Here is a 55,245-nt window from a genome sequence, read left to right as displayed (position 1 = left end):
GCCCAGCTCACGTCCGGCCCGAGGTCCAGGATCACCCCGTGGTCGGTCCAGTTGACGAGGTCCTTCGACGACCACGCCTTGAACTGGGTGCCCGACCAGCCGGCGAACCCGTCGGTGGTCGCGTGGATCCAGAACGTGTCGCCGAACACCGAGATGTTCGGGTCGGCGTTCAGTCCCGGGAGGATCGGCGACTTCATGACCAGCGCCTGGACGGTCCACTGCCGGGACGCCCCGCCGGGCGCCGTCACCGTGTAGGTCACCGGCTTCGTGAAGTCCTGAGGCGTGGCCGGGGTGATGGTGCTTCCCCGCGCCAGGGTGAAGGACGGCGCCAGCGACGTGACATCGGTTCCGGGTCTGACCGGCAACTTCACCGTCGACGTGGCGTCGTCGATCAGCGCCTCGGCCTTCAGCTCGGGAAGGGAAACCCCTCCGATCGATGTCGTACGCCCGGCGAGCTCCAGAATCTCCGCGGCGGACAGCGCCGTGTCGTAGATCCGGAAGTCGTCGACCTCACCGGCGTAGTACGGATCCGCGGCGTACAGCGAACGACCGACGTAGCCGCTGTAGTTCTTCGACGCGTCGTACAGGTCGGACGGTTTGACGGTCACCCCGGTCGCACCCGCGACCTTGGTGCCGTTGAGATACATGGCCGCGTTCGAACCGTCGATCGTGACGGCGAGATGCTGCCAGCTGCCGGCGGGCAGGGCGGCGCTGTGCGACAGTTGCGACTCCGCCTGCCACGACCCGGTCGTGATCGCCGAGAAGAGCACGTTGCTGCCGTTGCGCGGACCGGTGAACAGGTACTTGTTGCTGTCCGGGCCGAGACCGTAGATCCACTGGTTGACCGTCGAGGCGGTCCACTTGGCCCAGACCGAGACCGTCACCGCGCTCGCGCCCTTGAGCACGCCGTTCGGAATGGTGACATACGGCGAGCTCGTCCCGCCGGACATCTTGAACGAGCCGTCCTGGACGCCGGTGCCCCACGCCGGGGTGCGGACGTAGGTGCCGTTGAAGTCGTTGCCCGAGGTGTCCCGGGCGACCGTGCCGCTGGTCTCGTCGAACTGGTAGCGCAGCCGCAACCCGATCGACGGCGTGGGGGGCTCCTCGTACTTCGCGGAGATCCGGTCGTACTCGGCCTTGGTGACCGGCAGGATCGTGCCGTGGCGCGGGCGCGACGGCATCGTGTACGTCGGCTCGGGCGTCCACTTGCCCGAGTTCAGATCGGTCGTCGAGAACGGGACGTACCCGCGGCCGCCGTACTCGTCGATGTACAGATACCACTTGTCGTTGCCCTGTGAATCGGGGGTGTTCGACTTGAACACCAGCGGGCCCTCGCCCTGACTGAGCGCACCCTGGCCGATGCACTCGCCCTCGAAGTCCCAGTCGGTGCTCAGCAGGTCGGCCGACTTCTCCTGGATCAGGAACTTGCTGCACGGCGAAGTCGACGAGTTGTTCCGCTCGTCCTTGGTGATCCGGTGGTAGACGCCGTCGTGCTCGATCACCGTGGAGTCGATCACCGAGTAGCCGGGGTCCTTCCACACCCTCGGCTCGCTGAACGTGTGGAAGTCGCGCGTGGTCGCGTACATCATCTTGTTGTAGGTGTTGCCGGTGTGGTCCGGATCGTTTGCGGCGTAGAGCTTCGAGGCCCAGAAGACCACGTAGGCGCCCAGCTCCCGGGAGTAGAAAGCCTCCGGTGCCCAGGTGTTGCCGGCCGTGCCGGGGGAGACCTTGACGAGGCGCTGGTCGGTCCAGTTGACCAGGTCGGTCGACTCCCACACCATGATCGACTTACTGCCGGTGCGCTGCGAGGCGTCCCAGTCGCCGTTGCCGTGGATCTTCAGGTCGGTCGCGATCTGGTAGAACTTGTCGCCCTCCGGCGAACGGATGATGAACGGGTCGCGCAGGCCCTCGGTGCCGAGCGTCGAGGTCAGCACCGGGTTGCCGTTGTTGATCTCACGCCAGCTCAGCGCGTTGTTGCCGTTGCTGAGCGCGTTGTAGACCTGTTCGCCGTCCGGGTAGCCCTCACCGGTGAAATAGCTGAACAGGTAGCCCTCGTAGGGCTCCGGCTTCGGCAGGGCGGGCACCGTCGCGGTGAACTCGCGGGTCGCGGTGGCGGTGCCGTAGGTGACGGTCGCGGTGAGCGTGACCGATTCCGACGGCTGCCCGTGGGCGGGACGGTGCACCTCACCGGTGGCCGAGATGGTTGCCGGGTCACTGGAGACCCACGTCGCCGTCGCGGGCAGGGTCAGGTTCCCCCGTACGTCGTCAAGGTTGTCGATCTTCAACGCCTTGGCCGCGGCCTCCGCGCCGGCCGGGTCGTCCAGGGCGGCCTTGACGGTGACCGGGAAGGTCTTGGTGTCCTGCGAGGCGCCGCGGCGCAGCGTCGCGGTGAGCGTGGCGTGCGCGTCCGGCTCACCGGCGGCCGGCCGGAGGATCCTCCCGGCGTCGGTGATCACGTCACCGTCGCTGCTGCTCCAGGTGACCTTGGAGCCGTACGCGGCGGTCGCCGGCAGATGCAGATCAGCGGTGAGACCGCTCGTGTCGCCCAGGTCGAGCGCCGCCGCGTCGGCGGCGACCGACTCGGCGTTCGCGGGGGCGGCCAGCGTCTCCACCTCGGCCGGGTTCAGCGCCCGGTCGTAGACGCGGACGTCCCGCAGCCGGCCCTTGAGCAGCCGGTCGCCGCTGTAGGCCGACTTGCCGAAGTAGTTCGCGGTCGTCGTGCCGCCGCCGATCGCGCTGGGCAGGACGCTGATCGAGGTGTTGGTGGCCACCGCGACGCCGTCCTCGTACAGCGTGCCGGTCGTCCCGGTCTGCGTGTAGGTGACCGTCTTCCAGGCACCGCGCGCCAGGTTGTGGCCGTCGGCGGGGCGGGTGCTCTGCTCGCCGGTCCAGTTCACCAGCGAGATCGCGTTCCGGTACGCGTTGCCGGTCGCGAACAGGTAGCCGTTGCCGTACCCGGTGGTGGTGTCGGTGTTGCCGAAGCCGTAGAGGAAGTACGGCGTGGCCTGCGCCGGGTCGATCTTCACGTCGAACGAGACGCTGATCGAGTCCAGTGTCCTGAGGAGATCGTCCGGCGCCTTGATGTACGTGTCGCTGCCGTTGAGTTCCAGGCCCTGCGTACCGGACCAGCCTGCGGTGCCGGCCACGACACCGTCCCGGCCGTGGCCCGACGAGTCGGTGGCGACCGAGCCGCCCACCTCGTCGAGTTTGTACCAGAGGACCAGCCCGCCGGCGGCGGCCGCCGTGGTCGGCGCCGCGAGCACGCCGGTCATCACGGCCAGTGTGGTGAGGGGCGCTAACACGAATCGGGAACGGCGCCCGAAGCGCCTGCTCATCTGCATGTGTCTCCCTGCTGAGGACAGCCGTGCCCGTCGTCTCCGGTTGTCGGGCGGGTAACGGGGGTGTTGCCAGAGTGTTAGCGCTCACAGGAAAGGCGTCAAGACCTTGTCCTCCACTGTGGCCCGGCTATGCGGCGATCCCCGCCCACCGTCGCCACTGCCGGATCATGGGGCGCAGCTCCCGCTCCCGGGTGTCGGCCATCATCCGTACCCACATGCTCTGGTAGGTCAGGTCCATCGCCGGTGCCACCAGGTCCACCTCGAAGAGCATCCGGGTGGCCGAGGTGGCGTGACCCGCCATGGCCATCTCGCGGGCGCCCCGGACCGCCCGCGGGTCGCCCGGCCCGTCGAAGGGGAACGTCACGATCAGTGCGATCAGCTCGTAGTAGTCGCCGAACGCCAGCATCCCGGTGGCGGTGGTCAGGTAGCGCACGTGAGTGGCCTCGGTGACCGACGGCGGCTCGGCGCAGAGCACCCCGATAGCCTGCCGGCGCATCCGGTCGGCGTGCCGCAGCTGGGTGTCCCGCAGCTGCCGGCCGGCCGCGGTCGTGGTGAGACGGGTGGCGTCCGGGCGGTCCACCGAGCGTACCTGCAGCAGGTGCGGCTCGGCGAGATCGTCGAGCAGCACGGTGGCGATCCGGGCGATCTCGGCGTCGGCCGGGGCGAGCGCCGGGTTCAGCCGGGCCTCCCGGCCGGCGATCGCGACCTTCAGCTCGGTCAGTGCCTCGGCCCGGCCGTCCGGCCCCGCGCCGGTCAGCAGGGCTCGCAGGCTCCGGGGGGACCACAGCACCATTTACCTACGCTACCGCCCGAAGCGTCCTTATTTGAATCTCATCTATGTATCGGTGCCGGCGGCCGTGCCGGGCGCGCCCGACCCTATTCTCGAAGATCGGGAAGGTGTCATCTGGGAGAAGGCGGCCGAATGACCACGCGCGGGCGGCGGCGCGACGCCGAGGAGAACCGGGACCGCATCCTCCGGGCGGCGCGGGCCCTGCTCGCCCGGCAACCCGCCGCCAGCATGGACGACCTGGCCCAGGCCGCCGGTGTGGTTCGGCGCACGGTCTACGCCCACTTCCCGAACCGGGACGAGCTGCTGGCCGGGCTGGCCGGCAAGTGCTCCGCGGATCTGCTGGAGGCGCTCAGCCGTACCGACCGGGACGCTCTCGAGCCGGAGGTCGCCCTCGCCGACTTCGTGCTCACCCTGTGGACGGCCGGCGAGGAGTACCGCCTGCTGATCTCCCTGGCCGAGAGCAACCTCGGCATGGCCGGAATCCGGGAGCTGCTGCTGCCCGTCGCGGCGCAGAGCTACGCGCTGCTGGAGCGGGCCCGCGCGGGCGGCCGGTTCGCCACCCATCTGCCGCTGCCGGTGCTCGGTTCGGCCCTGCAGGCGATGACGCTGGCCATGATGCGGGCGGTCAACGACGAGCTGTGGACCGATGACGGCAGCCGCGCCGCGGTCGCGGTGCTGGTCGCCGCCGGTCTGCCGGCCGCCGCCGCCGAGGAGACGGTCCGATTGCGCTCACCGCGAGTCCGGTCACACGATGTTGCACACGGGTGAGCACGAAAACTAGCCTGCGGGTGTGAACACCGTGCTGGCCGGCATCGTCATCGTCTTCTTCGGCGTCCAGGGCATCGCCCGCCTCACCGCCGCGCCGGAGGAGCAACACGCTGCGGCGTACCACTTCGGGGTCTCGCTGTCGGAATACCGCACCTGCTCCGCGCTGCTGATCCTGGGCGGCCTCGGGATCGCGGCCGGACTCGCCGTGCCTCCGCTCGGCATCGCCTCCGCGGTCGTACTCGTCATCCTCATGACGGTCGTCGCCGGCCTGCGCCTGCTCTCCCAGGACAGCGCGCCCCGGGTCGCGCTGCCGATCGTCGCCGCCGTCCTGACCGCCGGAACCCTGGTGTGGTGAGAATTCCCGGTGGCGGATCGGTGAACGCCATTGCGCCGGCCCCGCACGGACGGGTAGTCACTTCAGAAATGAAGCGTCTTCTCGTCACCGCACTGCTCGGCGCGGCTCTCGTCGCCGTTCCGGCGCCCGCCCTCGCGGGCTCCTCCGAGGTGCGGTTCGCGACATACAACCTGTCCCTGAACCGGCCGTCCGAAGGTCTGCTCCGCGAGCACCTGGCCAACCCCGGCGTCGACGACGTCTACCGCCGCCAGGCACGCAACGTGGCCGAGGTGATCCAGCGAGCCGCACCCGACGTCGTACTGATCAACGAGTTCGACTACGACCCCGAGGCCGCCCGGCTCTTCGCCGAGAACTTCCTCGCCGTCTCCCAGAACGGCGCGCCCGCCCAGCGATACCGATACCGCTACGTCGCCCCGTCCAACACCGGCATCGCCTCCGGCTTCGACCTCAACAACAACGGCGTCGCCGACACCACGCCCGGCGACGGCTCGTACGGTGACGACTCGTACGGCTTCGGGCTCTTCCCCGGCCAGTACGGCATGGTCGTCTACTCCAAGTACCCGATCGACCACCGGTCGATCCGGACCTTCCAGCACTTCAAATGGAAGGACATGCCCGGCAACCTGCTCCCCGCCGACTTCTACTCGGCCGAGGAGCAGGCCGTGCTGCGCCTGTCGTCGAAGAGCCACTGGGACGTACCGATCAGGATCGGCAAGCGGACCGTGCACTTCCTCACCTCGCACCCGACGCCGCCCACCTTCGACGGCCCCGAGGACCGCAACGGGCGCCGCAACCACGACGAGATCCGCTTCTGGGCCGACTACATCACCCCCGGCCGTACGTCGTCCTACATCTACGACGACCGTGGACGTCGTGGCGGCCTGCGCCCCGGCTCGGACTTCGTGATCGCCGGCGACCAGAACGCCGACCCCAACGACGGCGACTCCACCAGCGACGCCATCGAGCAGCTGCTCGGCCACCCGCTGATCAACACCCGGGTCACCCCGGCCAGCGCCGGCGCCGCCGAGGCGGCCACCCTGCAGGGCGGAGCGAACCTCACCCACACCGGGAACCCGGCCCACGACACGGCCGACTTCTCCGACACGGCGCCCGGCAACCTGCGGGCCGACTACGTGCTGCCCCGCAAGGGCCTGAAGGTCCGTGGGGCCGGCGTGTTCTGGCCGGTCAAGGCAGATCCACTGTCGCGGCTGAGCGGTGTCTACGGGCCCGAGTGGGCGCCGGTCAACGGCTTCCCGACCTCCGACCACCGGCTGGTCTGGCTCGACCTGAAGCTGCGCCACTAGCCTTACGCCGCCCGGCACGCCCGCCGACGCTTCCGGCTCGGCGGGCGTCAGCCGTACCCGGCACTGTCCGGTTATGGGCACTTCGCTCCGACGGGCGTCGATGAGGGGGAGCCTGGTTCGTCATGGACGTACTTGTGGTGGGCGGCGGCATCGCGGGCCTCGCACTGGCGCGGGCGCTGGGCCGCCGCGACATTCCGGCGACCGTGGCCGAACGCGGCATCGACGACGGCGGCGGTCTGGCGATCAACCTGCCGGGTAACGCGGTCGCCGCCTTCGCCGCACTCGGCCTCGCCGACGGTCTCGCGAAACTCGGCCGCCCGACCGGACGCCGCGAATACCGATCGAGCCGTGACCGGCTCCTCTTCTCCGTCGACGAGGACGCCTTCTGGGGGCCGGAGGCGCGGCCCCGATGCGTACGCCGGTCCGACCTGCTGGCACTCCTCGCCGATGGCCTCGACGCCACCGTCCGGCGGCCGCTGCCGGTCACCGCCGTCCGGCCGGTCACCGGTGGAGCCGAGGTCGAATTCGGCGACGACACCGGGCAGCGGTACGGCTTCGTCGCCGGTGCTGACGGTGTCCGCTCGGTGGTCCGGGCGACCGCCCTCGGTTCCGATATCGCGGATCGGCCCACCCGCGGCGACGGCTTCCCTTCCGCGGGCGGTGCCGCGCGCTTTCCTTCCGCGGGCGGTGCCGCGCGCTTTCCTTCCGCGGATCGTACCGCCCGCGGCGGCGCGGGGAATGGCACCCGATTGGCCCTGCTCAGCGCCGCCAGCTGGCGTTTCATGGCGCCGAACCCCGGCGTCGACTGCTGGACGCTCTGGACCGGCCCCGGCGGCGCGTTCCTGCTCATCCCGGTCGACGATCATCAGGTCTACGGGTACGCCTCGGCCACCACCGGTGGCCCGGTCAGCGCCGACGAGTCCTGGCTGCGAACGAACTTCCGCGACTATCCGGCCCCGGTCCGCGCGGTGCTGGACAGCATGACCGATCCCTATCACTCCCCGATCGAGGAGGTGCGCACCTCCACCTGGTCACACGGTCGCTGCGTGATCATCGGCGATGCCGCACACGCCACCGCGCCCGTATGGGCCCAGGGGGCGGCCCTCGCCGTCGAGGACGCGCTGGTCCTGGCGGAACTGCTGGCCACCACCGACTGGAACGATGCGGGCGCCCACTACGAACGCCTCCGCCGCGACCGGGTGGCCCACGTCCAGGCCGCCACCGACCGTTTCTCCCGTGCCGCGGCCCTGCCGTCCTGGCTGCGCCACCTGATCCTCCCGGCGATAGGCGCCCGTACCTACCGCGACACCTACGACCCGCTTCGCCATCCGTTCCCCACACCCTGAAACGGCCGCGTCCCTTATCTCACGCGTACTTCGGCGTAGTGTTTCCGTGCCTGCGACGGCTCACTACCGCCTACTCGGTGTAGCGGGCGGACCAGGTGGAAGCCTGCCGCCGTGGGTCGGGGAGGCCGAGCGCCTTCCGGTTCGCGGTGGCTCTCCGGGCCGCGGTGGCGAGCTCGCCGGACGTGATCGGGTCGGCCTCGTGAGTTGCCGGGCCGGCGTCGGTCTGGGCGGCGCCTTCCGCCGGGGAACGCACCCCGGGGCCGGCCGGCGGATCAGTTCGGGGTGAACAGGCCCTGGATGCCCACGATGATCGCGATGATGCCGAAGACGGCGACGAGCAGGGCCGGCCCCGCCAGATCGGCCGGCGCGGTGCGGGACGGCGCCGGGGCAGCACCGCTCAGGCCGGCATCGTGGCCCGATGTGCCGGGCGCCGTGGCGGCGGCCGCTGCCGGGACGACCGATCGGCGGCCGGTGAGTCGCTCCCAGGTGAGGATCACGCCTACGGCGATGCCGACGACCTCGAAGTGGAACAGGTGGGGCCCGGAGATCAGGTGGACGATGAGGAAGTAGCCGCCCGCCACGAGGGCGACGATCCCGATCAGCCAGCGCCAGTTCGCGATGCGGGCGGTGAGGCGGGCGATCACCGGGAAACGTCCGAGCAGGGGAATGGCGAGCAGGAGGCCACCGACGATGTTGGCGGCGTCGAGCAGAAGAGCCATCAGCATGGCGTTCATCCTTAGGTGAGGCGTCCCGCCGAGAGCTTAACTTGGAGCGCTTTCAAACGCAGGGCGCAGGTGTTCCACCAACGCCGGGCGCAGGTGTCCCACCAGTTCGGGACCGCCGGTCTCATCGGGGAGCGGTGTGTGGCCTGTTGATCAGCGGGCGCGTCCGCCAGGTGGCGAGAAGAGCGACGACGCACAGCACCGCGAGACTGAGGAAACCGGCCCGGAACGAACCGGTGGCGTCCTTGACGGCGCCCAGCGCGTACACGAAGGCGAAGCTCCCCAGGTTGGCGCAGAAGTTGCCGAATCCGCTGATCAGTCCGGCGTTGCGGTCGCCGAGGACCTGGAGCGGGAGGGCGAAGAGGGGCCCGAAGTAGACCTGGATCGCCACCGAGATCAGCGCGACGACCCCGAGTACGCCGAGCATGCCGGGAACCAGGGTGAGCAGGGTCATGCCGACCGTGAGCACGGCCAGGGATCCGCCGATGACCAGGAGTGGCCGGTTGATCCGGTCGGACAGATACCCGCCGAGGTAGTTGACCGGTGCGCTGATGGCCGAGGCGAGGGCGGCGACGAGCCCGGCCGTCGCCAGTGATTGACCCCGGTCGACGACCAGGTAGGTGGGCAGCCAGAAGGTGAAGCCCTGCGCCACGGCCAGCCGGGTGAACTGGATGACGCCGGTGAGCCGCACGATCCGCTGCCGGACGAGACCCGGCAGTTCGGCGAACCGGACCGGGCCGGTGCGTGGCCGCTGGGGTGCCGGCCCGGCGAGGAACCGGTAGAGCGCCAGTGCGACCAGGCCGGATACGGCGAACAGCAGGAACAGCAGCCGCCAGCCGAGCGGGCCGACCAGGAGCGGGCCGACCGCGCTGAGCAGGATGTTCGACGAGAACCCGCCGACCACGTAGAGGCCCATGGCGGTGGCTCGCCGGCCGGGCGGGAACAGCTCGGTCATCAGCAGCATGCCGGGCGTGAAGACGAGGGCCCGAAAGAATCCGGCCAGGGCCTGATCGATCAGGAGCAGCGCGTACGAGTCGAGCACGGCGAAGAGCGCGGCCAGCAGATTCATCCCGGCCAGCCCGATGACGAACAGCCGTCGCGGGGTGAACCGGTCGGCCAGGTAGCCGGACGGGACCTGCATCAGCGCGTACGTCAGATTGCTCGCCGCGGCGAGCGTGCCGGCCTCGGTGAAGGTGAGGCCGAGATCGGCACGGATCAGCGGCAGGAACAACCCGATCCCACCGAAGATCAGTCCGATGGTGCTCTGGCAGACGACCAGCAGGGTGATGACCGGCCGCCGGGCCCGGGTGCCGCTGATCGTCATCCGAGGATCGTAGGCACGTCCCCGGCGGGCCGGGATGTCGTACCCGGCCGTTAGCGTGTGCCCATGTCCGCGGAGATCGACGTCACCGGTTATCTGGCCCGCCTCGGCCTGCCCGAGCTGGCCGGCCACGAGCCGAGCGTCCCGGCTCTGTGTGCGCTGCACCGGACGCATGCCGAGCGGGTGCCCTACGAATGCTTGGAGATCCACCTCGACCGGCCGACGACGATCTGCCCGGCCGACTCGGTCCGGCGCATCGTGAGCGGCCGTGGTGGCTACTGCTATCACCTCAACGGCGCCTTCTCGGCACTGTTGCGTGCCCTGGGCTACCGGGTCACCCGTCACGTCGGCGGGGTTCAGGGGAATGACGCGCCGGCTCCCGAGATCACCGCCAACCACCTGGTCCTCACGGTCTCGGGTCTGCCGTCGGACGAGTCGCCGGACGGCGACTGGCTGGTGGACCTCGGTATGGGTGACGGCCTGCACGGCCCCCTTCCGCTGGTCGAGGGAGTCCACCAGAGCGGGCCCTTCCGGTACGGTCTTCGCGCGTCCGAGGTGGCGCCGGGCGGGTGGCGATTCGACCACGATCCGTCGGCTGGCTTCCGGGGGATGGATTTCCGGGCCGAGCCCGCCCGCATGTCGGAGTTCCAGGAGAGGCACGTCGAGCTCTCGACGTCACCGGATTCCGGCTTCGTCCAGGTGGCGATGGCCGCCCGCCGGGACGCGACCGGCGCCGACGTGCTGCGTGGCCTGACGCTGACCCGGATCGGCGCCGATCCCGCCCGTTCCGAACTGTCCGATCCGAAGGCCTATTTCGATGCGCTCGCCGACATTTTCGGCATCGTCCTCTCGCCGGAGGATCGGGCCGTTCTCTTTCCACGTGTCGCCGGAGCCCACGAGCGCTGGATGCGTGCGCAAGCCGGGGCCCGAGCGGAAACCGAGGCCGTCGGCCGGCCGGATTTGCCAATGCGAATGAACCTCTGATTAGGTAAGCCTTACCTTATCTAGTTAACGGAGGTTCAGGCGTGGGGGCACGCGTGATTCGAAATGTCTGAAACAATTAGTTCTGTCGTCCTTGCCGAGAAGGTCGACCTCGATGAACTGGCCAAGGTGTACCGCCAGGTGCACGCCACCGACCTGCACCTGACCGACCACAGCGAACCGTCGGTCGAGGACCGTCTGCGCTGGACCGCCGAGGCGCCCGGCTTCCAGGCCGCACTCGGCTACGTGGACGGTGAGCTCGTCGGCACGGTGATGGGCTGTCGCCTGCCGCCGGAGACCCTCTGGTGGCGCGACCTGACCGATGTGCACGATCCCGACCTGGCCGTGGAGTGGGAGGGCCGCACGTTCGCCATCTGTGAGGCGTTCGTCGACCCCGCACATCAACGGCACCGGCTGGGCGTACGCATGGTGGCCGATCTTCTGGGCCAGCGGAAGGAGGAGCGCGTCTCGCTCGCGGTGGCCGAGACCAACACCCGGGTGTGGCACGCGTTGCAGCGGCTCAAGTTCGAGCACGTCGGCGACCTCGTCCCGTTCCCGGGCTGGCGCTCGCACCGCATGCTGGTCCGCGGCCTGCCGCTGAGCGCGTCACGCTGACCGGCGATTACCCGGCGGCCGCGCGAAGGCCGGCGGGGAACCGATGACCGCATGGTGATCCCGGCGGGGCCGTGTCCGTGAAGGGTTCGCCGGGTGAGCTATCCGGCCGTCGCACGCAGGCGGCGGATCGTGCGGATCACCTCGTCGCGGTTCTTGGGCGCGTGAAGCCGCAGCGGGCGCTGGGGCGTCACGTGGTTATCCGCCGAGGGCGCGGGTGATCAGGAGCAGGTCGTCGGGCGGGAAGCCACCGCCCCGGCGCGGCGAGGTCTCGGCGTCGCAGATCAGCGCGCCGTCCTGACGGAACCAGCGCGCCGGACGGTCGAGCAGTTGGCGGGCCGTCTCCAGGGCGACGGCCGGGCTCGCGCCGGGCGCACAGACGGCGATCAGTGCGTCGGCGAGCAGGGCGGCGGCGGTCTCCGGCGCGCCGGCGTCGCCGATGGCCGGCTGCAGCAGGAGCAGCCGCTGCGCGGGGGTGCCCAGGGTGCCGAGGTCGACCAGCCGGAGCGCCTCGGGCCAGGAGAGGCCGGGTCCCCAGCCGTGGCCCTCGACCGAGGCGACACTGAGGCACCGGCCGGTGCCGTGCGGGAGGACCACGAAGTCGAGGCCGCCCTCGTGGTCGGGGCCGTGCCATTCGACGACGGCGAGATCGGAGTCACCGGCGCCGAGGCGCAGCACCGGCCAGCGGCCGGACGCGGCCACCTCGTCCCAGAGTCCCAGTGGCTCGGGGCAGCGGTCGAGCACGGCCTCGACCAGGTCGGTGTCGGCGGAGCCGTCGAGCAGCCCGGCCCAGAACTCGGGGCGGTCCAGCAGCCAGGACCCGTCACTGAGGACGCCCGGATCGACGCCGTCGTACCGGCTGACGTAGTCGGCGGCCTGCTCAGCGTTCAGCATCGGCCGAGCGTAGCCGGGCCCCGGGACCGGGACGGGGCTGGATCTCCCGCCTCTTCTCGACCAGGTGACCGCCGGCACAGGTCACGGCGAGGTGCAGTTCGGCGCCGCAGTCGCGATGGGCGTACTGGATGGGTGGGCCCTCCGGGTCGGCCAGGTAGCGGTTGCCCCACTCGGCCAGCGCGATCATGACCGGATAGAGGTCGAAGCCCTTCTCGGTGAGCCGGTACTCGTGGCGGACGCGTGAGCCGGGTTCCCGGTACGGCTCGCGGTGCAGCACCCCGTTCTCGACGAGCGTGCTCAGCCGATTGGTGAGGACCTGCCGGGGGATGCCGGTGCGGACCCGCATGTCGTCGAAGCGCCGGATGCCGGAGAACACCTCGCGCAGCACGACGAGGGCCCATTTCTCGCCGAGGATGCCCATCGCTCGTTCGACGGTGCAGTTGTCGACGGACCAGTTCAGGGCCGGGGGAGAAGACATGTGAGGAAGGCTAAGTCTCGTTGACAGATGCAGCAAGCCTCTGCAAGCCTGCATCCATGACGCAGACTCAGGATGCCGCCCGCACCCGTACGTTCGGCTGGAGCGACCCGGCCGAGCACGCGAGCCAGCTCGGCCGCCGCAGCGGGATGGAGATTCTGAACGCCATGTCCACCGGGGAGCTCCCGCCGCCGCCGATCATGCATCTGATCGGCGCGGCCGGCATTCACGCCGAGGAGGGCAGCGTCACCCTCGAGCTGGAGCCGCAGGAGTTCCACTACAACCCGCTCGGCTCGGTGCACGGCGGAGTCCTCTCCACCCTGCTCGACACCGCGGCCGCCTGCTCGGTGCACAGCACCCTGCCCGCCGGAGTGGGCTACACCAGCATGGACCTGAACGTGAAGTTCCTCCGCCCCGCCACCATCGCCTCCGGCCGGCTGCTCTGCACCGGCACCGTGCTGCAGCGCGGCCGGCGGACCGCGCTCGCCGAGGCCCGCATCACCGACTCGGCCGGCCGGCTGATCGCCCACGCCACCTCGAGCTGCATGATCTTCGAGATCCCCGGCGCCTGACCGGTCGATCAGTCCGGCAGATCCTCGCCGGTCAGACCGTCGATCGACTCACGGATCAGGTCGGCGTGGCCGGCGTACTCCTCGATCAAGCGTGATCATGCTGGCCGCGACGGTGACGGCCAGCCCGGCGGCGTCGAGCCCTCCGGTCTTCCAGGCGAAGATGCGCCGCTGCCGCTCCAGCGCACCGATCAGCGTCTCGGTCTCGGTGCCGGCGGCGGGTGGTCCCATCGGAATCATGACGGCACGCTAGCCTCGGTTCCGGACAATCCACTTCCGGATCCGGAACGCCTTGAAACCCGGAAAGACCTGGATCCGAGACAGGCAGAGTGCGGGAGGATCCGGTGGAGAGCCCGACAGCGCGGGCACTGCTGGCGTTCGAGGCCGTGCAGGGCAGTCCCGGCATCACCGCCGACCGGCTCGCCGAACGCCTCGGCGGCATCTCCGAACGCGCCGCCCGCCGCTACATCGCGATCCTGCGTGAGGCCGGCATCCCGATCGAGTCGGTGCGAGGGCCGTACGGCGGCTACCGCGTCGGCCGCGGGGCCCGCCCCGCTGATCTTCACCCAGGCGGAGGCGCTCGGCCTGGTCATGGCGGTCCTCGACGGCCACCACGCGGCCGGCGACACCACCGATCCGGTCGGCAGCGCGCTCGGCAAGATAGTCCGGGTGCTGCCGGAGAGCCTGGGCGCCCAGGTGGAAGCGGTCCGGCGTACCGCGGCGCCGGCGCCCGACCCGGCGGCTGCGCGGCCCGACCCCGAGATCACCTCGAGGCTGGTGCAGGCCTGTGCCCAGAATCTGGTCGTACGGGTGAGCTACCGCTCCGAGGCCGGCAACGAGTGGACGACCGGCGCCGACCCGTGGGCGATCGTGGTTCGCCACGGCCGGTGGTATCTGCTCTGCCACTCGCACAGTGCCGGGGCCCGTCGCGCCTACCGGATCGATCGGGTCACCGCGGTGGAGGTGCTGGCCGACCCGTTCCTGCCACCGTCCGAACTGGACCCGATAGCCGTCCTCGACGAGCATCTGGCCACCGGCTGGGAGTACCGGACGGAGATCCTCATCGAGGCCCCACCGGAACAGGCGGCGGCCATGGCCGGCCCGGCCCTCGGCACGCTGAGCCCCGGCCCCGAGCCCGGCACCACCCTGCTGACCGGCAGCACCAGCAGCCCGTACTGGTACGCCCGGCAGCTGCCGGCCATCTCCGTGCCGTACCGGATCCTCGGTGGCCCTGAGCTGCGCGAAGCCGCCCGCCGGATCGCCGGGCGCATGCTCGCGGCCACCCGGACCGAGGATGCCGCCGGGCCGGAGTAACGCCCCGGCGTGACGTACGACAATGGGGTGTGACGGACGACCGCCGCGGAATGACGGACGACCGGGATGTGGCGGACCACCGCCGGGATCGACGGACGGCCGAGGTGATCGGCTCACCTGGTCAAGGGTGATCGGCGGCGCTGTGGTCGTTGGCCCAGAGGCCGGCGGCTCCCAGGCCGGCCGCCCGGGCCGGACGCGGGTCGGCGACCGGAGCGCGCGGGTCAGCGAGACGGCCGCCGAACCACGCGCCGAAACCCGCTGCCGCCAGTCCGGCCAGTTCGACCAGGAGCAGGCTCGCGTTCACGGCGCGATCCGGATCGCGGACCCGCATCAGGGTGAGGACGGCGAAGGTGATCAGCACCCCGGCGTCGAGGAGCAGGGCCAGGACGAAGATCCGGGCGGCCGGGCCGATCGCGGTGGTCGCGTCGAAACCGGCGGTCAGGGTGGCGAGCAGGCCGCCGCCCAGACCGGCCACCAGGTTCCAGAACGCCACCGTGCCGATCATGGCGGGCGCCCCGAGCAACGTGGCCAGGTCGAAGACGAAGGCTGTCCAGAAGAGGCCGAGCGGGAACATCAGCAGCAGCGGCTGCACCCCATGGCCCGCGATGCGGAGCCGGCTCTGCATGCGGCGTCCCCCTGCCGTGCCCACCTGTGTCACCGGACCCTCCCAGCCTCGACGGAAAGCCCCGGTAACGGGACGTTCCAGGTGGGTGAATCACTGCGCGAGCGGGTGAATCCGGACAGCCGGTGCGGTCTGCCGGGCGGGACGGGCTCCGGCGGCGGAGCCGGAAGCCTCAAGGCGGGCGGCGTCGTGCCGATGGAGCCGGGGTCCAGCTCAGCCAGGGAGGTGCCGCGTCGTGAAGCGCGATTCCCCCGGTACGGCTCAGCGGTCCCGCCGCCAGTCGCTCCGGGCCTCCGCTGCCTACGGCGCGGTGCCGGCGACGCTGTCCGCGGCCTATGCGATCGGCACCTGGAGCTCCCCGCACCGCAGCGCGATGCTGCTGGTGGCGGCCGTGATGATCGGCTTCTCGGTGCTGGCCTGGATGGCCGCCGGGTGGATCGCCCGGACCCGGTGGTGGATCTGGATCCAGGCAGCTGGCCGCCGGTGTGAGCCTGGCGGGTACGGCCGCGTTGAGCCTGCTCGCCGGTGGGGTGTCCGGACCGCTGGGCACCTTCGTCCCGCTGCTGGTGGTGCTGATGGCGATCGTGGTGCCACCCCGGATGTTCCTGGTGACGGCGGCGGCGGGTGCTTTCGCGTACGTCATCGTCATGGTCTTCGGTGATCCGTCACCGGCCGGGTTTCCGCTGGTGCACTCCCTGGCTTTCGCCTGCGTCGCGGTTCTCTGCCTGCGGCATTCGGCGGTGCTGGCGTCGCTGCGGCGGCGGCTGGCCGAGACCTCGCGCACGGATCCACTGACCGGGTGCCTGAACCGGCGCGGGTTCGACGCCTCGGTGACGGCCGAGTTGGCCGAGGCGCAGCGGACCGGCACCCCGGTCACCTTGGTGCTGCTCGACCTGGACCGCTTCAAGGAGGCCAACGACACGTACGGCCACCGGACCGGCGACGAGTTGCTCGCCTGGACGGGCCAGGAGCTGCGCGCCGACCTGCGGGCGCGGGACGCCGTAGGCCGGCAGGGCGGTGACGAGTTCGCCATGCTGCTGCCGGGTACCGGCGCGGCGGACGCGGAAGCCGTGGTGGAGCGACTGCGGCCGTGCGCGCCGGGCAGTCTCGGGCATGCCACGTTCCCGGCCGACGGAAGCGACTACAGCGAGCTGCTGCTCGTCGCCGACCAGCGGCTCTACCGGGACAAGGCGGTACGGGACCGGCGCGCGCCGTGTGCCGCGTCGGTGGCGCGGGCCCGTGCCGGGATCCGGCCGTCCGGTCCGGTGCCGGAGGTGGAGGCACGGGAGCGACGGCGGTATTCGATCGCCGACCCGGGCTGGATGTCGATCACGCAGACCTGTGTGGCGTTGGTCTATGTGGTGCTGGTGGCCAACGACCACCCGCACCGGGCGAGCATGGTGGCGTTGTCGCTGTGGGGCTTCGTCACGGGGGTGGCGCTGGTCGCCGGTGCGGACTGGTTGAGCCGGTCGCGCCTGGCGCGGCCGCTGATGCTGGTGTTCGCCTTCAGCGCGTTCGTAAGTTGTGCGGCGATCGCCACCCTGGACGCGGGGTGGATCAGCCACTCGGGATCGGCGTGCTGATCTCGATTCCGCTGCTGATGCTCGGCATGCGCCCGGAGGTCGCGGCGCCGGTCGCGGTCGCCGCGGGCGGACTGTACGTGCTGGTCGGGCTGCTGGTGGGTGATCCGGGCGGCTGGTTCATGGCGATCCAGCTGCTGGGTACGGCCGCCGCGTCGACGGCCTGCGCGTTGCAGGGCAGGTCGGCGGCCCGGCAGCGGCGGATGCTGACCCGGCTGTCGCGGGTGGACGTGCTGACCGAGGTGCTGAACCGGCGTGGTTTCGCCGAGCGGTTCGCCGCCGAGCGGGCCGACCGCCGGCGGACCGGCGGGGACACCGCCCTGCTGGTTCTCGACCTGGACGGCTTCAAAGGGCTCAACGACGCCTACGGGCATGCGGCCGGGGATGAACTGCTGCGATGGGTGGCGGCGACGCTGCGGGACCGGCTGCGTGCGCAGGACGTGGTAGGCCGGCTCGGCGGTGACGAGTTCGTGGTCCTGCTGGCCGGGGGCGACGCTTTCGCGGTGGCCGCCGAGCTGGGTACGGCGCTGGCCGCGCGGACCGGCGCGAGCATCGGCGCCGCCGTGCTCGGTGTGGACGGTGACGACTTCGACGGCCTCTACGCGGTGGCCGACGCGCGCCTTTACCAGCAGAAGAAACCGGCACCCGGGTACGCCCGGAGCTGACCGGCGGCGGCGGGCCCGGCCGGCGGGGCCTGGCAACCGATCGGCACCCGGCGATGACCCGGAGCGGCACCCGTGGCGATCCCAGAATGGGGTCCCTCTTTTCAGATCGGAACTCCCGTATGAAGCGCGTTCTGCTCCTGCTCGCCGCGGTGTCGACGCTGGTGGTGGCTCAGCCCGGGGTGGCTCTGGCCGCCGCCGGCAGTGCGAAGGCCTACGCTTTCATGAGCCAGGCGCACGGCGACGCCCTGATCGCCCGCTGGAACCCGTGTGCCGGCCCGCTCGATTACCGGGTCAACCTGGACCGGGCCCCGAAGAATTCGCTGGCCGAGGTGAAGACGGCGTTCAGCCGGATCTCGGCGGCGACCGGCCTGACGTTCCGTTACGCCGGGACGACCGACGTGATCCCGCAGGCGAACAAGGGCTACAAGGGAACCTACCCGGCCGGTACCGAGTTCGTGATCGCGTGGGCCACCCCCGGCAGGCACAGCAAATGGCTGCCGTCCGGCGCCCGCGCACTCGGCATGGGTGGCGGCGCCTGGCAGAGCGCGTTCACCCCGTCCGGCGGCAAGGCGCTGATGATGGTCGAGGGCTCGGTGGTGCTCAACGCGACCTCGCTGAAGTCGATGGCCCGCGGGTTCGGGTCGGCGCCCGGCGGCACCACCGGAGCGGTGCTGATGCACGAGATCGGCCACGCGATCGGGTTGGCCCACCCGGAGCAGAACGACCGCAGCCAGATCATGTACCACACGATCACGTCGAAGAAGGCGGTGTGGGGCGCCGGCGACCTGACCGGACTGCGCAAGGTCGGCAAGACGTCCGGCTGCCTGTACGGGCAGCAGCCGGCGAAGGCCAAGAAATAGGACGACGGTGGGAAAGGCCCATGGGTCGATCCGCACCACGAACCGCTGGCCTGGGCCGCGGCTTTGTGAATCGCGCTCATGGCCCCGGCACCGAACCACGGGCTTCATGCTCCTCGCGGCCGGTAACGAGCGCCTCGGATTCCGGTACCTGGACAGCACGCTGCTGGCCGTACCCAATGTGCCCTGGCCCGCGCTGCCCGGCCGGGGCCGGGTGGTGACCTCCGATCCGCGCCGCATAGAGGATCTGCAGCTCTACCTCGACCATCGGGAGACCGCCGCGGCCCGCCACGTGGTGCTCGCCGAACGCCGCCGGATGTTCCGCAGTGGCAGCCTGGCACCGCACCAGATCGATCTGCTTTACAGCGAGCCGGTCTGCGTTCCGTTCTGAGGCCGGAATATGTTGGCTCGGTCACGGTGTCATCGGGATTTCGGCTCCCGGACACATTGCGCGGGTACCACTTCTGACATGACCGACCCGCGTTACGAGATCGAGCGAACCAACCTGCGGACGGGATCCTCCGTCCATCTGCACCTGATCGGCGCCTTCGACCGGGGCGCCGATCGGGTTCTGCGTGTCGGAATGCGTGACGCCTTCGCCTCCGGCCGCCGCGGCCACCGGGTGATCGTCGATATGAAAGACGTCGATTCGATCGGCAGCGAATGCATCGATCTGTTGCTGATCGGCTACACCCGGGCACTGCGTGCCGGTTTCGGGTACGAGATCGTCAACCCGCGCGGCCACGTGCGTCAGGCGCTGGCCCTGACCGGCCTCTGCGCGGCCGGCGACCGGATGGCCGACGACCGCGTAGGCGTTTCCTGACCGGTCAGTGGACCAGCGTGACCTTGCCGGTGTCGAGGTCGTAACGGGCCCCGACCACCCGGGCCCCGCTGTGCGCGACGATCTCGCTGCGCGTCACGAGTGAGGACACCTGCGCCCGGATGTTGGCCAGGACGCCCTTCTCCACGCCGTCCGGGTCGTCGGCGTACGGCTCGAGGATCGGCCGCAGCGCCTCCACGATGGAGGAGATGTGGCCGGGCGCCTCGCCGCCGGTCCGGATCGCGTTCAGCGTCGCGGAGACGGCGCCGCAGCGCTCATGGCCGAGCACCATGATCAGCGGCGGATGGAACTCCTCCACCGCGTACTCGATGCTGCCGAGCAGGAGGTCGTCGACGACGTTGCCGGCGACACGGTTGTCGAAGATGTCACCGACACCCTGGTCGAAGAGGATCTCCGGGGCGACCCGGGAGTCCGCGCAGCCGAGGATGACGGCGAACGGGTGCTGCCCCGCGGCGATCTCGCGGATCCGGGCCGGGGTCTGATGGGGGTGCTTGCCATGGCCGCTGACGAACCGCCGGTTGCCGGCGAGAAGTTGTTCGAGCGGGGTGCCCGCCGAGTGGGCGGCGTCGGCTGCCGAAGCGAGGGTGATCGATCCGGCGAGGGCTCCGCCGGCGGCGAACAGGGACCGCCTGCGGAGCGTCGAGTCCAGCATCATGTACTCCAAAAGTGAGGGACGCCGATCATCTTGCTCCTCGTGATCACCTTCCTCCACGTGATTATCGTCAACAGGACAATGCGTAATCCACATTGACGGCAAATGGGACACATGCCGCATTTGTCGAGTCGATCGCGAACGCCTGGGGAGAGTCGGGGTCGTTCCCCCGGAAGCGTGACACGGGAAAGAGCCGACATGGCTTATGTTCTTTCAGTGGGTATCCCGCCCCGATGCCCGGCCGCACCCGGATCCTTGCGCCGGGCTGTTTCTGTTACCCGGAAATGGGTTTGCATGACGGAATTTGTCGCTGATCCGACCGGCGGTTCCCGGGAAAATAGTCGAAACGAATCACCGGGAAGTGGGAAATAGTCAGATCGACTTGAATGGCGTACGGGTTATCGCGATAAGGTCGGGCCGCTCCATTTCTGGAGGCGTATTCCCCTTTGCTGAAAGGCGACGACCTTGGCTGCCGCCGTCATGATTCTCACCTCCGTCGTGCTGGCCACGTTCGCGGCGGTGACCCTCTGGTGGACGATGCACGCGTGGCGTACCCCGGAGACGCTCGCCGCGACCCGCTTCGCCGAACCGGACGGTGACCACCGGCTGACGTTCTCCCTCCTGCTGCCGGCCCGGCACGAGCAGGCCGTGCTGGAACACACCATTCAGCGCCTGCTCCGCTCGACCCACCAGGGCTACGAGATCATCGTCATCGTCGGGCACGACGACCCGGACACGGCGGCGGTGGCCCACCGGGCGGCGGAGAACGCGCCCGGCCGCGTCCTTGTCGTCACCGACCACAACGAGGTGAAGAACAAGCCGCGCGCTCTCAACACCGCCCTGCCGTACGTGCGTGGTGACGTGGTCGGGGTCTTCGACGCCGAGGACCAGGTGCATCCGCATCTGCTGGAGCACGTCGACCACGCGTTCCGTTCGACCGGCGCCGACGTCGTCCAGGGCGGCGTCCAGCTGATCAACTTCCACTCCAGCTGGTACAGCCTGCACAACTGCCTCGAATATTTCTTCTGGTTCCGCAGCCGGCTCCACCTGCACGCCCGCAAGGGTTTCATCCCGCTCGGCGGCAACACCGTTTTCGTGCGCACCGACGTGCTGCGTACCGCGAACGGCTGGGACGGCACCTGCCTCGCCGAGGACTGCGACCTCGGCGTGCGCCTGTCCAGCCGGGGCGCCAAGGTCGTCGTCGCCTACGAGGCGTCATTGGTCACCCGTGAGGAGACCCCGGACACCCTCGGCAGCCTGCTCAAGCAGCGCACCCGCTGGAACCAGGGCTTCCTGCAGGTGCTGCGCAAGGGGGAGTGGCGGCGGCTGCCGTCCCTGGGTCAGCGGGTGCTGGCCCGGTACACCCTGGTCGGCCCGTTCCTGCAGGCGTTCTCCGGCGTGGCGATCCCGATCGGTGTCGCCGTTGCGATCTTCGCCGACCTGCCGATCGGCATCGCCCTGGCCACCTTCGTGCCGGTGGTGCCGATGACCGCCAACATCGTCTTCCAGACGGTCGGCCTGCGCGACTTCGGCCTGCAGTACAATCTCAAGATCAAGCCGATCCACTACGCGCGGCTCATCCTCGGCGCCTTCCCGTACGCCCTGGTCCTCAGCGTCGCCGCACTGCGCGCCGTCTGGCGCGAATACACCGGCCGGCGCAACTGGGAACTGACCGCACACATCGGCGCCCACCTGAACAACACCACCGCCGGCACCGAGGCCGCCGAGGTGAGGGCCGCATGACGACCACCAGTGAGCCGCAGCGGACCACCGCACTCATTCCCAAGGCGCGAGCCGGCCTGGCCGGGAAACCCGCGACGCGAGTCCTGGTCCCCGAGCACGATCAAGAGCCCTCGCGGGTACGCCGGCGCGAGCTCACCGGCGGCGAAGGGCTGCTCGCCGGCGGCCTGACCGCGGTGGTGCTCGTGCTCCTGACGATCAACATCACCGGCTTCCCGATGGCCAGTGACGACGAGGGCACGTACTACGCGCAGGCCTGGGCGGTCGCCACCGGCAAGGGCCTGGCCCACTACACGTACTGGTACGACCATCCGCCGCTGGCCTGGATCCAGCTCGCCGCACTCTCCTGGATCCCGGACCTCTTCGGTGTCGGCGGCCCCGCCGTCACGGCCGGCCGGGTCGCGATGATCCCGGTCGTGGCGGCCGCCCTGCTGCTGGTCTACCTGATCTGCCGGCGCCTCGGCATGGGCATCCGGACCTCCGCGATCGGCCTGCTGCTCTTCGGACTGTCGCCGCTGACCGTCACCATGTACCGCGAGATCTACCTCGACACCTTCGCCGTCGCCTGGATGCTCGGCGCGCTTGCGCTGGTGCTGTCCCCGCGCCGCAACCTGTGGCACTACACCGCCGCCGGCGCGGCCACCGCGATCGCCGTGCTCAGCAAGGAGACCATGCTGGTCACCCTGCCGGCGGTGTGCGTGGCGCTGTGGCAGAACGCGGCCCGCAGCTCGACCCGTCCGTGGGCGGTCGGCGGCTACCTGAGCGGCCTGGTCCTGGTCGGCATGTTCTACCCGCTCTACGCACTGCTGCGCGGCGAACTGTTCCCCGGCCCCGGGCACGTGTCGCTGATCGGCGCCTGGCAGTTCCAGCTGGCCAACCGCTCCGGTACGGGCAGCGCCTTCCAGGCCGGCTCCGGCTCGTACGATCTGATCCAGTCCTGGCTCTTCTACGACCCGGTGATCCTGATCGCCGGCCTGCTCGCCACGGTGCCGGCACTGTTCGTGCGCCGGCTGCGCCCGCCGGCGGTCGCCGCCGTGATCCTGGTGCTGGTCGCGGTCCGGCCCGGTGGCTACCTGCCGGCCATGTACGTGGTCCAGATCCTGCCGTTCTTCGCCATCGTCGCGGCCGGGATGGTCGACGTGACCGCCCGTGCCGTACCGGACCGCCGGCGCTGGTGGCGGCCCGCGCTGGCGACCGTCGCGGTGCTGCTCGCGGTGATGCTGATCGGCCCGCGCTGGGTCGCCGGCAACCACCGCAGCCTGACCGCCGACGACAACGCCGGCTACACGGCCGCCGCCGAATATCTGCGCACCTCCGTGCCCGATCGGGCCGGCACCACCGTGGTCGTCGACGACGTGCTCTGGGTCGACTGCGTGGAAGCCGGTTTCCCGGAGGAACAGGTCATCTGGTTCTACAAGCTCGACCTCGACCCGGCCGTGCGGGCCCGCCTGCCGAACGGCTGGCGCGACGTCGACTACCTGGTGTCGACGCCCGCGCTGCGCCAGGACCCCAGTTCGCTGCCGCTGGTCACGGCCCTGCTCACGAACTCGACGCTGGAAGCCTCGTTCGGCCCGGCGGACGGGCGCATCGAGATCCGCCGCATCAACAAGGAGACCCCTTCATCATGACCACCCAGGCACAGGGGCGGGCGGCCGTCGGTATGCCGCACCAGGCCACCGTCACCCCGGGCGAGAAGACCCTGTCGCTGGACCGGTACCGCCGGCTCGGGCGTACCCGGGCCGTGCTGCCCGGCGAGATCGGCATCCGTCCGGAGCCGGGCACCCTGCGGCAGAGCGTCATCGTGCCGACCTACAACGAGCGCGACAACGTGCCGGCCCTGCTGGCCCGGCTGGCCGCGGCCCTGCCGCACCACGACACCGAGATCGTGTTCGTCGACGACAGCACCGACGGCACCCCGGCGGTCATCGAGGAACTGGCCCGCGACTATCCGATCGCGATCACCGTGCACCACCGGGAGCAGGGCGCCGGCGGCCTCGGCGGCGCGGTGGTCGAGGGGATGCGGATCGCCTGCGGCGAGTGGATCGTCGTCATGGACGCCGACCTGCAGCACCCGCCGGAGATCGTGCCCGATCTGATCGCGGCCGGCCTGCGCGACGGCGCCGACCTGGTCGTGGGCAGCCGGTACGCGCACGGCGGCCACACCGGCGGTCTCGCCGACGGGTACCGCAAGCTGGTGTCCCGCGGCTCGACGCTGCTGGTCAAGACCCTGTTCCGGAACCATCTGCTGTCCGTCAGCGATCCGATGAGCGGCCTGTTCGCGATCCGGGCCAGTTCCCTGGACGCCGGGCAGCTGCGACCGCTCGGCTACAAGATCCTGCTGGAGCTGATCGTCCGCAACCGGCCCGGCCGGATCGTCGAGGTGCCCTACGGCTTCCAGGCCCGGCACGCCGGCGAGTCCAAGTCGACCGCGGCCGAGGGCCTGCGCTTCCTCAAGCACGTGGGTGTCCTGCGGTTCGGCCCGGCCCGGCTGCGGATGCTGGCGTTCGCGCTGATCGGGCTCTCCGGCCTGCTGCCCAACCAGGCGGTGCTCTGGGCGCTGCTGCACCTCACCGACATGCACTACACGGCCGCCGCGGCCGCCGCCAACGTGGTCGCGGTCGGCTGGAACTTCGTGCTCACCGACACGCTGCTCTACCGCAATCACCGGCGCAGCGGCCTCGTCCACCGGATGAGCCGCTTCTTCCTGATGGGCAACGCCGACCTGCTGCTGCGCATCCCGCTGCTGGCGCTGCTGGTCAGCGGCCTGCATCTGGGCGTGCTGGCCGGCAACCTGCTGACCCTCGTCGCGTCCTTCGTCGTCCGATTCCTGATCTCCGACAGGCTGATCTACCGAGCCGGGAAGAAGTCATGACCCAACCACGACCGCTGCTGAGCCGGCGCAACCGGCTCCACATAGCCCAGTTCCTGGTGCTCACACTCGTACTCTTCCTCGGTCTTCCGGAACGTCCGGCGTCAGCCGGCGCGAACCTGATCGCCAACCCGGGCCTGGAGTCGCTCGCCGCCGACGGCTTCCCGGTCTGCTGGGAGCAGTCCGGCTGGGGTGCGAACGGCCACACCTTCGCGGTCAGCACCGACGCGCACTCCGGCGCCCGGTCGATGTCGGTCACCCTGACCACGGCCGGGCAGGGCGACCGCAAGGCGATGATGCTCGAGGACACCTCGTGCGCGCCCAACGTCACACCGGGCCATCAGTACGACCTGTCGGCCTGGTACAAGACGACCACGGCGAACACGGTGATGACCGTGTTCCGGCACGACGTCGCTCAGGGCTGGGTGTACTGGACCGACTTGGCCAATCTGCCAGTGGCCACCGGCTGGACGAAGCAGACGGTCCGCACCCCGCAGATCCCGGCGAACACCGACCAGATCGTCTGGGGCATCACGATCTACGGCAACGGCACCCTGAAGACCGACGACTACACCATGGTCGACGCCACCCAGACGGTGCCGGACGAGTCGTGCAGCGCCGGTGACAAGTGCGTCAAGGGTGCCTGGCAGGTCATGCCGTTCCAGTCGTCGGTGCGGGCCGTCCACGCCGTGGTGCTGCGCAACGGCAACGTGCTGCTGATCGCCGGCTCCGGCAACGATCCGGCCGCGTTCGCCGCCAAGACCTTCACCTCCGCCGTCTACAAGCCCGGAACCGGGCAGTTCACCGCGGTGCCGACGCCGGAGGACCTGTTCTGCTCCGGGCACGTGCAGCTCAAGGACGGCCGGGTGCTGGTCATGGGCGGCAACAAGGACTACCCGGCGGCGGACGGCAGCCACGGCTACAAGGGGCTGAAGAACTCGTACGTCTTCGACCCGGCGAACAACACCTACACGCGGGTCAACGACATGACCGCCGGGTCGTGGTACCCGTCGGCCACGGCGCTCGGCAACGGTGACGTCATCTCGCTCGGTGGTCTCGGCGAGGACTCCCACGGCATGGTCGCCACCCAGTACTTCGACGAGTCGGAGAACCGCTGGCTCGGGATCGGCGAGGCCAACCAGACGTGGAACTTCTGGGGCCTGTACCCGTCGATGATCCTGATGCAGGACGGCCGGCTCTTCTACACCGGCAGCCACGTCTTCGGCAACGGCACGCCCGGCACCGGCTCGTCGATCTACGACTACGGCGCGAACACCATCACACCGGTTCCCGGTCTCCGGAAGAAGGACGAGCGGGACCAGTCGATGAGCGTGCTGCTGCCACCGGCCCAGGACCAGAAGGTGCTGACCATGGGCGGCGGCAACATCGAGACCAACCCGGACGCCCACCGGCTCACCGACCTCATCGACCTGAAGCAGGCGTCGCCCGCGTACACCGCCGGTCCGGCGATCCCGCAGGGCACCCTCACCGGCGGCGTTCCGCAGACCGGCGACCAGGGCAAGATGTACGTCTCCGCGGTCCTGCTCCCGGACGGCAAGGTGTTCGAGACCGGCGGTGCGCTGCACAACCGGGCCGACCCCGTCTACGAGGCGTCGATGTACGACCCGGCCACCAACACGTTCACGCCGGGCATGGCCACCGACCCGGTGCCGCGCGGCTACCACTCGTCGGCGTTCCTGCTGCCGGACGGCCGGGTCATGGCGGTCGGCGACAATCCCGGCAACGGCACGTTCGACATGCGGGTGTCGGTCTACTCGCCGCCGTACCTGTTCAAGGGCGCCCGTCCGCAGATCACCGGCATGGCCGGCACCAACTGGGCGTACGGCAGCTCGAACCGGATCACCGTGGACTCGCCGGTCCTGAAGGCGGAGCTGATTCGCCCGGCGGCCGTGACGCACTCCAGCGACCCGAACCAGCGGTTCGTCGACCTGCCGATGACCGTCGACGGCAACGCGATCGATCTGAACCTGACCAGCAACCCGAACCTGGCGCCGCCGGGCTGGTACATGCTGTTCGTGGTCGGCACCAACGGCGTCCCGTCGGTAGCGAAGTGGGTGAAAGTCGGATGAGCCGTACACGTCTCGCCGCGCTGGTCCTGGCCGCGGTGGCCGTCACCGCCGGAGTCAGCTGGGTCGCGCTCGACTCCCCTGATCCAGGGACGGTCCGGACCACCTCGGTCGCCGCGCGCGGGGTTCTGCCCACCGTGTCGCCAAGCGCCCGCGGTCCGGTCGCCGACAAGGAGGCCACCGCCGGCAAGACCCCGGAACGGGCCGCAAGGGTGGCGAAGCCGGCCCGGCAGGCGACCCCGGCGCCGTTCGTGCAGACGTTCGCGGGCCAGCCCGGCATCCCCCGCCAGAAGCCGAAACGCAAGCCGACGGCCCCCGTGAAGGTGCCGCCGGCCGTCGACGGCTGCGACCGCAACTACGGCACCATCGCTACTTGCGTCCCGGTGCGGTTCCCGGCGGGTGTCACCGACAAGTGCGTTTGGCTGCGCGAACACGGCTTCGAAGACCTCAAGGTGGTCGGGCAGGACCGTCAGAAGCTGGATCCGGAGCGCAACGGAATCGCCTGCGACGCTTGACGCGGGCGTGACGGGAGCAGGGCCGGGACACGCCCATCGTGTCCCGGACCGGCTCCCGGCTTTTATCCGTCGCGGGACCGGCGCCCGCTGTGTGATCGTGGGCGGATGCCGCAACCGATCTTGCACACCGAACGGCTGCTCCTCGTACCGCTCGCCGACGAGCACCTGGAGCTGGAGATGGAGCTCGACTCCGACCCCGAGGTGCTGCGCTACCTGTACGGCCGGACCCGCACCCGCGACGAGGTGATGGAGTCACACCGGCGGCGGATGGAGCTGGGGCGCCGGGTGGACGGCCTCGGTTACTGGATGGCGTCCGACCGGGCCGGTGACTTCGTCGGTCTGATGATGCTTCCGCCCCTGGACGAGCCGTCGGCCGCCGAACTCGGTTACCGGCTCGCCCGGAGCCAGTGGCGCAAGGGCTACGCCAGCGAGGCCTCCCGGGAACTGCTGCGGCACGGCTTCGAGACGGCCGGCCAGGAACGGATCGTCGCTCAGACGATGACCGTCAACGCCGGTTCCCGGGCCGTCATGGAGAAGGCCGGTCTCCGTTACCAGCGCACGTTCTTCCCTGATTACCCGCCCATCCCCGGCTCGGAGGAGGGTGAGGTGGAGTATGCGATCACCCGTGCGGAATGGTTCGCACGCACGCCCGAGGGCGGTGCGGGCTGATCTTCTGGGAGACTACGTCACCTCAGGGACGTGACCCGGGCCGGACGGGGATGGCGATGAGCGGACGAGGCACCTGATGGGGAGCGTCAAGGTGCACTTCGACCTGCCCCGCGACGCTGCCGACTGGCCACCGGTCGACGTGGAGAGCCTGTGGGCCGACACCGTCTCCGGCGACGTGGTACGCCTGACCAACGTCCCCTGGTTCGTGCGGGGCATCGCCAGCGGTGACCTGGTGCGGGTACGACCGGACGCGGACGGCGTGCTCTGGGCGATCGAGCACGTCGAGTGGTCCGGCAACTGCACGATCCGGGTCGCGCCGCTCCGCAGCGGCCCGCTGCGCGGTTCCCGCCAGCGGGTGCTGGACGCGTTCGAGCCGTTCGGCGTCACCGGTGAGGGCATCCAGCAGTACGGCCTGGTCGCCCTCGAGGTGCCGCCGGGCGCCGACCTGGCCGGCGTCCAGCGGGTTCTCCGGGCCGGCGCCCGTGACGGTTGGTGGGATTACGAGGAGGGCTGTGTCGGCGACGACTGGACCGCCGCCGCCTCCGCAGCCGCGAAGGGCCGTTAGCCCGCGCTTCGTCGGAGGGTGTCGTTGGGCCTCGCTTCGCCGGACGGTTCAGGGCCGTGCTTCGCCGTACGGTTCAGGGCCGGGCGAAGAACTCGGCGAACGGCTCGACGAGTCGTGGATCGGCCCGGGCCAGGCCGTCGTGCCCGCTGCCCCGGATCTCGAGGGTGCGGGCGCCGGGGACGACCGCGGCGAGCGCCGCGTTGATCTTCGGGTAGTACGGCGGGCCACCCGATCCGCACACCAGCAGCAGTTCGGCGGTGATGCCGGCCCACCGGGAGGCGGGCCCGCTGTGCTCGTGGATCGCTTGCGACTCGTCCAGGGTCATGGCGACGAGATCGCCCATCATCCGCCCGATCGGCGTGCGCAGGAACAACTTGGTGATCGCCACCTGGACACCGACCGGCAGTTTGCCCGCCACCGACTGCGTGTTGAGGCCGGCGCCGGTCAGTGCCAGGGCCCGTGCCGTGTCCCCGGCCTGTGCGGCCGCCCGTGCGCCCGGCAGCCAGCCGGTCGGGAACAGCCCGTCGACCTGCAGCGGCGCGTCATAGACGGCGAGCCGGCGCATCGGCACCTGCTGCCGGGCCGCCTCCAGTGCGACGACCGCGCCGCCGCTGTGGCCGAGCACGTTGCCCGCTCCGGTGTGCGCCAGCACCGCGGCCAGGTCGTCGATGTCCTCCTGCATGGAGTAGGGCTCGCTGCGCGGTGGCGCGTCGGCCCGGCCTCGCCGGTTGTAGAGGTGGACGGTGAATCGGCCGGCGAGCCTGGCGGCCAGCCTCCGGTAGATGTCGATGGTCACGCCGCCGCCGTGCACCACCACGAGGTCCGGCCCGGCGCCGGTGGTGTGCAGACGGATTCTCGCGCCGTCTCTGGCCTCGATCATCTCGGTACCTCCCGTCGGAAGAAGCGTGCCGCAGTTGCAGAAAACCGCGAACGCTGTTCGCAGTTTACAGTAGTGCAGGTGAGTGACGCACCCCCGATCTGGTCAAGGCCCGAGCGCGGCAGCCGTGGACCCCAGCCCACCCACAGTCGCGACGAGATCGTGGCCGCTGCCGTCGAGCTCGCCGGCAGCGAGGGTCTGGCCGCCGTCTCGATGCGGGCCGTGGCGGCCGCCCTCGGCACCGGGGCGGGCACCCTCTACCGCTATCTGTCGTCCCGCGACGATCTGCTCGACCTGATGACCGACCGGGTGGTCGCCGAGTTGCGTCCCTATCCCGAACCGGGGCCGGATCCGATCGCCTCGCTGCTGGAACTCGCCGGGCGGCAGCTGGGCCTCTATCGGCGGCACCCATGGCTGATCGAGCTGCTCGGCCGCGCGACCGGCATCGGCCCGGAGGGTCTGGCCTTCTTCGACCACTGCCTGCGGGTCCTCACGCCGGTGCGCTGCGCGAGCGCCGCCAAGTTCGAGGCACTGGCACTGATGACCGGGGTGGTCACGTTGTTCGCCCGCAACGAGCGGTCCGGGCCGCCGCCCGCGTTCACCGGGCTCGACCTCACCCCGTACCCGCATCTGGTCGCCTCGTTCGCACAACCGGGAGCGCCCCGCGAGGATCTGTTCGAACGGACGCTGCGTGGTCTTCTCGACGCACTGCTCGAGGAGTAGGGGCGAGGAGACGATCGGCTCACCGGGGTGACTCGGTGCGGATGATCGCGGGCCGGGTCCCTAGGATCATCACCATGGGTTATCCAGCAGAGGGACCGATCACCGCGGTGCGCGTGGAGTGGACCGGGGCGCGGTACCGGATCCATCTGGTGCGCGGCAGTGGCGGCGGGATCAGCGTGGTGGACGGCGGTGCGCGGCCGGCCGAGGCGATGGCGGCACTGACCGCGCAGGGCGTGTCGGCCGAGGACGCGGAACACTGCGTGCGCGAGGTCGAGCCCAGCTTCCGGGCGGGGTGAACCGGCTCCCTGACGGGCAGGTGAACCGGCCTCCTGACGGGCAGGTGAACCGCCCTCCTGACGGGCAGGTGGACCGGCCTGCCGACGGGCCGGCCCACCTGACGGGTCAGGAGTCGAAGGAGAAACCGACGGCGTTCGCCGCCCTCAGGATGAAACCGTCCCGGCCGCCGTTGCGGTCGGCGCGGGCGATCGCGTTCCGGATCACCTGCACGGCCGGGTAGAGCACCGGCTCCGGCGGGATCGGCAGTGGTTTCCGCTTCGCCATCTTCACCCGGGTACGGACGGTGTCCCGGCCGTCGAGCAGGTCGAGCATCACGGTCGCGCCGTACCGGGTGGCGGCGACACCGAGGCCGGTGAAACCGCTGCTGTAGGCGACCTTGCCGCCCATCGCCCGCCCCTGGAACGCGGCCAGCTGGGTGCACATGTCGATCATGCCGCCCCAGGCGTGGCTGAACCGCACGTCACCGAGCTGCGGGAAGGTGCGCATGAAGTGGTCGGCGAGCCGGGCGAACGTCTCCGGGTTCTGGTCGTGCTCGGGCCGGATCGCGCCACCCTTGTGATAGACGACGTCGTAGCCGCCCCACAGGATCCGGTTGTCCGACGTCATCCGGTAGTAGTGGAACTGCCGCGACGTGTCCGAGATGCCGAACCGCTTCGTCCAGCCGATCGCGGCCACCTGCTCGTCGGTCAGCGGCTCGGTCATCAGCACGTAGTCGTAGACCGGCACGGTCAGCAGCCGGTTGCGCTTGAGCAGCGACGGGAAGCCGTTCGTGGCCAGCGCGACCTTGCCCGCGCGCACGCTGCCGGCCCAGGTCGCCGCGCGTACCGTGTTGCCCTGGTCCTTGATGTCGGTGACCGGGGTGTTCTCGTAGATCCGCACGCCGAGCCGCAGGCAGGCGGCCTTGAGGCCCCAGGCCAGCTTGGCCGGGTGCACCAGGGCGGCGCCCTCGTGCTGCATCAGCCCGGCTCGGTAGAGCGGCGACTTCACCAGCGCGCCCAGCGCCTCCCGGTCGTAGAACGTGGTGCTGCCGCTGACCGCGGCGCGCAGCTCGTCGACCTGGTGCGGCTCGGTCGCGACGGCGAGGACGCCCTCCTTCTGGAACTCGGCGTCGATGCCGTGCCGGGTCAGCGCGGCCTCGAAGCCGGCGAAGTTCTCCGCGGCCAGGGCGTCGAGGATGGGCAGCTCGTCGGCGAAGTGCCGGCGCCCGTTCTCGGTGCCGTGGGTGAGGCTGGCCTCGACGAAGCCGCCGTTGCGCCCGCTCGCGGCCCAGGCGATCTCGTTGCCCTCGACCAGCACGACGTCGAGCGCCGGGTTCGACTCCTTGGCGATCAGGGCCGTCCACAGCCCGCAGTAGCCGCCACCGATGACCAGCAGGTCGGCGTCGGTCGAGCCGTTCAGCGCCGGCTGGGGGGCCGGCCGACCCGGGTCCTCCAGCCAGAACGGGGTGCGGGCAGCGCCGGCCAGAGCCTTGCGGATGCGCTGCTCGTCGGTGCGGATGGCCAGATCATAAGCGGGGGGTGTGGCCGCCATGGTGAGTCCTTTCAACTCTCTCGAGGTCTCCGCGGGTGTCGGCCGGTGGAGATCTCGTGAACAGATGAAACCGCTCGCGGTACGCTTATGTCAATGCGTTGACATAAGAGGGGCCTAGGGTGGTGTGGTGCCTGGAGTGGAACGTGTGCGCAGCGTGGGCGCCCGACGCCGGAAAACCCGCACCGGGGTCGTGCTGACCGCGGACATGATCGTCGACACAGCTCTGCGCCTGATCGACGCGCCCGGCGGCGACAAACTGAGCGTGCGCCGCCTCGGTGCCGAGCTCGGGGCCGATCCGACCGCCGTCTACCGTTACTTCCGCGACATGGACGCGCTGCTGCTCGCGCTTGCCGACCGGCTCATCGGCGACGCGTTCGCCGAGTTCGTACCGCGCGAGCACTGGGCCGACTCACTGCGCGACCTGGCCGCGTCGCTGCGCCGGTCGATGCGGCTGCACCCGCGCCTCGCACATCTGCGGGCGATCCGGGTCACCGCCGGCCCGCACGAGATGCGGGTCGTCGACACCGGCATCGGCATCATGCTGAGCGCCGGATTCGCCCCCGCCGACGCGGTCCGCCACTACCGCGACTTCGTCGACACCGTGCTGGCGGTCGCCGCCGTCGACGCCGCCGAGCTGACCCCGGAGCAGGAGGCGGCCGAGCAGGAGGCGTGGTCCCGGGTCTACACCGCACTGCCCGCCGACGGTTACCCCAACGTGCACCTGGTGCGTGAGCACCTGCCGTCGATGTACAACTCGGCCTTCCCGGGGACCATCGACAAGCTGATCGACGCTCTCGTTCAGGCGGCTCCGACCCCCGGCAGGCCCTCCTCGTAGGCTCCTTTCAGTCGGCGCCGGGCCCTTCGCGGGTCGCTTTCAAATGCGGCGCGGGCCCCTTCGCGGGTCGCCTTCTCAGGCGGTGCCGACCCCCGCGTACGCGCCGAAACGTTCCGGGCGATCGACCGTCTCGCCCGCCCCGGGACGCCACAGCGGGATGTGCACGAGACCCGGCTCCACCAGCGGGAACCCGTCGAACCACGACGCGATCTCGGCATGCGACCGCAGGACGATCCCGGTGCCGGTGCGCGACGACAGCTTCTGCGCCTCGACCACCTCGGGCGGCTGCCCGTCCGCCGTCGCATGCGAGATCACCAGGTACGAGCCCGGCGAGGTGACGTCACGCAACGCGGCCACCAGACCGGCCGGATCGTCGTCGTCCGGAACGAAATGCAGAACCCCGGCGAGGAGTACGGCCACCGGCTGCCCGAAATCGATCAGGCCGGCGGCTTCCGCCACGATGGTGCCCGTGTCCCGTGCGTCGGCCAGCACCACGCCGGTACGCTCCACGCCGGCCAGGATCGCCCGGCTGTGCTCGACCGCCACCGGATCCACGTCGACGTAGACGACCACCGAGCCCGGGGCCTCCACCCGCGCGATCTCGTGCACATTCCCGGTCGCCGGGATGCCGGAGCCGATGTCGAGGAACTGCCGCACACCGGCCCCGGCCAGAAACCGCACCGCCCGCTGCAGGAATGCCCGGTTGGCCCGCATCGTCGCGCCGATGTCCGGGGTCATCGCCTCGATGTGGCCGGCCAGCTCGCGGTCCACCGGCAGATGGTGGGTGCCGCCCAGGAAGTAGTCGTACACCCGGGCGGCACTCGGACGGCTCGTGTCGATCCCGGCAGGCACCCAATCCGAATCAGTCATGCATGAAGATCTATCACCCCCAGCTGTACGCCACCGCTGCTTCAACGCTGCTGAGGCAGCGGTGCTGTACAGCTGGTTTTGTTACTGGTAGCCGAACATCTTTGCGGCCAGATCCGTCATGATCTCGGTGGCGCCGCCTCCGATCCCGAGAATCCGGGTGTCCCGGTAGTTGCGCTCGACCTCGGACTCGCGCATGTATCCCGTTCCGCCGTGCAACTGCACGGCCTCGTCGACCACGTACTTGCAGGCCTCGACCGCCGCGTTCTTGGCCAGGCACACCTCGCCGATCATCGGCTCACCGGCGGCGTGCCGTTCGCTCACCCACCGGGTGTACTGGCGGGCCAGGTCGATCCGCTGCTTCATCAGGACCAGCTTGTGCCGGACCACCTGGCGGCTGATCAGCGGGCGGCCGAAGGTCTCGCGGCCGCGCGCGTACTCCAGGGTGAGATCGAGGGAGCGCTGGGCCACCGAGTAGGCGTGCACCGCCGCGATGACCCGCTCCGCGACGAACGCCTGCCCGATCAGCGCGAACCCGAAGTTCTCCGGGCCGACCAGGTTGGCGGCCGGCACCCGGCAATCGGCGAACGACAGCTCCGCGGTGTCCGAGCAGAGCCATCCCATCTTGTCGAGCTTGCCGGAGACGGTGAAGCCGGGCGTGCCCTTCTCGATCACCAGCATGCTGATCCCGGACGCGCCGGGGCCGCCGGTGCGTACCGCGGTGGTGACGAAATCGGCCCGGATGCCGGAGGTGATGAACATCTTCGCGCCGTTCACCACGTACACGTCGCCGTCACGGACCGCCGTGGTGCGCAGCGATCCCACGTCCGAGCCGGCCTCCGGCTCGGTGATGCCCAGAGCGCCGATCTTCTCCCCGGCCAGGGTCGGCCGGACGAACCGGTTGATCAGGCTCTCGTCACCGGAGGCGACGATGTGCGGCAGCGCGATGCCGTGGGTGAAGAGCGCGGCGTGCGCCCCGGACGACCCGCCGGCCTCGAGGAACGCCTCGGTGGCCACGACCGTGTCGACGGTGTCACCGCCGTCGCCGCCGTGCTCCTCGGCGAACCCGATGCCGTAGAGGCCGGCCTTGGCCAGCTTGGCGTGCACCTCACGGGGGATCTCACCGGCCCGTTCCCAGTCGGCCAGGTGGGGGCGGATCTCACGGCCGACGAACTGCTTCATCGAGCCCGCGAGGGCGAGGCGTTCCGGGGTCTCGTACAACTAACTCTCCTTTGAGCGGGCACGTTCGACGAGAGTGGACGGGTCGCGGTGACCGAGCAGGATCGCTGCTGCCCGCTTCCAGCGGCGGATGAGCAGCTCGCGGCGGCCCAGGTCACCACTGACTATGCCGGTCATGGCGAGTCCGGCGAGGACCTCGTAGCTGAACTCCACCACGGTCGGCACGCGGGGATCGCCGGGCGAGCTCTCGCTCAGCAGCGTGCGTGCCCGGTCGTGCAGGACGGCGAAGATCTCCTTCTCCACCGGCAGCAGCGCCGTGCGTACCTCGGCGTCGGTGCGGGCCGCGTTCCACAGCTCGAGTGCGGCCCAGAACAGCGGTGAGGAGAAATGCCGCCAGATGATGTCGATCAGCGCGTCGAGACGATCCGTCTCCGCCGGGATCGCGGCGAGCTCGGCGATCAGAGCCTCGATCCGGCGGCCCGCGACGTAGTGCACCGCACCGACGAGCAGATCCGCCTTGGTCGGGAAGTGGTGCAGCAGGGTGCCGCGGGGCACGTCGGCACGGGCCAGGACCTCGGCGGTGGTGGTCTCCGCGTAGCCGCGCTCGACCAGGCACTGCACGGTGGCCTCCAGGATCCTGCCCCGGGTGGCCTCGCTGCGTTGCGCCTGTGTTCGTTTCACGCCATTTACCGTACGGCTTGACGGTTAGTTGCGTCCATGCGGCTGGTACTCAGTGATCGGCGGGCTATTGCCGTGACCCACGTCACCCCTTTACCGTCACGTCAGACTGTTAGGGGAGCGTCGATGGCCGCTGGGAAACTCACCCGTCTCCGGGCCGGGCTCGCCGTCGCGCGTGCGGCCGCCTCGACGGCGCTGAGCCGCCGCCCGCCCGAGCCGGCCGCGCCCCCCGAAGCCCTCGAACCACCGCGCCGTTTCGCCCACCCGTGCAGCGTCTCGGTCGGGGCCGAGGCTGGGGCGGAGCGGGTGTTCGCGGTGTTCAGCGACCCGGAGCGGATGCCGGACTGGGTTCTCCAGCACGCCGGCTGGATCGACGGAGCACCGGGGGAGTTCGCCGCGGGCGTGCGGTTCCGGCAACGGATCAGGTTGATGGGAGTGCCGAGCGAGGTTCGCTGGACGGTCGTCGGCGTGGTGCCGGAGCGGGCCGTCTGGTTCGAGGGCACCGCACCCATGGGTATCTCGGTCGGGTTCTACCTGTCGGTGACACCGGCCGGTGCCGGGTCTCCGGGCGGCGGCTCGACCGTCCGCTTCGACGGCGGTGTCGAGGGTGGCCCGGCCGACGGCCCGGTGGGCCCGATGGTCGCCCGGAACCTCGCCGACGCCATGCGCAAGAGCCTGGACGAGCTGGCCCGCATCGCGGCCGGCACGTCCTCCGGGCACACCACCGCGGAATCCACGCCCGCGTCCCGGGCCGCCGGGTCCTCCGGCCGCGCCGGGTCGCCGCCGCCCGCCGCTGGGTCCTCGTCCGCGGCCCGCACCGCTGTGGGGAACGGTCCGCGCCCGTCCGCTTCGCCGCCCGGTCCCCGGCCCGCGCCGATCCGGCACCATCGCACCGGGGCGGAGATCGACCCGTGGACACCGGTGATCGTCGGGGTGGGGCAGGTGTCCGACCGGTCCACCGAGCCGGTGGGCGGTGACCCGGTCTCGCTCGCCGTGCGGGCACTGCGGCTGGCCGCCGGGGACAGCGGCGCCGAAGCTCTGCTCACCAGGGCCGACCTGGTGGGGTACGTCGCGAGCGTCTCGTGGCAGTACCCGGACGGCGCCGCGCTGATCGCCGCCACGCTGGGAGCCGGCCCGGTCTCGACGGTGCAGACCACCATCTTCGGCGGCGACGGCTCGCTGCGGCTGCTCAACGACGTGGCCGCCACGATCGCTTCCGGTCACGCCTCGGTCGCGCTCCTCGGCGGCGCCGAAGCGGCTTCCACCGCGGCCGCCGCCGAACGGGCCGGGCGGACCCTGGACTGGCCGGTGCAGCCGGACGGCACCGAGCCCGGCCGGACCGTCGGGAGCGACGCCCCGGCCAACAACGACCCGGAGACCGCCGCCGGCCTGGTCGCCCCGATCTACCTCTACGCCCTGATCGAGTCGGCCGTCCGGCGCCGGCTCGGCCTCGATCCCGTCTCCCACCGCGAGCGGATCAGCCGTCTCTGGGCCGGCTTCTCGCGGGTCGCCGCCGGCAACCCGCACGCCTGGCAGCCGGCCCCGCACACGGCGGAGGAACTGGCCGCGCCGACCACCGCCAACCGTATGGTCTCCGCGCCCTATCCCAAGCTGCTCACCGCGAATCTGCAGGTCAACCAGGGCGCCGGAATCATCGTGTGCAGCGCGGCGGCGGCCACCGAAGCGGGCATCGATCAGGACCGCTGGGTGTTCGTGCACGCCGGGGCGCATGCCACCGACGAGTGGTACGTCACCGAGCGCGCCGACCTGGCCGCCTCACCCGCGATCAAGGCGATCGGTGACGCGGTCCTCTCGCACAGCGGCATCGAGATCGACGACGTCGAGCACATCGACCTGTACGCGTGCTTCCCGTCGGCGGTGCAGATCGCCGCCCTCGAGCTGGGTCTGCCGATCGATGATCCGGGACGGCCTCTGACCGTCACGGGCGGGTTGACCTTCGCGGGCGGGCCGGGCAACAACTACTCCAGTCACGCGATCGCCACCCTGGTTCCACTGTTGCGATCGAAGCCGGACAGCTACGGGCTGGCGACCGCTCTCGGCTGGTATCTCACCAAGCACGCCGCGACGGTGCTGTCGGCTCGCCCGCCGCGCCGGGAGTACCGCGACATCGACATCGACCCCCGCCTGCCGCGGCCTCCCGCGCGCCGGGCGATCGGCGCCTGGACCGGCCCCGCGGTGCTGGAGGCCTGCACCGTTCCCTACGGCCGCGACGGAGTGCCGGAGGCGACGATCGTCACCGCGATCACCCCGGACGGGGATCGCGTCGTCCTGCGCATCCCCGATGCCCCGGACGTGCCGGACCTGGTGGGCCGCTGGATCGACCTCGACGGTTCCACCCTCGTCGCGGCCGGCGACCCGGAACGCGGTGCCCCCGCCGAGGCGCCGGAACGCGGCGGGACGGCGGCCCGACTGCCGCCGCCTCCGGCCCCGCCCCTGCTCGTCGAGTGGCACGGCCCGGTGACGGTCCTCCGGCTCAACCGGCCCGAGGTCCGCAACGCCATCGACCTGGCCACCGCCCGCGCCCTGGAGAAGGCGATCGACGCCTTCGAGGCCGACCCGCTCGCCCGGGTGGCCGTCCTCACCGGCTCGGGCCCCGTGTTCTGTGCCGGCATGGACCTCAAGGCCGCCGCCCGCGGCGAGTACCCGATCACCGAGGGCCGCGGACTGCTCGGCATCACCGCCCGGCCGCCCGCCAAACCGCTGATCGCCGCCGTCGAGGGGGCGGCCCTGGCCGGCGGCTGCGAACTCGCGCTCGCCGCCGATCTGATCGTCGCCGCGGAGGACGCCGTCCTCGGCATCCCCGAGGTGAAACGCGGCCTGGTCGCCGCGGCCGGCGGGGTACTCCGGCTCGCACAGAGCCTGCCCCGCAGCACCGCCCTGGAACTGGCCCTGACCGGTGAGCCGATGCCTGCGGGCCGGCTGCACCAGCTGGGCCTGATCAACCGCGTCACGTCACCGGGCAAGGCGTTCGACACCGCGCTGGAACTCGCCCGTGACATCGCCGCGAACGCGCCCCTGGCCGTACTGCTCTCGAAACGCATCGTCGACGAACACCGCGACTGGGGCGCCGCGGTTGCCTTCGACCGTCTCTCCGACATCGCCGGCGAGGTGATCGGCTCGGCGGACGCCCAGGAGGGCATCCGCGCCTACGCCGAGAACCGAGCTCCCTCCTGGAAGGGTCGATCGTGAGCGCTCTCGAACAACTCCACGCCGTGGTGCGGATGCATCAGATAGGCATCGTCAACCTGCTGCGCCCGGACCGCCTGATCAAGGCCGCCGGCAACAACGCCAAGATCGGCCCGCAGGCGGCCCTCACCGAGAAGGCCGCCCTCGAGCACCCCGACCTGCCGGCCCTCACCGACGAGCGGGGCACGTGGACGTACCGCGAATTCTTCGAACGCTCCAACGCGCTTGCCCATGCCCTGCGCAAGGTGTCGCTGCCGCCGAAGGCGGTGATCGGGGTCCTCGCCCGTGACCACCGCGGCCTGGCCCTCGCCATCACCGGCACCGCCCGCGCCGGACTGCGGCTGGCCATGCTCAACACCGGTCTCGCCGCCTCCCAGCTCCTCGAGGTGATCAGACGGGAGAACGTCAGATTTCTGATGTACGACAGCGAGTTCGCCGACGCCGTCGACGGGCTCCCGGACGACGTTCCGCGCTATCTGAGCTGGGCCGACGACGATTACGAGCGCGCCGACGGGGTGCTCACCGTGGAGGAGCTGACCGCCGCCGAGCCGACCACCGTGCCGCTGCCGCTGCCGGAGAAGCCCGGCGGCTTCATCATCCTGACCAGCGGGACCACCGGATTGCCCAAGGGCGCGCCCCGGACCAAGGTGTCGCCGCTGGCCAGCGCGATGATCGCGGACCGGATCGACTTCCCCCGGCAGGGCACCGCGGTCATCGCGTCCCCGTTGTTCCACGCCACCGGCTTCGGCGCGTGGACCGTGGGACTGTCCCTGGCCAACCATGCCGTGCTGTTGCGCCGCATCGACGCCGAGGCGGTCCTGGCCGCGATCGCGGAGCACCGCGCGCACATGCTGGTCGCCGTCCCGACGATGCTCAACCGGATCCTGGCCCTGGGCCCGGACGTCATCGCGAAGTACGACACCTCGTCGCTCAAGACCGTCTTCCTGGCCGGCTCGGCCCTGCCGCCCGACCTGTGTGTCCGCTTCCAGGACGTCTTCGGTGACGTGCTCTACAACGTGTACGGGTCCACCGAGGTCGCCGTGGCTTCCGTGGCGCAGCCTCATGAACTGCGCAAGTCCCCGGGCACGGTCGGAAGGCCGCCGGTCACCGTGCACGTCGCGCTCTACGACGCCGACGACCGGCCGGTCACCGAGGTCGGGGCGAAGGGCCGGGTCTTCGTACGGACCGGCATCCCGTTCGAGGGATACACCGACGGCCAGCAGAAGCAGGTCATCGACGGCCACATGGCCACCGGCGACCAGGGCCATTTCGACGCCGACGGGCTGCTCTACATCGACGGCCGCGAGGACGACATGATCATCTCGGGTGCGGAGAACGTCTACCCGCTCGAGGTCGAGAACCTGCTCGCCGCCCGGGAGGACGTGATGGACGCCGCTGTCATCGGTGTCGACGACCCGGACTTCGGCAGCCGGCTGCGCGCTTTCATCGTGCCTGTCGAGGGGGCCGCCCGCGATCCGCAGGAGATCCGCGACTACGTCCGCGCCAATCTGGCCCGCTACAAGGTGCCCCGCGACGTGGTCTTCATCGACGAGCTGCCGCGTAACCCGACCGGCAAGGTGATCCGCCGCCAGCTTCCCACCGGTCCCCTCGACGACGTCTGACCACCATGAGGGTGCGGCCTGCCGGGTCGGGCCGCACCACGCGACGGCCTTCGTGCCGGGGATGTGACCCGGCGCGGAACCCGTACCGCCGGTCGATGGGTGGCGGGGCTCGATAGAGTTCTGGACCATGGCCAGGTGGACGCTTCCCGGGCTGCTCGTCGCCGGTCAGCTGTTTTACTGGCCGGGGTGGTTGCTGCTCGACGGCGAACCCGTGGCGATCGGCCGCGCGATCGGTGTGACCGTTCTCTGCCTGTGCATCGGGGCGGCGCTGGGCCTGCGGCGGGAGCGGCCGGTCCCGGTGCTCGCGGCCGTGTTCGCGGGCTACTGCCTCGCCCTGCTGATCGCGCCGGCTGAACCGCAGTACGGAGATCCCTACGACGCTCTGCTGATCATCGGGATCGCCGAGGTCATCGCCCTGTTCAGTGTGGCCGTGCACACCACGCTGCGCGTGACGCTGTGGACCTTCGCCGCCGCGGCGGTCCTCGACGGTGCGGTGACGGCAGCCGAGGCGGTCGCGTCGGCGGAGCGGACGAGCGGGGCCGAGGTGGCCGCCTACCTTGTGCTGTCGCTGGCCGGGAACGGTCTCGTCGTCGCGCTCGGGCGGCGGCGGGCCCGGTGGAACAGCGAACGGGCCGAGGCGGCACGCCGGCTCGACACGGCCCGCAAGGCCGGGCTGGAGGCCGCCGACACCGAGCGGCGCCGTCTCGCCCGGGAGTTGCACGACGTCACGGCACACCACCTGACCTCGATCGTGGTGAACTCGTCGGCCGCCGAGATGCTCGGTGAGCAGCGGCCCGAGCTGCGTGCCGAGGCGCTGGACTTCGCGGCCCGCACGGGGCGGGAGACCCTGGCGGCGCTGCGCCAGCTGGTCGCGATCATGCCGTTCGCGGGGCTGCAGGACGACACGCCGTCACTCGCCGACCTGGCCGGTGGGTTCCGCGAACTCGGCCAGCGGATCACCCTCGAACTGCCCGGCGGCGACCCGTCCCCGGATCGCGCCGAGGCGGTGTACGGCATCGTCCGGGAGGCGCTCACCAACACCCTGCGGTACGCGCCGGGCAGCGAGGTACTGGTCCGGTACACCGACGCGGAGCTGCTCGTCGAGGATCGCGGCGGCACCGGGACGACCGCGGGGCTCGGCGGTGGCCGGGGCATCGCCGGGATGTGCGAGCGGGCCCAGTCGATCGGCGGCACCTGCGAGGCCGGGCCGGTGGCCGGTGGCGGCTGGCGGGTGCGGGCGGTGTTCCCCGAGGTGGTGGGTGCGGGAGCGGCGTACCCGGCGCCGGGCGACCGGACGGCCCTCGACGCCGCGGCCGTGGCGCTGGCGCTGCTGGCGCCGGTCCTCGGGGTCGTGATCGCCGTCGAGGAGGGCATGACCAGGTCCGAGACCGTGCTCGTGCTGCTGGCCACCCTGGTGCACGCCGCGCCGATGCTGTGGCGCCGGCGGGCGGCCTGGTGGGTGCTCGCCGCCGTGGCACTGACCGGAGGGCTGGGACCGCTGCTGACCCTCACCGGACAGGTGCCGTCCGGCCTGTTCTACGTGTTCCTGTTCGGTGGTGTCGTGGATCTCGCGGCGGTGCACGCGGTCGCGTCGTGGGGTGCCCGGCCCCGGCTCACCGCACTCGCTGTGCCGGGTGCCGCCGTGCCGGCGGCGTTCTGGCTCGCCCTCACCTTCGCGTTCGTGGCTCCCGACGAGGAGTCCGACGTCGTGGTGAACGTGCTGTTCGCGGGCCTCATGATGATCGCCTGCACGCTCGTGCTGTCGGTGGTCATGCTCGGCCCGTGGGGCGTGGGGCATGCGGCCCGCCGCCGCCGGGACCGGCGCCGCTCCCTGGAGGAGGGCGGTGTCGCCCAGGAACTGGAGCAGGCCGCGTTCCGGGCCCTGCTGGAACGGCGCCGGATCGCGGTCGGACTGCAGGAGGCCGTGCTCCGGCACGCCGCCGCCGTGCCCGGTGCCGCCGAGCGCGGCGACCTCCCCGGAGTCCTGGGCGCCGCCCGGGAGGCTCTGACCGCGATGCGATCCTTGCTGGACGGCCTCGGTACCCGCACGGCCGCCGGGCCGCAGACCACCCGGGCGGAAGCCGCCGGACAGGAGGTGTCGTCATCACGATCCGAGTGATGGTCGTCGACGATCAGGTGATGGTCCGGGCCGGGCTGGCCGCCATCGTCGGCTCCCAGCCGGACATGGAGGTGGTCGGCGAGGCCGGGGACGGCGCCGCGGCCGTCACCCTCGCCGGGACGGTGTCGCCGGACGTGGTCCTGATGGACGTCCGGATGCCCGGCGTCGACGGGCTGACCGCGACCGCCCGCCTCACCGCTGGGCCCAACCCGCCCCGGGTGCTCGTGCTCACCACGTTCCACCAGGACGAATACGTCTTCCAGGCGCTCCGGGCCGGCGCGTCCGGCTTCCTGCTCAAGGACGCCGAGCCGACCGATCTGGTGGCCGCGGTCCGTACCGTCGCGGCCGGTGAGGCGATGCTCAGCCCGGTGGTGACCCGCCGCCTGATCGACGCCTTCGCCGCCGGCACCCTGGCGGCGCCGCCCGCACCGGACCCGCGGATAGCGGCGCTCACCCCGCGCGAACGCGACGTGCTGACCGCCATCGCCCAGGGCCTGTCGAACGCCGAGATCGGCGCGCTGCTCGGCATCACCACCGGCACGGTGAAAGTGCACGTCAACGCACTGCTCGGCAAGATCGGGGTACGGGACCGGGTGCAGGCCACCATCGTGGCGTACGACACCGGGCTGGTCAGTCCGGGGTCCGGCCGCCACCCCGGCGGCGACCTGCGCGTTTGACCGCATGTGAGGTTCTGGCGCCGCGTCGCGACGATCGCCCTGGCGGTGACACTGCCGGCTGCCGCCGTCGCGGTGGCCGCGACCACCCGCGAATCCGGCGGCCCCGCTCCGGCCGTCTGGGTCACCCCGAGCCCACCGCCGCTGACGGTGACGGTCGCCCGGTACGGCTTCGATGGTCCCCGGCCGTGGGCCGACGTCTCCCGGTCCGGGCACGACCTCACGCCGTTCACCGGCAACCAGGCCCGGCCCCGCCGGATACCGCACGGTGCCGGCCGGGCGGTGCAGTTCCCGCCGCCGTGCACCCGGGAGCCGTGCCCGCGGATGGTACTGCGGGTGCTGAGCCGGGACAGCCTCAACCCGGGCGCGGAGCCGTTCAGTTTCGGGGCGTCGGTGCGATTGCCGCCGGAGCACACCACGGACGGGCAGAACGTCCTGCAGAAGGGGTACGCCGCCGAGGGCAGCCAGTACAAGCTGCAGATCGACGGCCGGGGCGGGCACCCCAGCTGTGTGCTGGTGGGGGAGGGGTCACGGGCGATCCACGTGGCCGTCGCCGACGTCGGGGTGGCCGACGGCGCCTGGCACCGGATCGCCTGCCGGCGGGGCCCGGCGGAGCTGTCGATCATGATCGACGGCGGATACCGTGGCGCCACCCCGATCCCGCCGGAGTTGCGCATCGACAACCCGATGTCGCTCAACATCGGCGGCAAGAGCGCCCACAGCCACAACGACCAGTTCCACGGCGCCGTCGACGACGTGTGGATCACCCGGCCGTGACGTCAGTGCGGCTTGAGCAACGCGTCGATCAGGTCGCGGCGCGGCCGTCACCGGCCCGTCCCCGAGATCTGTCACAACCGTCCCTCCGCCGTGTTGTGCCAGCTTGTCCGGCACGTCGCTGCGACGTAAACGGCTGTTTACGGCACCGCGCGATCCTTCTCCCGGTGCGAGGTGCTCAGGCGAAGTCGCGGTGCTTCAGCTTCGCCCGGCGGCCGTCCGGGTGGTGCCAGACGATGCCCTCCGACCACGGGCGCGAGAGCAGGTACGCGCGCAGGGCCTCCAGCTCGCGCGGGGCGTCCAGGCGCTCGGCGTCGGCGTGGGCGATCAGCGCGTGTCCGCGTACGCCCTCGGGATTGCCGTTGATCTTCTCTCCGATGAGCTCGTAGGTGCCCGGCGCACGCTCGACCGGCGCGGCCGTGATCGCCTCGGCGTGGTACCGGGCGTAGGCCGACTGCCGGATCGGCTCCCAGCCCATGGTCTTGCCGGTGTTCTCGTCCGTGACCACCGGCCGGTAGTGCGGCGGGCGCGGCCGGCCGGGCCGGACCTCCCGGCGAGCCCACCATGTGCCGTCGGTGTCGAGGAGCACGCAGGTGCCGTCGTACTTGCGGGTGGCGATCCCCTCACCGTCGAGCACCCACCGGCACTCCGGATTCGCCACGGGCAGCACCCGCTTGCGGTCCTCGGGATCGCGCTGGAAGAGCGTGGGGATCTTCTGCATGAACGTCATCTTCGCACCACGACAAAACGGATTTCAGCCTCCGTTCATCTATGGTCATCGATAATGTGGCGCATGCGAACCCTCTCCCTCCGCGTACTGGTGACCACCGTCGCCGCCGCGCTGCTCACCGGTGTCGCCGCCACCCCCGCGCATGCCGCCGCGCTGCCGCCCTACGACACCTGGATCGCCGACGTCGAAGCCGTCACCGACCAGGCCGCCGCATACCTCGACGCCAGGCTCCCCGCCTCGGGCGTCCGCGCGGCCGTCGTGCTCGACATCGACAACACCGCACTGCAGAGCAGATACCGGCCGTACGACGCGACGCCGTCCGTCCTCGCGCTCGCCCGCCAGGCCCGCGCCGACGGGGCCGCCGTCTTCTTCGTCACCGCCCGCCCGGAGATCATCGAAGCGGCCACCGAGATCAACCTGCGCGTCGTCGGATACCGGTGGACCGACATCTACACCCGGCCCACCTTCGACTTCTCCGACAACCAGACCCTCAAGACCAAGGCTCGCACCGACATCGAACGCCGCGGTTACACGATCGTCGCCAACGTCGGCAACAGTGCCACCGACCTCGGCGGCGGCCACGCCGAGCGCACCTTCAAACTGCCCGACTACGGCGGCCAGCTGGACTGACCCCCCTCAAGGTCCGGGCCCGGCGGAGGTCCCCCGCCGGGCCCGGACCGCCCTGTCACATCTCCCCGTTATGGTGCGGTCGTGACCGCGACCCAAGGGCAGACGCTGCGCCAGCTCGGACCCACCGTCTACCTCCCGTCCGCGGTCTACTCCACCGGCCTCGGCGCGGTCGCGCCCGTCATCGTCCTCACCGCCACCGGCCTCGGCGCGTCCCCCGCCACCGCCGCCGTCGTGGCCGGACTGCTCGGCCTCGGCCAGATCAGCGGCTCCCTCCCGGCCGGCATGCTGATCTCCCGGATCGGGGAGCGGCGCACCATGCTCGCCGCCGCCGGACTGGCCGTGCCGGCCCTGCTGGCCTGCATGCTCGCTGCGAACGTGCTCCTGCTCGGCACCGCAGTCGCGCTGCTGGGCGTCTGCGGCTCGGCGTGGGCGCTGTCCCGGCACGCCTACCTCACCGAAGCGGTGCGCCCCGAACTGCGCGCCCGGGCCATGTCCACCCTCGGAGGCGTCGGGCGGATCGGCACCTTCAGCGGCCCGTTCCTCGGTGCCGGAGCCATGCACTTCGCCGGCATCGACGGCGCCTACCTCGTCGCCATCGCCGGCGTGAGCCTCGCCACCGTCATTCTCGTCCTGCTGCCGCCCCTGCCGCACGACCGCGCGGTCCCGCCCGGCACCGGACACCCCAGGCTGTGGACCGTCATCCACGCCAACCGGCACACCCTGCGAACCCTCGGCACCGGCGTCCTTCTGGTCGGTGCGCTCCGCGCCTCCCGGCAGACCATCCTCCCGCTGTGGGGCGCGTCCCTCGGCCTCGAACCGGCCACCATCGGCCTGATCTACGGCGTCTCCGGGGGCATCGACATGCTGCTCTTCTACCCGGCCGGAAAACTCATGGACCGGTACGGCCGCCGCGCCGCCGCCGTCCCCGCCATGACCCTGCTCGGCCTGGCCCACGTGCTGCTGCCACTCGCCGGCGGCGTCGCCGGGCTCACCGCGGCGGCGCTGCTCATGGGCCTCGGCAACGGCCTCAGCGCCGGCCTCGTGATGACGCTGGGCGCGGACGCCTCACCCACGTCCGGGCGCGCCGAATTCCTCGGCGCGTGGCGGCTCTGCTCCGACGTCGGCCAGGGCGGCGGACCGCTGATGATCGGCGCGGTCACGGCCGCGGCGACCCTGTCCGCGGCGGCGGTCGTGGTCGGTGGTTGCGGTCTGCTGGCCGCCTTCCTGTTGCATCGATGGATTCCGTACGCGAACGCTCCGGCAGACTGACCCCATGCCGGAGAGCTTCCCCCTGAACGAGCACCAGATCGAGCTGCGTGACCGCTTCCTCGCACCGCCGGTCGTGGACGCGCCGGCGCCGTGGGTGAAGCAACGTCCGCTGCGGGCCGGTGGCCTGCTCGGGGTCGGGTTCGCCCCGCACCCGGAGACCGGGGAGGACCTGCTGCTGGTTGCCTCCCACAACGGGCTCGGCCTGTTCAGCGCCCACGGTGAGCGGCTGGCCCGCGACGAGGACAGCGACCGGAGCTGGCCCGACAGCGAGCTGACCTGCATGGGGATCGGCGTCCTCGCCGGGGTCCGGGTGCGGATGACGGGCCTGCTCGGTGGCGGCCTGCGCAACACGGTCGACGAGGGGCAGTGGCGTCTGGACGTGGTCAGCCCGGGCTGGCCGAGCCGGCGGGTTGTGCTGTCCGCCACCGGCTGGGGTCCCTGGCAGGGCGAGCACGGCGAATCCTGGTGGACCATCTTCGACGAGACCGTCACCGACCTGCGCGCCGCCGGTTTCTCCTCGTCCGGTTCGACGATTGTCGCCGCGACCAGCAGCGACGTCACCCTGTGGACGCGATGACGCCGACCGGTCCGGCCGGCTGTGAGGGCGTCAGGTGCTGGTGAGCAGAAGGCCGTCGCCGATGAGCTGGACGTCCGGGATGTCGCCGCCGGGCCGGTAATGGACCACCTTCAGCGTGTCGCCGTCCACCCGCAACTGCTGGCCCGCGGCGAGGACGTGGCCCTCGGCGAGCATCGAGGCCAGCTGGTTGAGGATCGAGGCGGCGTCGCCGATCTGCTCCTCGGGGACTCCCATGACGAGATCCGGGCGACCGAACTTGACCATGCCGCGGGTGTGCACCGGATGGCCGAATCCGGGTGACTCCTCGCTCTCGGCGACCACGCTGATCTCCCGCATCACGCTGAACGGGCGGTGCGGATCCAGCGCGGCGATCGGCGCGCCCGGCGACCAGTCGTGCGCGAAGGCGTCGAGCACGGCGACCGCCCCGGCCCGCGCTGCCGCCCTCGCCACCGCCCAGGCCAGCTGGAGGTGGGTCAGGTCGGCCGGGTCGGGCAGCCGCACCTGGATCGAGTAGCAGCACGTCGCCTCGTCGAGCGGCCGCAGATCGGGCAGCTCACGGGCGGCCAGGTTGCGCAGCGGCCCGCTCCGGAAACCGTCGACCCACTCGGGGTTGTCCTCGTGGCGGTGCAAGCGGACCGCCAGCGCGTCGACCGGCGCGTCCGGAGGGATCACCGCCGCCAGCTCCAGCGCGGGCAGCACCTCGCCGGGAGCGAAGGCGACCAGCATGACGGCCGCCTCCCCGCCGGTGGGGCGATGAGCGGGACGGCGCCAGGGCTCGACTCGAAGATCCACCCGGCCATCCTGTCAGCCTCACCGATACCGATGGGCCCGGCACCGCACGGCAACCCGCGAATGATTCTCCGGACGGGGGCGGTGCCGGGGCGGGTCACTGTTGGCGGTGCAGGGTGATGCCGGTGGCGAACCTCAGGATGTCCGCCCGGCTGAAGGGCAACTTCTCGGTGTCCCACCTGATCGCCAGGTGCCGGTCGGCACTCAGGTCGACGGTCATGGAGCCGCCCTCCATGTCCAGAGCAGCTTTCTCGCCACGGACGGTCAGCGACTCGCCCGCGCCCAGCGGCTCCGACGGTTCATTGAGCAGTTCGACGCAGAGGCCCTCGGGCAGGCGTGTTGGATACCGTTGTCCCCCCGGGGCGAAACACACCGTGCTGCGGCTGAAGAACTGCGTCACGAACCTGCCCGGCGGCACCTCGGCGAAATCGAGCAGTGCCGGGCCGGAAGCCACGGCGCCGTCGCGCTGGCTCAACCCACGTGCGAACCGGAGGACTTCGGCCTCGGTGAGCGGCCCCCAGCTGAGCACCTGTACCCAGAGGCCGGTCTCGGGGGTCCTCCAGCTGACCCCGATGAACCGATCGCCGCGCTTCGCGCCGTCGTAGCCGACAAGCGTCCGCACCGTCGCGCGCCGGCCACCGACATCGGCGGTGTGTTCCTCCTCCGTGTCCTCGCCACGGTCCGGCTGGAGCGGCCCGACCTCGACGGAGAGCACGCGGCCCGCCCGCTCGAACTGCAACAGCTCGTTCGGGCCCAGCTGGAGGACCTTGCCGGCGCCCAGGCCCGTCGGCGCCCAGCCGGGCATCAGCGAGAAGCTGGCGCTCGGCGTCGTTGGTCCGTCCCACTCCTCCGACGGTGCCGGCGAGGGTGGGAGCGAGGTCGCGGGCATCGGTCGTGGTCGGACATCTCCACCGCGCACGATCATCGGTACGGCCAGGGCCGTCACCACCGCGAGGACGGCCGCCCCACCGGCCACCAGCCTGCGGCGGCGCACGTCACGGCGTACGCCAAGGTTGATGTTCGTCATCAGGTCGTTGGTCGGGGGCATCGCCGCCGCGGCACGTTCGTGCAGGGTGGCCCGCAGGTCCTCTTCGAGGTTCATGGGTTCACTCCCTCGCTCGTGGCCGCCGCCAGGCCGGCCCGCAGCCGGGCCAGTGCGCGGGCCGCGTGCACCCGCACCGTGCTGGGCGAGCACCGGAGCACGTCGCCGATCTGCCGGTCGTCGAGATCCTCGTAGTAACGCAGCACCATGACCGCCCGCTGGGCACGGGTGAGCTCGCCGAGCCGGGTCCACAACTCGTCACGCAGCGCCTGGCCCTCGGTGAAGTCACCGGTGGCCACCTCGTCGGGCACGGCGCCGGGCCGTTCGCCGCTGGAACGGCGCCGGAGCCAGGACACGTGCGAGCGGACGAGAGCGGTGCGGATGTAGCTGTCCGGCTGGTCGGCCTCGATCCGGGTCCACCTGCGGTACGCCTTCACCAGCACCTCCTGCAGGAGATCCTCGCCGAGGTGCCGGTCACCGCAGATCAGGAAGGCGAACCGGCGCAGCGAGTCCCCTCGGGCCCGCACGTACTCCTCGAATCCGGTTTGCACTCGCTCTCCCGCCGTCAGTCCTCGTCATGAATAGGACGCCGCGGTGAGCCGGATCCGCTTACCTTCTCCGCTGGGCGATCCACGGTGCGACGGCGACCTTGCCGGTGTTCCCCGCGTCGACGTGCAGGGCGAGGGTGTGCCCTGGCAGGCCACCGGACGGCGCGACACTCAAGAATTCCCCGGTCACGATGGTTGCGCCGTCGGTGGTCAGGTTGCGCCACACCAGCACGGAGACCAGCGACTCGCCGGGTTCGACGGTCTCCCGTCGCGGCTCGACCTCCCAGTGGTCGATCCTGGCGACCTCGCGGACGCCCTGGACGACCCGTACGTCCAGCCGCTTACGGTCCTCGTCGAGCAGTTCCAGAGCCGGGTAGCCCTCGACCGTCAACGGCTTCCTGCCGCAGTTACGCAGGTGGAGGCCGGTGGCGCGCAGGCCCATCGCGGCCGACGTCACCGGCAGCGGAGGCGACGACCGCCCGGTCCCCGGCTCGGGCACGGTCCCGGGACGGGCACAACCAGCGACCATCAGCAGCGCCACCAGCGGCCACCCGGCCTTCCGACCGGCAAGAACAGACAAAATATTCATCGGTACGAGCAGAGTAGCGCCCTGTATAAAGTGGCGGGCGTGCTCCTGACCTTCGATGTCGGTGTCGACGAGCGGCACACCGTCCAGTTCTCCTTCAACAAGTTCTGGGGTGGCCTGTCCATCAAAGTGGACGGCTGCAACGTGGTGAAAACCGTCCGTTTCGCGTCGGCCGAACTCGTCAAGCGCTACAACTTCGTGGTGGGCGTGCATGAGCAGCACTACGTGACGATCGAGCACCACCGGGAACTGATGTTCGCCGGATTCCGCCCGCAACCGGTCCTCGCCTACGTCGACGGTGTCCTCGTCGCCCAGGGCGTGGCTTGACCCAGCAGCGCGTCTACTACCTGCTCACCGCGGTCTCCGGGTTCCTCTTCACGTTCGCGTTCACCCTGCTGCTGGTGTTCCACGTGCGGGTGGCCGGACTCTCGCCCGTGCAACTGGTTCTCGTCGGCACGGTCATGGAGATCACCTTCATTCTCGGTGAGGTACCGACCGGGGTGCTGGCGGACGTCCGGTCACGGACTCTGTCCGTACAGCTGGGGCTGATTCTGATCGGTCTATCGCTCCTCCTGCAGGGCTCGTTGCCGGTGTTCGGCTGGATCCTCGCGGCGCAGGTGGTGTGGGCGATCGGGTACACGTTCACGTCCGGCGCGATCGAGGCATGGATCGCCGACGAGGTGGGCGAGGAGCGGCTCACCCACGTGTTCCTGCGCGGGCGGCGCTGCGAACTGACCGCGATGATCCTCGGCTCGCTGGCGGCCGGCGTGGCCGGGGTGCTCGACCTGCGGCTCCCGATGCTGCTCGCCGGCGCGGGATACGTCGTGCTCGCCCTGGTGCTGATGGCGCTCATGCGAGAGCCCGGATTCACGCCGGCCGCCGCCGATGGACGACTCACCTTCGGGCAGATGCGCGACACCCTGACCGCCGGGCTCCGGCAGGCCCGGCGACGTCCGCTGGTCCGCTCGTTCCTGCTGATCAGTCTGCTCGCCGGACTCTCCGGAGAAGCCTTCGACCGGCTGTGGACCGCGCATGTGCTGAACAGTTTCACCCTGCCGCCGACGTTCGGGACCACGTCGCCGGCCGCCTGGTTCGCCGCCTTCGCCATCGTCGGCCAGCTGATCGGGCTGGGCGCCAACTACGCCGTCGAACGAGCCGGGCTGACCGGAAACGCACACCCCGCAGCACTGCTTGCGGTGCTGACGCTGCTCCAGGTCGCCGGGATGGCCGGACTAGCCCTGGCCGGATCGCTGTGGCCGGCGATCGGCGCGCTGTGGGCGCGGGACGCGGCACGGGCACTCGCCGGGCCGCTCGAGTCGGCCTGGCTGAACCGGGGGATCGACTCCTCGTCCCGCGCCACTGTGCTGTCGGTGAACAGCCAGTTCGACGCGATCGGTCAGGTGGCGGGCGGGCCGCCGCTCGGCGCGCTGGCCGGGCGGACGTCGATCCCGGTCGCGCTGCTCTGCTCGGCGGGGTTGCTCGCGCCGGTCGCCGTGATCTTCGCCCGCCTCGGCCGCCGCGCGAACCCCACGTAACGCACCGCCACGCGTTGGCGGATCGCCGACCCTTCCTGCGACCTTGTGAGCTTGTGCCCGGACGGCCGCCCGAACCTCACACGTTCTTGAGGCCGGATGGCCGGCGTGGTGGTGGCCGCAGCAGTGATGGCCCTCGGATGGCGCTGAGCTGCGTTAGCGTGGCTTTAACGTTCACACAGCGCGCCCATAGCGGTGCTCCCGCGAAGGTGATCTCCGTCCGGCCGACCGGACGGAAGACCCACCCGAGGGGGAGACCGATGAAGATGAAGAAGAACGTCGCTGCGGTGATGCTCACGACCGGTGTGCTTGCTGTGCTGGGCTTCGGTGGCACGGCGCTGGCGGACGGCGGCCCCGACGACACCGGTCGTCAGGCTGTGGCTGCGGCTACCGTGAGCCCGTCGCCCGAGGGGACGAGCGACGACTCGCTGAGCTTCGACGACTCGCCGGGTGCCGGCGATGCGCCGACCTCGGAAGCTTCGCCCAGCCCCGATGAGCCCAGCTCTGATGAGCCCAGCTCTGATGAGCCCAGCCCCGATGAGCCCAGCCCCGATGACTCACTGAGCCCGAGCCCGGGAGCCGTGCCCAGCTCTGAGGACTCGGATGGCTCGGGCTCGTCGCCGAGCCCTTCGCCGAGTCGCGGGACGGCGGGCAGCACGGCGGCGATCAGCTCGGGAGAGGCGAAGGCGATCGCGATCCGGGCGGCCGGCGGTGGACGGGTCGAGTCGATCGAGCGGGAGCGCGAGCACGGCCGCCTGGTCTGGGGCGTGGACGTCATCGTCAAGGGTGTCGAGCACGACATCGATGTCGACGCCGTCACCAGCGAGGTGACCCGCCACCGCACCGACGACGACCGCAGCCGTGGCCGGGGCGGTGACGATGACCGTGGCCGCAGCGACGACGACTGACCTGACTGCCGAGATGCCGATCGCGCTCACGCGGGCCGGGATCCCGGCGTGAGAACTCGCGATCAGGGGACTCGCCGCCGGCGGGCCGCGCCCCGGTCATGCCTGCGGCGGGCGGAGTTCGTGGCCGGACGTCGGAGGCTTTGAAGCCCGCCGCCGGTGGCAGTCCGCGGGACGTACGACGGGGCTCGCCCGGAAGCCGCCGGAGTCGCGGATCCGGCGGGCCGTCATGGTTCCGGTGGGGCGGGGATCTGCAGGCGGACGACCGCACCGCCAGCGCCTGGTGGGCCGATCTCCAGGGACTCGGCCACCTGACGGGCGATGTCCAGGCCCAGTCCGGTGGAGCCGCCGCCGGAGGTGCCCCGGCGGGTCGCCTCCGCGGGGAAACCGGGACCGTCATCGGCGACCGTGAGCACCGCTCCGCCGGCCGGCCCGGTGGTCAGGGTGACCGAGAAGGCCGTGCCGTCGGGGGTGTGGGCGAAGACGTTGCCGAGCAGGGCGTCCAGTGCGGCCGCGAGGTCGTCGGCGGCCACGGCGACCGGCGCGGGGCCGGCGGGCAGTTCCTGGTGGAGGCGACGCCCGGTGTCCTCGGCGAGTACCGCCCAGAACGCCACCCTCCCGGCGACGACCGCGGTCGCGTCGCAGGTGGGCGCGACTGCCGGGGTGCCGGCACGGCGGGCCTGCTGGATGATCGCGGTGACGGCCCGTGCGACCTGGTCGGCGGCGGACGCGACGCGGGCCGACTCGCCGGGGTCCCGGAGCGACTCGGCCTCCAGGCGTAACGCGGTGAGCGGGGTGCGCAGCCGGTGAGAGAGGTCGGCGACCCGTTCCCGTTCGGTGGCGAGCAGGTCCTGGATGCGGGCGGCCAGGTGGTTGAGGGCGCCTGCCACTTCGCGCAGTTCGGGTGGGCCGGACGGGTCGGCACGGGCGGTCAGTTCGGCGCGGGCCAGCCGGTGCGACACGGTGGACAGTTCGCTGATCGGGCGGATGATGGTGCGGGCCAGGCGGTCGGCGACCAACAGTCCCAGAAGCACGAGCGTGCCGCCGAGGCCGGCCAGAGTGGCCCAGGCGCGGGTCACGCCGCGGGTCAGCTCCGCCTCGGTGACCAGGGTACGGATGACGACGGTGGCCCCGCCGGCGCCGACGACCGGCACCACCAGTTCGCGGCCCTGTTCGGTGGCGACGGTCAGGGCTGCGCGCCGGGCGGCGGCGAGACGCACCGCCGGGGTGGGTGCGGTCGGTGAGCCGAGGACGCCGCCGCCGGGCAGGAAGACCGTGACCGGCACCGTCTGCGCCTCGACGGTGAGCCGCAGCGACGTGGCGTCGCCGGTCGCGGCCAGCGGCACGATCGACTGGACGACGTCGTCGGCGCGGCTCAGTGCGCGGTCCTGCGCGACCTGCCGGACCAGTACGGCGAGCGGCACGAGGAACGCGAGCAGCACCAGCACCGTGGTCGCCGCCACCAGCAGGGCCAGCCGTGCCCTCATGCCGGCTCGCTCAGCTTCACGCCGACACCGCGGACGGTGTGCAGGTAGCGCGGCTCCTGAGCGGTCTCCCCGAGTTTGCGCCGCAGCCAGGACAGGTGCACGTCGACGGTTTTGTCGGCGCCGCCGTACGGCACCTGCCACACCTCGCTGAGCAGTTCCCGTTTCGTGACGACCTGCCCGGCCCGCAGTGCCAGATGGTGGAGCAGGTCGAACTCGCGCGGAGTCAGCTCGATGGGCGTCCCGTCCAGGGTGACGGTGCGGGCTGCCTGATCGATGCGCAACCCGCCCACTTCGAGGGCCGGTGAGGTCTCGGCGCCGCCGGGGTCACCGCGGCGCAGCACGGCCCGGACGCGGGCGTCGAGCTGGGCCGCGGTGAACGGTTTGACCACGTAGTCGTCGGCGCCGGCGTCGAGCAGCCGGATCATTTCGGTCTCCTCGTCGCGGGCGGTCGCCACGATCACCGGGATGCGGCTGACCGCCCGCAGCATGCGCAGCAGTTCGCGCCCGTCGAGGTCGGGCAGGCCCAGGTCGAGGACGATCAGGTCGGGCCGTTCGGCGAGGGCCGTCTGCAGCCCTTCCATCGCGGCGGCGGCCGCCGCCACGGCGTGTCCCCGGTCCCGCAGGGCGCGGAGCAGGGGAGTCCGGATCGCCGGATCGTCCTCGATGAGCAGGAGTCTCGCCACGGCTGCACGGTAGCCCCCGGGACCGGCGAAGATGCCGTTCTTAACCCTCCTTTAGCGATGAGTGGTGCCCGCCTTAGCACCCGGCGGCGGATAGTTGCCGCGTGCGCCTCATCGACCGGCTCGGCCGGCTGCCCCTGGTCATCGCCGTCGGATGGATCGTTGCGGCCTTCCTCGCGGTGATGGTCGGCGTGGTGGGCATCGGTCTGGTCGGTTCGGGGCTGCTGACGTCGCGGCAGGGCGAGCCGGTCAGTGAGGACGAGGTGCGCCGGGCCCTGGAGGAGCTGGGCGACCCGTCGCCGCCGGACGGGCCGGCGCCGAGCCGGGCGGTGGCCTCCGAGGCGGCGCGGTCCGTCCCGACCGAGGGCGGAACCGTGGTCGCCGACTGCCGGCGGATCCTCTCCATGTCCCCGGCTCAGGGATTCGAGGTGCACCAGCAGAAGAACGACGGGGGCGAGTTCCGGGCGGTCGGCGGTCACCGCAAGGTCGAGATCGAGCTGACCGGCTGCGATCGGGGTATGGCCCGGCTGACCGTGACCGTCGACGACTGATCACCGCCGGGGCAGCCAGGCGGTGTCGGGTTCCGGGCCGAGGGTCAGTTCCTCGGTGATCCGGACCAGTTCGGTGCGGTTCACCG

58 protein-coding genes and 1 pseudogene (2 of these 59 running past the window's edge) are annotated in these 55,245 nt (G+C 71.1%); 36 read left to right on the top strand and 23 right to left on the bottom strand.

The annotated features are described in order from the left end of the window. Positions 1-3,272, bottom strand: partial view of a family 43 glycosylhydrolase gene (locus AB0G04_RS07100; protein ID WP_360977784.1) — the 5' portion only. The gene continues 1,543 nt to the left of window position 1, outside the view; the window shows 3,272 of its 4,815 coding nt (coding positions 1-3,272); its start codon is at positions 3,270-3,272; its stop codon lies beyond the left edge, outside the window. A gap of 193 nt (positions 3,273-3,465) precedes the next feature. Further along, entirely contained in the window at positions 3,466-4,131 is a 666-nt protein-coding gene (locus AB0G04_RS07095; protein ID WP_360977781.1) for a hypothetical protein, read from the bottom strand. 129 nt (positions 4,132-4,260) lie between these two features. On the opposite strand from AB0G04_RS07095, the gene AB0G04_RS07090 reads away from it, so the two are divergent. The 4 genes from AB0G04_RS07090 (at position 4,261) to AB0G04_RS07075 (ending at position 7,901) form a co-directional block, all read left to right on the top strand. Then, a complete protein-coding gene (locus AB0G04_RS07090; RefSeq protein ID WP_360977778.1) occupies positions 4,261-4,896 on the top strand; it encodes a TetR/AcrR family transcriptional regulator in 636 nt (211 codons plus the stop codon). A gap of 22 nt (positions 4,897-4,918) precedes the next feature. Further along, on the top strand, positions 4,919-5,251 hold the full coding sequence (locus tag AB0G04_RS07085) for a DoxX family protein (protein WP_360977775.1): 333 nt from the start codon (positions 4,919-4,921) through the stop codon (positions 5,249-5,251). Positions 5,252-5,319: 68 nt separating this feature from the next. Beyond that, positions 5,320-6,555, top strand: coding sequence for an endonuclease/exonuclease/phosphatase family protein (locus AB0G04_RS07080; protein WP_360977772.1), 1,236 nt, complete (start codon positions 5,320-5,322; stop codon positions 6,553-6,555). Positions 6,556-6,677: 122 nt separating this feature from the next. Next, complete coding sequence (locus AB0G04_RS07075) at positions 6,678-7,901, top strand: FAD-dependent monooxygenase (protein ID WP_360977769.1); 1,224 nt, start codon at positions 6,678-6,680, stop codon at positions 7,899-7,901. Between the two features lie 70 nt (positions 7,902-7,971). Here AB0G04_RS07075 and AB0G04_RS07070 read toward each other — a convergent pair whose 3' ends face one another. The 3 genes from AB0G04_RS07070 to AB0G04_RS07060 form a co-directional block, all read right to left on the bottom strand. After that, complete coding sequence (locus AB0G04_RS07070; RefSeq protein ID WP_360977766.1) at positions 7,972-8,154, bottom strand: hypothetical protein; 183 nt, start codon at positions 8,152-8,154, stop codon at positions 7,972-7,974. A 19-nt stretch (positions 8,155-8,173) separates the two neighbouring features. Further along, complete coding sequence (locus AB0G04_RS07065; RefSeq protein ID WP_360977763.1) at positions 8,174-8,626, bottom strand: hypothetical protein; 453 nt, start codon at positions 8,624-8,626, stop codon at positions 8,174-8,176. A 121-nt stretch (positions 8,627-8,747) separates the two neighbouring features. Then, complete coding sequence (locus tag AB0G04_RS07060; protein ID WP_360977760.1) at positions 8,748-9,947, bottom strand: MFS transporter; 1,200 nt, start codon at positions 9,945-9,947, stop codon at positions 8,748-8,750. 63 nt (positions 9,948-10,010) lie between these two features. Between AB0G04_RS07060 and AB0G04_RS07055 the strand changes: the two genes are divergently transcribed. Both AB0G04_RS07055 and AB0G04_RS07050 read left to right on the top strand, forming a co-directional pair. After that, entirely contained in the window at positions 10,011-10,928 is a 918-nt protein-coding gene (locus AB0G04_RS07055; RefSeq protein ID WP_360977758.1) for an arylamine N-acetyltransferase, read from the top strand. Between the two features lie 63 nt (positions 10,929-10,991). Next, complete coding sequence (locus AB0G04_RS07050) at positions 10,992-11,540, top strand: GNAT family N-acetyltransferase (protein ID WP_360977755.1); 549 nt, start codon at positions 10,992-10,994, stop codon at positions 11,538-11,540. 195 nt (positions 11,541-11,735) lie between these two features. Here AB0G04_RS07050 and AB0G04_RS07045 read toward each other — a convergent pair whose 3' ends face one another. Together AB0G04_RS07045 and AB0G04_RS07040 are read right to left on the bottom strand one after the other, a co-directional pair. Further along, entirely contained in the window at positions 11,736-12,431 is a 696-nt protein-coding gene (locus AB0G04_RS07045) for a hypothetical protein (protein WP_360977752.1), read from the bottom strand. Then, a complete protein-coding gene (locus AB0G04_RS07040; RefSeq protein WP_360977749.1) occupies positions 12,418-12,909 on the bottom strand; it encodes a helix-turn-helix domain-containing protein in 492 nt (163 codons plus the stop codon). The genes AB0G04_RS07045 and AB0G04_RS07040 overlap by 14 nt, the downstream gene beginning before the upstream one ends. Before the next feature lie 56 nt (positions 12,910-12,965). Between AB0G04_RS07040 and AB0G04_RS07035 the strand changes: the two genes are divergently transcribed. Continuing rightward, positions 12,966-13,478, top strand: a complete 513-nt coding sequence (locus AB0G04_RS07035) for a PaaI family thioesterase (protein ID WP_360977746.1) — start codon at positions 12,966-12,968, stop codon at positions 13,476-13,478. A gap of 48 nt (positions 13,479-13,526) precedes the next feature. Here AB0G04_RS07035 and AB0G04_RS07030 read toward each other — a convergent pair whose 3' ends face one another. Then, on the bottom strand, positions 13,527-13,715 hold the full coding sequence (locus AB0G04_RS07030; RefSeq protein ID WP_360977743.1) for a hypothetical protein: 189 nt from the start codon (positions 13,713-13,715) through the stop codon (positions 13,527-13,529). 89 nt (positions 13,716-13,804) lie between these two features. Between AB0G04_RS07030 and AB0G04_RS07025 the strand changes: the two are divergent. Together AB0G04_RS07025 and AB0G04_RS07020 are read left to right on the top strand one after the other, a co-directional pair. Next, positions 13,805-13,948, top strand: a pseudogene (locus AB0G04_RS07025) (ArsR family transcriptional regulator); the annotation flags it as partial. A 7-nt stretch (positions 13,949-13,955) separates the two neighbouring features. Beyond that, positions 13,956-14,789, top strand: coding sequence for a WYL domain-containing protein (locus tag AB0G04_RS07020; protein ID WP_360977740.1), 834 nt, complete (start codon positions 13,956-13,958; stop codon positions 14,787-14,789). Between the two features lie 121 nt (positions 14,790-14,910). Here AB0G04_RS07020 and AB0G04_RS07015 read toward each other — a convergent pair whose 3' ends face one another. Next, complete coding sequence (locus AB0G04_RS07015; protein ID WP_360977737.1) at positions 14,911-15,414, bottom strand: DUF2231 domain-containing protein; 504 nt, start codon at positions 15,412-15,414, stop codon at positions 14,911-14,913. A 482-nt stretch (positions 15,415-15,896) separates the two neighbouring features. On the opposite strand from AB0G04_RS07015, the gene AB0G04_RS07010 reads away from it, so the two are divergent. The 5 genes from AB0G04_RS07010 (at position 15,897) to AB0G04_RS06990 (ending at position 19,336) form a co-directional block, all read left to right on the top strand. Continuing rightward, positions 15,897-16,994: a GGDEF domain-containing protein gene (locus tag AB0G04_RS07010; protein ID WP_360977734.1), complete on the top strand. Its 1,098-nt coding sequence runs from the start codon at positions 15,897-15,899 to the stop codon at positions 16,992-16,994. Next, entirely contained in the window at positions 16,964-17,656 is a 693-nt protein-coding gene (locus AB0G04_RS07005; protein ID WP_360977731.1) for a GGDEF domain-containing protein, read from the top strand. Before AB0G04_RS07010 ends, AB0G04_RS07005 begins: the two co-directional genes overlap by 31 nt. A 119-nt stretch (positions 17,657-17,775) precedes the next feature. Beyond that, entirely contained in the window at positions 17,776-18,516 is a 741-nt protein-coding gene (locus AB0G04_RS07000) for a matrixin family metalloprotease (protein WP_360977728.1), read from the top strand. Positions 18,517-18,622: 106 nt separating this feature from the next. After that, positions 18,623-18,904 (top strand): hypothetical protein, encoded by a 282-nt coding sequence (locus AB0G04_RS06995; protein ID WP_360977725.1) that lies wholly within the window; start codon positions 18,623-18,625, stop codon positions 18,902-18,904. A gap of 78 nt (positions 18,905-18,982) precedes the next feature. After that, positions 18,983-19,336 (top strand): STAS domain-containing protein, encoded by a 354-nt coding sequence (locus tag AB0G04_RS06990; protein WP_360977722.1) that lies wholly within the window; start codon positions 18,983-18,985, stop codon positions 19,334-19,336. 4 nt (positions 19,337-19,340) lie between these two features. On the opposite strand, the gene AB0G04_RS06985 is transcribed toward AB0G04_RS06990, so the two are convergent. After that, the gene (locus AB0G04_RS06985; RefSeq protein ID WP_360977719.1) at positions 19,341-20,066 is read right to left on the bottom strand and encodes a carbonic anhydrase; all 726 of its coding nucleotides are present in this window, start codon (positions 20,064-20,066) and stop codon (positions 19,341-19,343) included. A gap of 420 nt (positions 20,067-20,486) precedes the next feature. On the opposite strand from AB0G04_RS06985, the gene AB0G04_RS06980 reads away from it, so the two are divergent. From AB0G04_RS06980 to AB0G04_RS06950, 7 genes are all read left to right on the top strand, one after another. Beyond that, the gene (locus AB0G04_RS06980) at positions 20,487-21,749 is read left to right on the top strand and encodes a glycosyltransferase (protein ID WP_360977716.1); all 1,263 of its coding nucleotides are present in this window, start codon (positions 20,487-20,489) and stop codon (positions 21,747-21,749) included. After that, a complete protein-coding gene (locus AB0G04_RS06975; protein ID WP_360977713.1) occupies positions 21,746-23,374 on the top strand; it encodes a phospholipid carrier-dependent glycosyltransferase in 1,629 nt (542 codons plus the stop codon). Before AB0G04_RS06980 ends, AB0G04_RS06975 begins: the two co-directional genes overlap by 4 nt. Continuing rightward, entirely contained in the window at positions 23,371-24,618 is a 1,248-nt protein-coding gene (locus AB0G04_RS06970) for a glycosyltransferase (protein WP_360977709.1), read from the top strand. The genes AB0G04_RS06975 and AB0G04_RS06970 overlap by 4 nt, the downstream gene beginning before the upstream one ends. After that, the gene (locus AB0G04_RS06965; RefSeq protein WP_360977706.1) at positions 24,615-26,705 is read left to right on the top strand and encodes a galactose oxidase early set domain-containing protein; all 2,091 of its coding nucleotides are present in this window, start codon (positions 24,615-24,617) and stop codon (positions 26,703-26,705) included. The genes AB0G04_RS06970 and AB0G04_RS06965 overlap by 4 nt, the downstream gene beginning before the upstream one ends. Beyond that, positions 26,702-27,217: a hypothetical protein gene (locus AB0G04_RS06960; RefSeq protein ID WP_360977703.1), complete on the top strand. Its 516-nt coding sequence runs from the start codon at positions 26,702-26,704 to the stop codon at positions 27,215-27,217. Before AB0G04_RS06965 ends, AB0G04_RS06960 begins: the two co-directional genes overlap by 4 nt. Positions 27,218-27,322: 105 nt before the next feature. Then, on the top strand, positions 27,323-27,886 hold the full coding sequence (locus AB0G04_RS06955) for a GNAT family N-acetyltransferase (RefSeq protein WP_360977700.1): 564 nt from the start codon (positions 27,323-27,325) through the stop codon (positions 27,884-27,886). 76 nt (positions 27,887-27,962) lie between these two features. Beyond that, complete coding sequence (locus tag AB0G04_RS06950) at positions 27,963-28,451, top strand: DUF4265 domain-containing protein (RefSeq protein ID WP_360977697.1); 489 nt, start codon at positions 27,963-27,965, stop codon at positions 28,449-28,451. 73 nt (positions 28,452-28,524) lie between these two features. Here AB0G04_RS06950 and AB0G04_RS06945 read toward each other — a convergent pair whose 3' ends face one another. Next, positions 28,525-29,331 carry an alpha/beta fold hydrolase gene (locus AB0G04_RS06945; RefSeq protein WP_360977694.1) on the bottom strand — a complete coding sequence of 269 codons (807 nt, stop codon included), beginning with the start codon at positions 29,329-29,331 and terminating at the stop codon, positions 28,525-28,527. A gap of 78 nt (positions 29,332-29,409) precedes the next feature. Between AB0G04_RS06945 and AB0G04_RS06940 the strand changes: the two genes are divergently transcribed. Beyond that, a complete protein-coding gene (locus AB0G04_RS06940; protein WP_360977691.1) occupies positions 29,410-30,051 on the top strand; it encodes a TetR/AcrR family transcriptional regulator in 642 nt (213 codons plus the stop codon). 74 nt (positions 30,052-30,125) lie between these two features. Beyond that, positions 30,126-30,347 (top strand): hypothetical protein, encoded by a 222-nt coding sequence (locus AB0G04_RS06935; protein ID WP_360977688.1) that lies wholly within the window; start codon positions 30,126-30,128, stop codon positions 30,345-30,347. Positions 30,348-30,453: 106 nt separating this feature from the next. Here the strand turns inward: AB0G04_RS06935 and AB0G04_RS06930 are convergent, their stop codons facing one another. Beyond that, positions 30,454-31,878 carry an FAD-dependent oxidoreductase gene (locus tag AB0G04_RS06930; RefSeq protein ID WP_360977683.1) on the bottom strand — a complete coding sequence of 475 codons (1,425 nt, stop codon included), beginning with the start codon at positions 31,876-31,878 and terminating at the stop codon, positions 30,454-30,456. 154 nt (positions 31,879-32,032) lie between these two features. On the opposite strand from AB0G04_RS06930, the gene AB0G04_RS06925 reads away from it, so the two are divergent. Further along, positions 32,033-32,713 carry a TetR/AcrR family transcriptional regulator C-terminal domain-containing protein gene (locus AB0G04_RS06925; protein WP_360977680.1) on the top strand — a complete coding sequence of 227 codons (681 nt, stop codon included), beginning with the start codon at positions 32,033-32,035 and terminating at the stop codon, positions 32,711-32,713. Between the two features lie 75 nt (positions 32,714-32,788). Here the strand turns inward: AB0G04_RS06925 and AB0G04_RS06920 are convergent, their stop codons facing one another. From AB0G04_RS06920 to AB0G04_RS06910, 3 genes are all read right to left on the bottom strand, one after another. Continuing rightward, entirely contained in the window at positions 32,789-33,583 is a 795-nt protein-coding gene (locus AB0G04_RS06920) for an SAM-dependent methyltransferase (RefSeq protein ID WP_360977677.1), read from the bottom strand. A gap of 81 nt (positions 33,584-33,664) precedes the next feature. Beyond that, the gene (locus AB0G04_RS06915; protein WP_360977674.1) at positions 33,665-34,801 is read right to left on the bottom strand and encodes an acyl-CoA dehydrogenase family protein; all 1,137 of its coding nucleotides are present in this window, start codon (positions 34,799-34,801) and stop codon (positions 33,665-33,667) included. Next, positions 34,802-35,440, bottom strand: a complete 639-nt coding sequence (locus tag AB0G04_RS06910; RefSeq protein WP_360977671.1) for a TetR/AcrR family transcriptional regulator — start codon at positions 35,438-35,440, stop codon at positions 34,802-34,804. A gap of 123 nt (positions 35,441-35,563) precedes the next feature. Here AB0G04_RS06910 and AB0G04_RS06905 point away from each other — a divergent pair, with 123 nt between their 5' ends. The 5 genes from AB0G04_RS06905 (at position 35,564) to AB0G04_RS06885 (ending at position 43,836) form a co-directional block, all read left to right on the top strand. After that, positions 35,564-38,647 (top strand): crotonase/enoyl-CoA hydratase family protein, encoded by a 3,084-nt coding sequence (locus AB0G04_RS06905; RefSeq protein WP_360977668.1) that lies wholly within the window; start codon positions 35,564-35,566, stop codon positions 38,645-38,647. After that, positions 38,644-40,266, top strand: a complete 1,623-nt coding sequence (locus AB0G04_RS06900; protein ID WP_360977665.1) for an acyl-CoA synthetase — start codon at positions 38,644-38,646, stop codon at positions 40,264-40,266. Before AB0G04_RS06905 ends, AB0G04_RS06900 begins: the two co-directional genes overlap by 4 nt. 127 nt (positions 40,267-40,393) lie before the next feature. Next, positions 40,394-42,385, top strand: a complete 1,992-nt coding sequence (locus AB0G04_RS06895) for a histidine kinase (RefSeq protein ID WP_360977662.1) — start codon at positions 40,394-40,396, stop codon at positions 42,383-42,385. Next, positions 42,385-43,062 carry a response regulator transcription factor gene (locus AB0G04_RS06890; protein WP_360977659.1) on the top strand — a complete coding sequence of 226 codons (678 nt, stop codon included), beginning with the start codon at positions 42,385-42,387 and terminating at the stop codon, positions 43,060-43,062. The genes AB0G04_RS06895 and AB0G04_RS06890 overlap by 1 nt, the downstream gene beginning before the upstream one ends. Before the next feature lie 6 nt (positions 43,063-43,068). Beyond that, positions 43,069-43,836: a LamG-like jellyroll fold domain-containing protein gene (locus AB0G04_RS06885; RefSeq protein WP_360977656.1), complete on the top strand. Its 768-nt coding sequence runs from the start codon at positions 43,069-43,071 to the stop codon at positions 43,834-43,836. Positions 43,837-44,011: 175 nt separating this feature from the next. On the opposite strand, the gene AB0G04_RS06880 is transcribed toward AB0G04_RS06885, so the two are convergent. Further along, on the bottom strand, positions 44,012-44,554 hold the full coding sequence (locus AB0G04_RS06880; protein WP_360977653.1) for a hypothetical protein: 543 nt from the start codon (positions 44,552-44,554) through the stop codon (positions 44,012-44,014). Between the two features lie 72 nt (positions 44,555-44,626). Here AB0G04_RS06880 and AB0G04_RS06875 point away from each other — a divergent pair, with 72 nt between their 5' ends. The 3 genes from AB0G04_RS06875 (at position 44,627) to AB0G04_RS06865 (ending at position 47,039) form a co-directional block, all read left to right on the top strand. Then, positions 44,627-45,193, top strand: coding sequence for an HAD family acid phosphatase (locus tag AB0G04_RS06875; protein ID WP_360977650.1), 567 nt, complete (start codon positions 44,627-44,629; stop codon positions 45,191-45,193). 81 nt (positions 45,194-45,274) lie between these two features. After that, positions 45,275-46,462 carry an MFS transporter gene (locus AB0G04_RS06870; RefSeq protein WP_360977647.1) on the top strand — a complete coding sequence of 396 codons (1,188 nt, stop codon included), beginning with the start codon at positions 45,275-45,277 and terminating at the stop codon, positions 46,460-46,462. Positions 46,463-46,466: 4 nt separating this feature from the next. Beyond that, positions 46,467-47,039: a hypothetical protein gene (locus AB0G04_RS06865; protein WP_360977644.1), complete on the top strand. Its 573-nt coding sequence runs from the start codon at positions 46,467-46,469 to the stop codon at positions 47,037-47,039. Positions 47,040-47,069: 30 nt separating this feature from the next. Here the strand turns inward: AB0G04_RS06865 and AB0G04_RS06860 are convergent, their stop codons facing one another. The 4 genes from AB0G04_RS06860 to AB0G04_RS06845 form a co-directional block, all read right to left on the bottom strand. After that, positions 47,070-47,831, bottom strand: a complete 762-nt coding sequence (locus tag AB0G04_RS06860; protein ID WP_360977641.1) for a hypothetical protein — start codon at positions 47,829-47,831, stop codon at positions 47,070-47,072. Positions 47,832-47,925: 94 nt separating this feature from the next. Then, positions 47,926-48,930 (bottom strand): hypothetical protein, encoded by a 1,005-nt coding sequence (locus tag AB0G04_RS06855; RefSeq protein WP_360977638.1) that lies wholly within the window; start codon positions 48,928-48,930, stop codon positions 47,926-47,928. Further along, positions 48,927-49,421, bottom strand: a complete 495-nt coding sequence (locus tag AB0G04_RS06850; RefSeq protein ID WP_360977635.1) for a SigE family RNA polymerase sigma factor — start codon at positions 49,419-49,421, stop codon at positions 48,927-48,929. Before AB0G04_RS06850 ends, AB0G04_RS06855 begins: the two co-directional genes overlap by 4 nt. Positions 49,422-49,479: 58 nt before the next feature. Next, complete coding sequence (locus AB0G04_RS06845; protein ID WP_360977632.1) at positions 49,480-49,959, bottom strand: DUF4232 domain-containing protein; 480 nt, start codon at positions 49,957-49,959, stop codon at positions 49,480-49,482. An 87-nt stretch (positions 49,960-50,046) separates the two neighbouring features. Here AB0G04_RS06845 and AB0G04_RS06840 point away from each other — a divergent pair, with 87 nt between their 5' ends. The 3 genes from AB0G04_RS06840 (at position 50,047) to AB0G04_RS06830 (ending at position 52,444) form a co-directional block, all read left to right on the top strand. Next, positions 50,047-50,331: a hypothetical protein gene (locus AB0G04_RS06840; protein WP_360977629.1), complete on the top strand. Its 285-nt coding sequence runs from the start codon at positions 50,047-50,049 to the stop codon at positions 50,329-50,331. Further along, positions 50,328-51,539, top strand: a complete 1,212-nt coding sequence (locus tag AB0G04_RS06835) for an MFS transporter (protein ID WP_360977626.1) — start codon at positions 50,328-50,330, stop codon at positions 51,537-51,539. Before AB0G04_RS06840 ends, AB0G04_RS06835 begins: the two co-directional genes overlap by 4 nt. Before the next feature lie 257 nt (positions 51,540-51,796). Further along, complete coding sequence (locus AB0G04_RS06830) at positions 51,797-52,444, top strand: PepSY domain-containing protein (RefSeq protein ID WP_360977623.1); 648 nt, start codon at positions 51,797-51,799, stop codon at positions 52,442-52,444. Between the two features lie 224 nt (positions 52,445-52,668). Here AB0G04_RS06830 and AB0G04_RS06825 read toward each other — a convergent pair whose 3' ends face one another. Both AB0G04_RS06825 and AB0G04_RS06820 read right to left on the bottom strand, forming a co-directional pair. Beyond that, the gene (locus tag AB0G04_RS06825; RefSeq protein WP_360977619.1) at positions 52,669-53,928 is read right to left on the bottom strand and encodes an ATP-binding protein; all 1,260 of its coding nucleotides are present in this window, start codon (positions 53,926-53,928) and stop codon (positions 52,669-52,671) included. Then, entirely contained in the window at positions 53,925-54,611 is a 687-nt protein-coding gene (locus AB0G04_RS06820) for a response regulator transcription factor (protein ID WP_360977616.1), read from the bottom strand. The genes AB0G04_RS06825 and AB0G04_RS06820 overlap by 4 nt, the downstream gene beginning before the upstream one ends. 101 nt (positions 54,612-54,712) lie before the next feature. On the opposite strand from AB0G04_RS06820, the gene AB0G04_RS06815 reads away from it, so the two are divergent. Beyond that, on the top strand, positions 54,713-55,159 hold the full coding sequence (locus AB0G04_RS06815; protein WP_360977613.1) for a hypothetical protein: 447 nt from the start codon (positions 54,713-54,715) through the stop codon (positions 55,157-55,159). Here AB0G04_RS06815 and AB0G04_RS06810 read toward each other — a convergent pair whose 3' ends face one another. Further along, positions 55,160-55,245, bottom strand: partial view of a hypothetical protein gene (locus tag AB0G04_RS06810; RefSeq protein WP_360977610.1) — the end only. The gene runs 907 nt beyond the window's last position; only the last 86 of its 993 coding nucleotides appear in the window; its start codon lies off the right edge, out of view — the gene reads right to left on this strand; it ends in the stop codon at positions 55,160-55,162.

Source organism: Actinoplanes sp. NPDC023801, assembly GCF_040639655.1.
Classification (GTDB): Bacteria; Actinomycetota; Actinomycetes; order Mycobacteriales; family Micromonosporaceae; genus Actinoplanes.
This window is presented reverse-complemented; position numbering and strand designations above follow the sequence as displayed.

Bases quoted from the DNA above. Each gene is read 5' to 3' on its own strand.
- AB0G04_RS06930 (WP_360977683.1), bottom strand. From the start codon at position 31,878: ATGGCGGCCACACCCCCCGCTTATGATCTGGCCATCCGCACCGACGAG.
- AB0G04_RS06865 (WP_360977644.1), top strand. From the start codon at position 46,467: ATGCCGGAGAGCTTCCCCCTGAACGAGCACCAGATCGAGCTGCGTGAC.
- AB0G04_RS06950 (WP_360977697.1), top strand. From the start codon at position 27,963: ATGGGGAGCGTCAAGGTGCACTTCGACCTGCCCCGCGACGCTGCCGAC.
- AB0G04_RS06830 (WP_360977623.1), top strand. From the start codon at position 51,797: ATGAAGATGAAGAAGAACGTCGCTGCGGTGATGCTCACGACCGGTGTG.
- AB0G04_RS06960 (WP_360977703.1), top strand. From the start codon at position 26,702: ATGAGCCGTACACGTCTCGCCGCGCTGGTCCTGGCCGCGGTGGCCGTC.
- AB0G04_RS06880 (WP_360977653.1), bottom strand. From the start codon at position 44,554: ATGCAGAAGATCCCCACGCTCTTCCAGCGCGATCCCGAGGACCGCAAG.
- AB0G04_RS07045 (WP_360977752.1), bottom strand. From the start codon at position 12,431: ATGCTGAACGCTGAGCAGGCCGCCGACTACGTCAGCCGGTACGACGGC.
- AB0G04_RS07090 (WP_360977778.1), top strand. From the start codon at position 4,261: ATGACCACGCGCGGGCGGCGGCGCGACGCCGAGGAGAACCGGGACCGC.
- AB0G04_RS07035 (WP_360977746.1), top strand. From the start codon at position 12,966: ATGACGCAGACTCAGGATGCCGCCCGCACCCGTACGTTCGGCTGGAGC.
- AB0G04_RS07030 (WP_360977743.1), bottom strand. From the start codon at position 13,715: ATGATTCCGATGGGACCACCCGCCGCCGGCACCGAGACCGAGACGCTG.
- AB0G04_RS07040 (WP_360977749.1), bottom strand. From the start codon at position 12,909: ATGTCTTCTCCCCCGGCCCTGAACTGGTCCGTCGACAACTGCACCGTC.
- AB0G04_RS07095 (WP_360977781.1), bottom strand. From the start codon at position 4,131: ATGGTGCTGTGGTCCCCCCGGAGCCTGCGAGCCCTGCTGACCGGCGCG.
- AB0G04_RS06975 (WP_360977713.1), top strand. From the start codon at position 21,746: ATGACGACCACCAGTGAGCCGCAGCGGACCACCGCACTCATTCCCAAG.
- AB0G04_RS07055 (WP_360977758.1), top strand. From the start codon at position 10,011: ATGTCCGCGGAGATCGACGTCACCGGTTATCTGGCCCGCCTCGGCCTG.
- AB0G04_RS06825 (WP_360977619.1), bottom strand. From the start codon at position 53,928: ATGAGGGCACGGCTGGCCCTGCTGGTGGCGGCGACCACGGTGCTGGTG.
- AB0G04_RS06945 (WP_360977694.1), bottom strand. From the start codon at position 29,331: ATGATCGAGGCCAGAGACGGCGCGAGAATCCGTCTGCACACCACCGGC.
- AB0G04_RS06875 (WP_360977650.1), top strand. From the start codon at position 44,627: ATGCGAACCCTCTCCCTCCGCGTACTGGTGACCACCGTCGCCGCCGCG.
- AB0G04_RS06990 (WP_360977722.1), top strand. From the start codon at position 18,983: ATGACCGACCCGCGTTACGAGATCGAGCGAACCAACCTGCGGACGGGA.
- AB0G04_RS07075 (WP_360977769.1), top strand. From the start codon at position 6,678: ATGGACGTACTTGTGGTGGGCGGCGGCATCGCGGGCCTCGCACTGGCG.
- AB0G04_RS06970 (WP_360977709.1), top strand. From the start codon at position 23,371: ATGACCACCCAGGCACAGGGGCGGGCGGCCGTCGGTATGCCGCACCAG.
- AB0G04_RS06905 (WP_360977668.1), top strand. From the start codon at position 35,564: ATGGCCGCTGGGAAACTCACCCGTCTCCGGGCCGGGCTCGCCGTCGCG.
- AB0G04_RS07050 (WP_360977755.1), top strand. From the start codon at position 10,992: ATGTCTGAAACAATTAGTTCTGTCGTCCTTGCCGAGAAGGTCGACCTC.
- AB0G04_RS07015 (WP_360977737.1), bottom strand. From the start codon at position 15,414: ATGCAGAGCCGGCTCCGCATCGCGGGCCATGGGGTGCAGCCGCTGCTG.
- AB0G04_RS06995 (WP_360977725.1), top strand. From the start codon at position 18,623: ATGCTCCTCGCGGCCGGTAACGAGCGCCTCGGATTCCGGTACCTGGAC.
- AB0G04_RS06980 (WP_360977716.1), top strand. From the start codon at position 20,487: ATGATTCTCACCTCCGTCGTGCTGGCCACGTTCGCGGCGGTGACCCTC.
- AB0G04_RS06955 (WP_360977700.1), top strand. From the start codon at position 27,323: ATGCCGCAACCGATCTTGCACACCGAACGGCTGCTCCTCGTACCGCTC.
- AB0G04_RS07065 (WP_360977763.1), bottom strand. From the start codon at position 8,626: ATGCTGATGGCTCTTCTGCTCGACGCCGCCAACATCGTCGGTGGCCTC.
- AB0G04_RS06895 (WP_360977662.1), top strand. From the start codon at position 40,394: ATGGCCAGGTGGACGCTTCCCGGGCTGCTCGTCGCCGGTCAGCTGTTT.
- AB0G04_RS07060 (WP_360977760.1), bottom strand. From the start codon at position 9,947: ATGACGATCAGCGGCACCCGGGCCCGGCGGCCGGTCATCACCCTGCTG.
- AB0G04_RS06855 (WP_360977638.1), bottom strand. From the start codon at position 48,930: ATGAACCTCGAAGAGGACCTGCGGGCCACCCTGCACGAACGTGCCGCG.
- AB0G04_RS06890 (WP_360977659.1), top strand. From the start codon at position 42,385: ATGGTCGTCGACGATCAGGTGATGGTCCGGGCCGGGCTGGCCGCCATC.
- AB0G04_RS06920 (WP_360977677.1), bottom strand. From the start codon at position 33,583: ATGACTGATTCGGATTGGGTGCCTGCCGGGATCGACACGAGCCGTCCG.
- AB0G04_RS06965 (WP_360977706.1), top strand. From the start codon at position 24,615: ATGACCCAACCACGACCGCTGCTGAGCCGGCGCAACCGGCTCCACATA.
- AB0G04_RS07080 (WP_360977772.1), top strand. From the start codon at position 5,320: ATGAAGCGTCTTCTCGTCACCGCACTGCTCGGCGCGGCTCTCGTCGCC.
- AB0G04_RS06935 (WP_360977688.1), top strand. From the start codon at position 30,126: ATGGGTTATCCAGCAGAGGGACCGATCACCGCGGTGCGCGTGGAGTGG.
- AB0G04_RS07000 (WP_360977728.1), top strand. From the start codon at position 17,776: ATGAAGCGCGTTCTGCTCCTGCTCGCCGCGGTGTCGACGCTGGTGGTG.